The organism is Desulfomonile tiedjei DSM 6799 (assembly GCF_000266945.1).
Lineage (GTDB): Bacteria > Desulfobacterota > Desulfomonilia > Desulfomonilales > Desulfomonilaceae > Desulfomonile > Desulfomonile tiedjei.
Map to the genome: position 1 here is coordinate 4,328,087 of NC_018025.1, position 57,671 is coordinate 4,385,757.

Genomic DNA, 57,671 nt, shown 5'->3' on the forward strand with positions numbered 1-57,671 from the left:
ATCACGTAATCAGGCGCTTTACGTTTGAGGTCGAGCACCTGGGACGTCACGTCCACTGCGCCGACTGCTGCAACCTCTTCCGCGACAAGATCAAGTTTCAGCTTTTTGCACATTTCCCTTGCATACGGAATGGGATCTTTGCCGAACTCGGTATCGCTATAGAAAAAGGCAACTTTGGCCCCGGGCTTTTCCTTTTCGATGAACTTGAGCAGAATCCCAAACATGTCGCTATACGTCGGACCAGGCACAAATACGAACGGGTTTGCTGCGGGATCGGCAAGTTCGCCGGAAAAAGATGTCGATGAGTACAGGACTTTGTACCGCTTGATTTCCGGAGACATGGCTTTCCCGAGTCCCGTGCTCTCGCCGTACATGATGAGCGGATTGTCTCTGGACATAATTCTCTTAAATGCCGCGGTGGCAACATCTAACTGATACTGGCCGTCTTCCATAATGTACTTGATTTTCTTTCCATTGATTCCACCGTCTTCATTGGCCATCATGAGTGCATCTTCCAGGCCCGCATTGATGTTCACTCCTGCAAATGCGAACCGGCCGGTTATGGGCTGAACGGCTCCCACCTTGATCTCCTGGGCAAACACGAGCCCTGCGGCCAAGAGACACGCGAGGAATACGGCGAGCATAATTGAAGGCAGTCTTCTTCTCATCATCGAAACTCCTTTCGCTGGTGGATCTGTAACGAGAACGCCCTCGGCAGGACGCCGAAACAGCAATGCAAAGAAATACCCATCACGGAAGGCTTGGGTCCCCAAAGGATTGAATGGATGAATACGACGAATGACTTCACTCTCGATCCTTCAATAGGAAAATGGCCATAGGCTGAAGAAACTCTTGGTCCGATTCCATATCTCCGCTAACCCGTGCGGCTCAAAAATGAGGAATGAGACAATCAACGTGCCAAAGATCACATCTTTCATGGGAATGAATAACTGGTCCATTCCGGGGAACCAATCCTTGGCCGCACCCGTGAACACATTGAGCAGCTCAGGAACCAGGGTCATAAAAATTGCGCCAAAAATCGACCCAAGTACCGTCCCCAATCCTCCCACGATCACCATGGCCAGATACTGAATTGAGAGACCGAAAGGGAAATGCTCGGGAGTGACCACTTTCATGAAGGCAACCCACAGGCCACCGGTTATTCCTGCATAGAAAGAGCTGAGAGCGAAAGCAGCGAGTTTGTAACGAAACAGGTTGATGCCCATGATTTCTGCGGCTAAATCTCTGTCACGTATGGCAACAAACGCCCTACCCCACCGGGTTCTAACCAGATTGCGTGCAAAAAACACTGCAAAGACGACAAGGGCGAGCGTTATGAAATAGAAGCTCCGCTCTGTGTCAAATACAAACCCTCCCAATTCCGGAGGAGGCACGTTGATCCCGCGAATACCTTTGGTCATGGATTCCCAATGTACAAAGGTGAATTCGAGAATGAACTGAGCGGCAAGTGTCGCGATGACCAGGTAGAGACCTTTGACACGCAATGAAGGAATGCCGATCACCATGCCCACCCCGGCCGATATGAATCCTGCAATTGGTAAAGCCACCCAGAATGGCAGGTTCAGCCGCGTCATGAGTATGGCCGTGGCGTATCCCCCCACTCCGATAAAAGCGGCGTGACCGAGGGAAATCTGTCCCGTAAAACCCGTGAGCAAATTGAGTCCCACGGCTCCAATGATGGCGAAGCCGATGATGTTTGCGAGATAGAGCATGTAAGAATCGGCCAGCAACGGAAAAGCCAACAAAAACAAGAAGAGTGCGGCCAGCCAGAATTTGACAAACCAGGTCTGGAATATTTTTTCATCTTCCAGGTACGATTCCTTGAAATCACCGCACCGCATACGCGCCCTCTTACCCGAATGTGAATATTTATGCTCTGAGAGTTAAATCATCTGTTGTCGAAGGTCAGACTCTCTCTATGATCGGTTTTCCGAAAATACCGTAGGGTCGAATCATAATGATGATTACCAGTACGACGAAGGGGACCACTTCTTTAACACCGCCACCGAAATACGAATCGAGATACACCCCGGCAAAGTTCTCCAGTAGTCCGATGATGAAGCCCCCGACGATTGCACCCACTATGCTGTCCAGCCCTCCCAAGATTATGACCGACAGCACTTTGAGGCCTATATGCCCCAGGTGAATGCTGATTCCGCTGATGTTGCCTATGATGACCCCACCCACTGCTGCTGCAATGGCTGCAAAGCTCCAGGAAATGGCAAATACTCTCTTTACGCTGATCCCCATTGATAGAGCCGCCTGCTGATTTGCCGCAGTAGCTCTCATGGCAAGGCCGGTACGGGTATAACGAAAAATGCACGTGAACAGAATCGTGAAGATGATTGCAGAAATAAACCCCCAGAGGAGCCCTGAAGGGACAATGGCAAACCCGAGGTCCAGCGGTTGAGGGGGGAAAATGCGAGGAAAACTGCGATATTCAGGGGACCAAATCATATGAGTCAATCCCTTGAGAATACTCCCTAATCCGATTGTCACCATGATTACCGATATGATGGGCTCACCGATAAGAGGCCTGAGCATGAGCCGCTCCACGATTATTCCCAGGAAAGCGGCAAACAAAAGTGTGCCAATGAAAGCGACGGAAAATGGAAGGGAAAGATACGTCAGCCCTGTGAAGCATATGAACGCCCCCACGGTCATGAATTCACCCGTCGCCAGATTCAGGATGCTCGTAGCCTTATAAATGAGCACAAACCCCAGAGCGATCAAACCGTAAACGCCCCCCGCGGCCAATCCGCTCACAATAATCTGTGGGATAATGTCCATGTCATCTCCAGAAAAAAGTAAACAGAAAGCCCGATTGTCAGGGAAGGGAATCAGAAGGTAACTATTCGACGTCCGACACAAAATAGTCTGAGTAAATTACCCGGAAATGGGTACAGGGGCAACATTAAACGAAAATCACTGCAGGTTCAAGTACAAACCTTTCCAGTTTGTAAAGCTTTGTCCGAGTGGCATTTTGATCTACTGGTTCTGCAGGTGGGGAGACCTCGGAACATGTCATGGTCAACGCACTTATAATCGCATTTATCATTGAGCGGATTTGCTTCGACGCCGTCCCGAGCGGCCGGATTAACATACGGTTATGCATTTTCACACCTTGCTTTTCGTATTCCACTCCTTATTAATACCTTAGATCTCTGGTGAGATTAAACAGAAAACAGGATCGACAGGTTTTCTCGCCAGAGATGGGAAAAGGAGACATTCACATGAAATCCAAAGAGGTGTTCTTTAATCCATTCCGGCTATTAAGCCCCAAACTGGATGCAGAGGCATCACGTCTAGAGCAGCTATACGAAACACCACCCACTGAAATAACCTGCCTCGAAGAGGGTCTGGTAATAATGCTTAGCAAGCTGGAGACCCTTGCCGAACTGGCCTTCAAGACTTTGCTATCAGGCGATCCGAGCCTACTCGAGCAGGGTAAGGTTATTGCCCATGAGGTCCATGCAGAGGAGAAGAGTCTCACAGGCGCAATTGTATGTTATCCGCAAACCACGGGTCCCGTGCTGAAGACGGTGATCCTGTTTCCGGGAAGGTTGGAGAGGATCGGCGATTTTATGGAAAATATCCTCAACTGCAGCCTCATAAAGTCTCGGGACGGAATTGTTTTCAGCGACAAGGCCATCGAAGAGCTCACAGAAACATTCAAGACGCTTACCGGCATATTCCGGAAACTCAGGGACACGATTCTGAATCCCTCTCCGGATGTCTTGAATGAGCTGTTATCTGAGGAAAAGCGGTTGGCTCAAATGAACCTCGAATTTGCATTCGCGCATGAGGAGCGTTTGGTTGATGGAACTTGTTTGCCCAAGGCGTCTTCGTTGTATCTGGATATTCTGGATTCCGTAAGGAATGCATGCAGGCATCTCATTCTCATGACCGAGAGCCTGCTGACTCTGGTGAGCACCGACGGCAGACCTGCAGGAAATGTGTAGAATATCCTGCAATATCAATCAACTTCAGAGTAATGAGAGGCTGGGAACCTCAAAAAGGTCCCCAACCTCGGGGGCCGGTAAATTCAACTGTTTCAGTCTGGAATTTCTGGAGAATTCCTCTTGCGATATGTTTTCAGCCTCTTTTCATAATGTGACCACAACGCTCGATAAGCACCGGGAATTATGCCCCGATCCTGAAATGATTTCATGATTTTCGTTGATATCACTGATTTTTCCTGGGAAGAGAGTCGATCTTTCATTTTATCGAATTCCCGAACTTCCGAATACATCACCATGGGAATACAGCCGGTAGAAGGCCGGGGGAACGCTTTGCATGCCCGCTTATAGATTTCCGGAAAAGGTTCGTCTTTGATATTGCCGAAGGAAATCTGGGTAGCCTCACACGGTTGAACTTCGCCGGTGGAGGTTATAAACAGGTATTCAAACCTGCATTGGCAGCCCAGTGCAGGGTCTTTTTCCAGCCACGTGGAAAGCCCGTTCAACGGCGGGTATGCTTGATATGCGGGATCTTTGAACAGGTCTTTTTGCAGTTGTTCCAGAATCGGGCTATGGGGAATGACACCACGGCATGCTTCCCGGCCTGAAGGCTTCAGTTCCATTACTCTGATCTCCGCCACCCCGAGATCTCTCGCCAGATTGTAAAATTTCTTGAACTCTTCGGGATCCAGAAAGTCCGGCGGCGGTACCAGAGACAGGCATGTGTACACACCCGCATTCTTGAAGTGTTCGATTGCTTTGCACGCGTTTTGAAAAGCCTCAGGATTTCCCCTCATCTTATTGTGGATCTCGGGGCGATAATGGTCGAGGCTGACCCATACTCCGAATAACCCGTTTTGTTTCAGCTCGGCAGCGTTCTCCGCAGTAACGCCGTACCCCGTGGTAAACATCCACAGGCAAGTATCCTTACTCACATGTTTCACCAGACGAAGAAAACGATCGTAACGATACATGGGCTCCCCGCCGTGAAGAATGAGCGTTGCAACACCGAGATTCTCCACCTGACGAATGGTGTTTTTCAGCAACTCTTCATCAAGGTCCGTATCAAGATTGTGTTTTGCATTCGTGGAGCAGAACGCGCATGAGTACGGGCAGCAATTCGTGGTGGAAATCGAGACTATGCCTGATGGCAGGCCGGTCAAATCCAAGTTATTGATATAATTCGAGATGCGTTTATAGAAAGCCGGGCTGGGAAAGGGCGGAAAAGTACTATCCAGAAGCACTTTGTCTCCAAACCTGACCATATGACGATACCTGAGCACAGTTTTCTGAAGGAAAGACAGTTTTATGAAATTGAAAAACGCATCCCCGAAGCTGACTCCTTTGGCTTTTCTTATAACCCGGTTTCGCGTGTCAAAAAGGGCCTGCAGGGCATTCGCAAATATCTTCAGATTCGTAATATGAACTGGCAAGCCGGTAATATTCGAGAATAATGGTGCCATGAAGTCTCCTTGACCTACAAAGATGAAGAACCGCTTTCCAAACCGCAAACCGCGATATTTCTTGGATACCATGATCGACAGCCGTACTCAATATGAAGCTGTATGTTGTGTGGATACGGCACAGTAGGTCTGGCAAGAAAGCGATTTCCTGACATTTGCTCGATTGCCGGGCTTTTTTGCTGTGATTAAAAGCAGTTGACATAATTTCTGACCTTTGAACAGCCTACCCCATATAAGGAACGGTAGCCCGGCACCCCTGCTTGGCCGAACTGATTGATTTGTTATGAAAAATGTGCCGGCACGGAGGCCGGCACCCACCAATTTTCGAGAAGCGCTTTTCGCAGAATTCTGACATTTGCAGTAAAAGCAAAACCGCACGAGCATGTCCGACAAAGGCTGCTTTCCTGATAACGTGTTTGAGTGGACATTTACATAAAAGGGCATACCCCATCTTGACGAGGGCCATCTGAACCTATATCTCTAGAAGAGAATTCAGTTCGGAGGAAAAATGACGCAGGATACCAGGATACCATCCGACAAGGTTATTGAGGAGCTGGAAGGAAAGATAGCTGCAAATCCGGATTCCGGGGGGGCTCATTATAATTTGGGATTGGCCTTGTTCCAACGAGGCGAGTGGGATCGTGCCATCCAAGAATTTCAGGCCGCACTGAAAAGTCAGCCCGGCTTAATGGAAGCTCGTGTAAATATAGCTGGAGTCCTCCTCCAAAAAGGCGAATACGATCAATGCATAGAGCAGAGTCTCAAAGCGCTCGAGTTCCGACCCGATCTGATAGAGGCTTGCATAAATATCGGTCTTGCATTTATGCACAAAGGCATGGTGCAACAAGCAGTTCACAGTTTCGAGAAGGCTCTGAGTATCAATACCGATTCGATTATCGCGCATGTGAATCTGGGAAACGCTTATCTGACGCTGGGGAATTTTGAAAAAAGTGTGGAGCACTTTCTGCGGGCAGTGGAGATCAACCCGCAGTTCGGTATGTCCCACAATAATCTCGCAGTGGCTTACATGCATAAGGGCGACAAGGAAAAAGCACGAGAGTACGTTGACAAAGCGTTAGCACTGGGGTACCCGGTGCATCCGGAATTCCTCGAGACTATTCGTCAGGATTAGACTGTTGCGCTGTGAGGTATTTTACGACTGCCTTCTTCCTGGCCGCAGTCAGCTTGGAAAAAAAGCTGTCAACTTCTTCCGAATCAAACTGCACTTTCTGATTCGGATCGTTCAACCCGCGTGGAAATCGGCCGTCATTTGCTGCAAGAATGAGCCGACCGATTTCGTCAGTTGGCACAGACTTCATCATCTTTTTGACTTGGGCTTGATCCATAGCCCAAGCCTCCTGAAACAAGGTGCCGAAAAACTCGGTTCCGGAACAAGAATAGAACAGGACACGCTTTGTCTGATCGGAACCTTCTTTGTACTCCTGAAGTATCTGTTCCCGCGTATAATCGCTGGGGCCCCCGGTTTTCATGAGCAGGCCCACACTTTCCGCATTGGGTAATCCTGCCAGAATCTCCAAATCCTCCATAGAGAATTGGGCTTCCTGAAAAGGCTTTGTCAGAGCCGGTATCAGCCGCTGAAGCGCGGGAGGGGTCAGCCCTTCCAGCAAATCGATCAATTCTGCGGAGTTGAAGCCAGCCAAATCGGCCTGAGCAGCTAATTCTTCCTGATACTGCTCCAGATTGTGAAAGAGGCGAATTATCTGATCCGGGCTCATTCGTCTCCAGGGAAGACGCTGGATGATTTCCGAGACTCCCTCTGGCGATCTGTTCAATAACTGAGAAAAGACTAACTCAAAATCAAACTCGTCAAGAGCGGCTCTTTCGGAAAGAATCCGTTCAAGCGGATCCGGGGCCCCTGCGAGGACCACCAACCTGCACCATCTCTTGAAAAAGACATTTTCCGAAGAAGATGAGATGGTATCCCATTCTGAAACTATCGTTTCGATCAATTTTTGTGAGGTATGGATGATCTCTTTTGCGAGAAGTGCTCCTTCTGATTCATCCAGATCTTCCCCGAGTTCCTGTATGACATCCAGGACTGCGTTTTCGACATCTTCAGGAAAGAGAGACATCGCAGCTTCGACGTCAATGGCTTCGAGAAACTCTCGCACGTCTTCCATGCTCACTGTGACGGGATCTGAGGAATTCGTGTACGTTCCGATTACCAGGGTATTGATCAGCGATTCACGAAGCGAATCCACCTCGGACAGATTTTCGGCTTCCAGGTTGGGCGATCTGTTTAGCAAATCGAACGGAAGAATGTCTTTGAGACGCAGGATGAACTGATAACGCTCCAACTCAGCCTCATAGTATTCCACGAGGCTCAATGAGGAAAATAACTCGTCAGAAAGCGTCAGTGACGAAATCGTATGAACTTCCGCATCCGTAAAAATGCTCATGTTTGCCAGCCGCTGACACGTGAGATCAGCGAGGCATTCATATTCATCGGGACGCACCAATATGGGAATTTTATGATCCTGGAGCAGTCGTCTCCAATTATGCCTCAATTTATCTATTCTCGTGTACGCCAGACGGAACAATTCCACAGGAGAAGCTTCCATCAGCAAAGATACGGCTGTTTCAACTTCACCTTTGCTCTTGATTTCGAGGCCCACGCCGATAAGCTTGAGCACTGTTTCCTGGACTTTGGCAAGCTCCTCTGTGGATCTGAAATCCACCTCTTTTTGGATCACATATTTGTTCGCCATGGCTATGGAGACTCTGATTATTTCATCAGCCCTGTCCCGCGTAAAAAGTCCCTGCTCCATGCCGGAATTGACAACTTTTGAAAAAAAGGTCTGTTCATCGTGAACAACCAGACCGAACGATTCCATAGTATCGATCCTCTTGGGGGTCTGATAGGCTTATGCCGTGATCTCGGATAGAAACGAACCGATCTACACCTCATACAGAAATAGAGGTGGGGTTGTGCCTCTCCATCAGAGCTCGTCTTTTACCAAACTTAAGACCGTCGATCACGGCGTACGTTCGCATTCCAACGGAATTTACAGAAATATAAGGTCATAAAACAGGTTATCTTACTCTTTCAATATACTTACCGACCCGAGTATCGATTTTGAGCACATCTCCTTCATTTATGAAAAGAGGTACCTGTACGGTCATGCCGGTTTCCAGGGTTGCCGGTTTTGAACCACCCGACGCAGTATCGCCCCGCACTCCGGGCTCCGTCTGCGTCACCGTGAGTTCCACAAATATAGGAACTTCCACGCCGATGGGTTTGCCATTGTGGAACAGAACGCTTACCGAAACATTCTCCTGAAGGTAGTTGCGGGCGTCACCGAGCTGTTCCTCAGTCAGAAACAACTGCTCGTACGTTTCACTTTCCATGAAGTGAAATTCGCCTTCCGATTCATACAGGAACTGCATCTGTTTCTCTTCAAGATTCGGTTTGTCCACTTTTTCACCGGACCTGAAGGTGCGATCGATTACGTTACCGGAAATGAGACTCTTCAACGTAGTACGAACAAAGGCTCCACCTTTGCCGGGTTTTACATGAAGAAAATCAACGATGGCGAATGGCTCTCCGTTCAGTTCTATCTTGAGCCCTTTTCTGAAGTCAGGGGTCGAGTACATTGCGATTCCTCCCACTCGAATAATCAGAATGAATTTTTTTGGTTATCCTCAGGATACTGAAATCAGGTCTTTGGGCATTTCCGAGAGTATTTCAGGCCCTGACCCGCCGAGGTAGACCAGACTTTCGAGGCGTACGCCCCCGTAGTCTTCAATATAGATGCCCGGTTCTATGGTAAATACCATTCCTTCCTGAAGGACTCCTTTGCCGCGGGGGGACAGGTAGGGGGCTTCATGAGTTTCCATCCCGACTCCATGCCCTAACCCGTGAAGAAAATATTTACCGTATCCGGCATGGTCAATGCTTTGCCTTGCAATTCTATCTAACTCACGGACGCTCACGCCTTCTCTCACTGCTTCCAAAGCTCGCATATGGGCATCGTACACCGTTTTGTGTATCTCCTTTTGACGCTTGGAAGCTTTACCTACTATGCAGGTGACCGTCTCGTCACTGCTGTATCCTTGAAAGCGGCATCCATAGTCCACGACGATCAATTCTCCGGGTTGGATCACTTTGTCGGAAGCGGCACCATGCGGAAGCGCTGCTCGAGGCCCCGAAGCGACAATGGTCTCGAATGCGGTTCCCTCTGCTCCTCCCCGTCGAAACAGGAGCTCCAGGTCAGCAGCCACATCAGCTTCTTTTCGTCCCACTAGTGCGCCTTTCAAGACGTCTCGGCATGCATTCGAAGCTATTTTCGCCGCGGTTTTGATCTTATCTTTTTCAGCAGGTGTCTTGCGGATTCTCAGTGTTTCCACGAAGACTCTGCTCAGAGGCACCAACAGAAGATCGCGAACCCGTCGTGTCAGCTCGCGGCCGAATTCTTGAGTCATTCTACCGGCTTCAATCCCCAGGCGCTTGATACCACGAGCTTTTATCAGCCGAGCAGCAGAATCCAGCCTGCTCCGGACGATGTGAATCTCCAAACCGGTAGTCTCTTCTTTTGCCTGAGTCTTGTACCTTCCGTCTGTGAGGAGGTGACCTTCTGAGGGAGTGATCAGCACCGTAGCATCAGATCCCGTGAACCCGGTCAGGTACCTGAGATTCGTAGAAATCAGCACCTCGGACGAATTGAGCAGGATTGCGTCTACACGTAGTTGATTGAGTTTTGATCCAATCTCCAGCATACGGATCGTTAGGCTCCTGCAGACTGTTTGGTTTTCATCTGCTCGAGATTCGACAACCAGCTCTGCAGAACACCAACGATTCTCTTTTCGTGAAATTTCTTCCGGGCTTCTTCCAGAGCCTGTTTCACGGCAAGATCCTGAGGATTCCTGGCAGCCAGTTCGGCGAATATCTTCTGTGCACGGCCGTAGTGGCCCTGGCGCATGAACTCGTGGCCCATTGCTGCGGTTACAGGGATGAAATCCTCGGCTTTATCTTCCACGGTCCCGTGCTCGGCGGGCAGAGCCGAACTCGAATCGGGCTGATCTATAACTATCCCTTGACGTCGTTGACGTTTGACTTCGTCCATTGCAATCTGAAAGGTCCCTTTGAGAACCTCATGCAATACTTTGTAGCGTATGCCCATTTGAACGTCACCGCGACGCAGAAACAATTCCCCCATTAGGCTAAACAGTCTTGCGCTGCGCACATATTCGAACTCCATGGTTGAGAGGAGAGCGAGTGCGCTGTCGATGTTTCCTTGCTCGATGAGGTGTCCGGCTTTCGAAAGCGTTTGTTCGAAAGAGCCCGAACTTTCCTGCGTCCGTCCTTCTAAGAGCTCGATTTCGTTCATGGTGGTTCTCTCGTAGTTAAAAATCAAGCATACGGATTTATTACAGTAATAAAAACCGAGTAAACAGTCAACCGGTTTTCATGAAATGCAGGTGCTAATAGTATTTTGTATCAAAGAAGTGACATTTATGGCAGCTACATAATTTCTGACATTTTGAACACTCTGGCCTTTATATGCACCGGTAAAGGGATCGGCGTCCCGAAAGTGTCTCAAAACTGTATGACGCTCGTGCCACGATTCTCCATCCGAGTAGGGGCAGGTCTCGTGCCTGCCTCTATTTGGGCGGACACTAGGCCCGCCCCTACAATCAGGCCGGGAAGATCATGAGAACTTCGTGCCACGATCTGGGATAAATTTCGAGTTTTGAGACAGTTTCCTCTGGTCCGCCCCTACAGCCAGCGTAGGATGTGGTGAGCGAAGCGAACCGCATCGGTCGAGAAAGACCTCGACTGATGCGATTCCCGGTGGTCATCGCATCCTACATTGGCTACGTGTCTGCCCTACAAGGATGGGGTATCGTGGCACGAACTTATTGTGCATTCGAGACTTCTGAGACAGTCTCTCTCTGCCGGTCCATTCTACTGATATGATCTGTTATTCTGAAGATGTGCCGGCACGGAGGCCGGCACCCACCAATATTTCTCTTTTCATATGGCATTATTTTTGGCAGCACTCATCCATGCGGCACAATTCTGCTCAAAAAGGAATCGGTAAAGAGATGCACTCGAAAAAAGAAAAGCCCCGATCTTCCGCGTAACGGCAGATCGGGGCTTTGTTCTTCATCAGTTGTTATCGGTTACGCCGTGAGGCTACTCTTCACGCGTGCAACTTTCAGTTTATCGGAGATTCTTTTGAATCCTTCGGGATCCGCTGCTTGATCCAATTCCGCCAGTTGGCGTTCAAGATTCTGGATATCGGCCTGGACATCACTTGTGTTGATGTCTTCGGCTCGATAAGCTTCGTCCACCAGGACCGACACCGAATCTTTGAGCACTTCACAAAAACCGGCACCAACTGCGAATTTTACGAATCGATCGTTCTCAAGGTAAGAGAAAATTCCCGGTTTGATGAATGTGAGCATGGGTGTATGACCGATCAAAACACCGAACTCTCCCATTATTCCCGGAGCCACTATCTCTTCGACCTCTTTATCAAGCACTACCCCGGTCGGAGTGACCACTTGGACTTTGAATAGTTTATCCGACATGGACTTCTCCCGATCAGGCTGCTGCGGCTGCCAGTTTCTCCGCTTTTGCCTTCACTTCGTTAATGTCTCCCACCATGTAGAATGCTTGTTCGGGGAGATGATCCAGTTTGCCGTCCACGATCTCCTTGAATCCTGCGACAGTATCCTCGATCTTGACGTATTTGCCCGGTGTGCCTGTGAATTCCTGCGCCACGAAGAAGGGCTGCGACAGGAATCTCTGGATCTTGCGGGCGCGTCCGACGACCAGTTTGTCGTCTTCCGACAATTCGTCCATACCGAGAATCGCGATGATATCCTGGAGGTCTTTGTATCTCTGCAGAACCAACTGGATCTTACGAGCCACCTGGTAATGCTCTTCACCCAGGACGCGAGGATCGAGAATCCTTGATGTGGAGTCCAGCGGATCGACTGCCGGATAAATACCGAGCTCTGCCACCTGACGGGAGAGAACGACTGTTCCGTCCAAGTGAGCGAAGGTTGTGGCAGGAGCGGGGTCCGTAAGGTCGTCCGCAGGAACGTAGATACATTCGACTGCCGTGATCGAACCGTTCTTTGTCGAGCAGATTCGTTCCTGAAGCTCGCCCATGTCCGTTCCCAGAGTAGGCTGATAACCGACTGCGGAAGGCATGCGCCCGAGAAGGGCGGAAACTTCCGAACCTGCCTGGGTGAAACGGAAAATGTTGTCGACGAACAACATAACGTCCATTCCCATTTCATCACGGAAATACTCTGCGACTGTCAGGGCGGTCAAAGCCACACGAGCGCGTGCTCCGGGGGGCTCGTTCATCTGACCGTAAATCAGAGCCGCACGATCGAGAACTTTTTCGCCCTCACGCTTCGGCTGTCCGGGAAGGGTGCCGCCCATTTCCAGGTACAGGTCGTTTCCTTCACGGGAACGCTCACCGACACCTGCGAACACGGAAGTTCCACCGAACTGCTTCGCGATGTTATTGATGATTTCCATCATGAAGACCGTCTTCCCCACGCCTGCTCCGCCGAAGAAGCCGATCTTGCCTCCTCGCATGAACGGGGCGATGAGATCGACGACTTTGATCCCAGTTTCCTGGATGGAAATCTGAGTGACCTGCTCGTCAAAGGAGGGAGCCGGTCTGTGAATCGGCCTGGACTCTTCCGTGACGATGGCGCCTGCTTCATCCACCGGACGACCCACAACGTTCATGATCCGGCCAAGAACACCCTTTCCCACTGGAACCGTAATAGGGGCGCCCGTGTCTTTGGCGATCATGCCGCGGACCAGACCATCGGTGGTTTCCATCGCGATGGTACGCACGATGTTGTCCCCGAGGTGCTGGGCAACTTCAACCACCAGGTTGTCAGGCTGATCGTTGATGCTTGGGTTGGTGATGAAAAGGCCGTTGAAGATCGCCGGAAGCTGATTCTCCGGAAATTCCACGTCGACGACCGGGCCGATTACCTGAACGATTTTTCCCTCATTCATCTTGGGATATCCTCCTGAAACCGTCTTGGGTTCATAATTCCTGAGTTAGAAGAGATTCTTGTCAGCCTTTCAGCGCCTCGGCCCCGCCGACAATCTCCATGAGTTCCGTTGTAATAGATTCCTGACGGAGGCGGTTGAGCTTCAAAGTCAGCTTGTATATCATCTCATCCGCATTAGTTGTTGCAGCTTCCATAGCAGTCATTCTCGCGCCGTGCTCACTGGCCACAGAATCGAGAAGTCCGGTGAAGACCTGAACTTGTACGTAACGGGGAAGAATCGCAGAAAGCAATTCGTCCTCCGAGGGTTCGTACAGGTATTCTCTCCGACGTTTCCCACCTTCCTCTTCAGGAGTTACCGGGAGGAGTTTCCTGAGGGTCAGGATCTGGGTGACGGCTGTGCGAAAACTATTGTACAGGATATATACTTCGTCGTATTCGCCCGAAGCAAACTTCTCTGTGGCTATGGATACGACATCGCCCGCCAGCTCATAATTCACGCTGTTCATGACATTGACGAATTTTTCCGCTATCTCGATGTTGCGTCGGCGGAAATAATCGTTGCCTTTACGACCGACAGTTATCAGTGCAACTTGCACGCCCTTGGAAGCCATTTCTTTACTGAACGCTTCCGCCCGACGGCTCAAGTTTGCGTTGAACGCTCCGCAGAGGCCCCTGTCGGCAGTTACCAGGATGAGCAAGACCTTCTTGGGCTCCCTCATCTGCAGCAATGGATGGACTGCGGGATTCACACGGGCTGCCAGGGAAAGAAGAACCTCTCGCATCCGTTCCGAATACGGTCGGGCTGCCTTGATGGATTCCTCAGCACGCCTGAGCTTGGCCGCAGACACCATCTTCATGGCATTGGTTATTTTCTGCGTGTTCTTGACACTGGCTATGCGTTTACGAATATCTCGGAGGTTTGCCATTTCGACCTCATATATACAGGCTGATTCAATTCAGCCGCTATTTCATGTTATCAGACCAACGAAACTTCAGGCGGAGTGAAGATGCCTTGGAAATCATCCAGGATCTTCTTCATCTTACTCTCGAGGTCAGCCGAAATCACCATCTTCTCTCGCAATTCCGTAAGTACGTCCGGAAAGCTGGTTTCGAGGTAGCTTATGTACTGTTTCTCGTATTCGGCAAGTACTCTGAGATCGTACTGGTCCGTATAACCATTTGTGGCTGCGAAAATGATGGCAATCTGCTTCTCGACCCGCATCGGCTCGTACTGGGGCTGCTTGAGGATTTCGACAAGCCGTGTTCCTCGCGCGAGCTGCGCCTGGGTGACTTTGTCCAGGTCCGATCCGAACTGTGCAAAAGCTTCCAGTTCGCGGAACTGAGCCAGATCCAGACGAAGCGAACCAGCAACCTGCTTCATAGCCTTTATTTGTGCGTTGCCACCGCCCCGGGAAACGCTTAAGCCGACGTTAACAGCAGGACGGACACCTGAATAGAAGAGGTCCGTAGAAAGGAAGATCTGACCGTCAGTAATAGAAATAACGTTTGTCGGAATATACGCTGACACGTCACCAGCCTGAGTCTCAATGATGGGGAGTGCCGTTAGGCTGCCACCGCCAGCCGAGTCGCCAAGCTTTGCGGCCCGTTCCAAGAGCCTGGAATGCAGGTAGAAAACGTCACCAGGAAAAGCCTCACGTCCCGGCGGTCTACGCAGAAGCAACGAGAGCTGACGGTAAGCCTGCGCTTGCTTGGTCAAATCATCATAAATAATAAGTGCATGCTGACCGTTGTCACGGTAATATTCACCCATGGTGCAACCGGAATACGGTGCGATGTACTGCATCGGAGCAGGGTCGCTGGCAGTTGCGGAAACAACGATGGTGTAGTCCATGGCTCCAAAACGTTCCAGTGTCGACACCACCTGAGCAACCGTGGATCTCTTCTGACCGACGGCTACGTAAATGCACTTCACGTCTCCATCTTTCTGATTGATGAACGTATCCAGAGCGATTGCGGTTTTTCCCGTCTGCCGGTCGCCGATGATAAGCTCACGCTGTCCTCGACCGATGGGAATCATGGAATCGATGGCTTTGATTCCGGTCTGCAGAGGTTCCTTCACAGGCTGGCGTTTGATGATGCCCGGTGCGACGATTTCCACAACGCGGAATTCTTTCGTATCAATCGGTCCCTTGCCGTCGACCGGCTGACCGATGGCATCAACAACTCGTCCCAACATGGCGGGTCCGACAGGCACTTGCACGATACGTCCGGTTCTCTTGACTGTATCGCCTTCTTTGATGTGAACGTCTTCACCCAGAATTGCCGCGCCGACGTTGTCCGCTTCAAGGTTGAGCACCATTCCCATGATGTTGTGCGGGAACTCCAGCAACTCGCCGGCCATTGCATTCTCCAATCCGTGGAGCCTTGCGATGCCGTCCCCGACACTGATGACAGTCCCTGTCTCGCTGACTTCGACTTTTTTGTCGTAGTCCTGAATCTGCTGCTTGATAATTTCGCTGATTTCTTCGGCTCTGATCTGCATTGTCCCTATCCCTTCAGGCTTTCCTTGAGCTGGTTGAGCTGGGTACGTATGGTCCCGTCAAAGGCCATGTCTCCGACTCTGGCAACGAGCCCCCCGATAAGATAGGGGTCTGTTTTCGTGGTTACCAGAACCTGCTTTCCCGTTATCTTCGAAAGGGCCTCGGTGACTCGGTCCAGTTCTTCCTGCGATATCGGTTCCGCGCTTGTAACTTCTCCTCGGGTAATCCCCCGAATGTCATCAACTTGTTCTCTGAATGCTTTTTCTATTGCGGTAAGCTGGTCGATACGTTTTCGATCGATCAGGACGTTTATGAAATTGCGAACCATGCGATCGGTTCCCATTCTATCCAGAATGTCATCCGCAATTTTCTTCTTGTCATCTTTGGTAAAGACCGGATTGATCAGGATTTCACGGAAGTCCTTGGAAGCATTCACCAACTCGACGATGCTTGCAAGGTTGTCGCCGTACGATTCAAGTGCATTCTGTTCGGTACCGATTTCTACCAATGCTCTGGCATATCGTTTCGCTAAAGTGGTGTTGATCACTTGATACCCCCAACTTTAACTAGGTATTCTTCTACAAGCCTCTGACGGTCATCCTCATCGATCTGCTCACGTATGAGCGTTTCAGCTAACTCCACAGCCAAAGTCGCCGCCTCGTTCTTCAATTCGGCCTTTGCTTTGCGCACTTCCTGCTCGGCCGCCAATCTCGCAGATTCCACCATGGTAGCGGCCATTCTCTCTGCATTGGCTATTACCTTGGCGCTTTCGACTTCTGCGGATTTCTTCAGCTCGACACGCATACTTTCGAGCTCTTGTTCCATCCCAGCCAATTTCTGTTTGTATTCTGCTATCATACTCTCGGCGAGATCACGATCTTTTCGGGCATCTTCCAGATCCTTTTGAATCTGGGCCTTTCTTTCCGAAAAGAAGCTCGTGAGCGGCTTTCTTAACACATAAATCAGTATACCGATAAGAGCAGCGGTGTTAATTACTCGCCAAAGAAGCATGCTCGTAGTCCACGGAGAAGCTTCAGCAGCAGCCGCGAAAGCATCCGTTGAAAAAAGGACTACGGGTACGATTAAAAATAACAAAGCCGATCGATAACATTTCATGAGATTGCCCTCCCCAGAATTTTCCGCGTGATGGATTCCGCAAGAGGGGTCATCTGTGTTTTGAGCGTTTTTCTGGCTTCCCCTACTTCCGCCTGAATTGAAGCTTTCATATCATCCACGATACGGGAAGCTTCACCCCGTGCTTTTTCCAGGAATGCCGCTTCTTTTGCTTTCGCTTCAGCCAACAAAGCCGCTTTTTCCTGAGCAGCGGTCTGTCTGCTTTTTGCGAGTGCATCCTGGTGTTGTTTCTCTTGTTCCCGAACTTCCTGTTCAAGCTCAAGAGCTTTTTCTTTGTCTTTCCGGATCTGGGCTTCCCGTTCCCGCATCTTGGCCATGATAGGCTTATACAAGATAGCGTTCAAAATGAATAACAGAGCCAGAAAGTTGATCAACTGAATGAAAAGCGTGAAGTTAAGTTGAATCACTGGCGTAACTCCCGGGCGAGATATTCCGACTGATTGGCCTTCCTCCAGAATCGGACCGCACTGCCGTATTTTGTGCAACTATTTGATTTAAAACAAAAAGGTAGTTAACTGGACCCAAACCAAGAATGAATCGGCATAGTACCACCCGGTCCCGGAGCTTGTCAAGAATTTTTCTTGAGAGCAATGTGCATAAATGGCGGGATATTACTGATCATGCTTGATTAGGGTACTCTTGTCAGTAGGCTCCACACGAAGTGCACTATCGTCGTCCTGATCGGGAGGCCAAGCCTGTGCCGAAATGGCTTCTAACGGGTCGTCATCAAGCGACGTATCCGCCTCTAACTGATCGATGACCACCGCTTGACCGGATGAGGACATACTGCATGTACCCTCGAAGATGACGCCTTCTTCCACCACGAGGCTGGGGGTGCGAATATTCCCATATACTTTGGCAGGAGGGTAGAGTTCTATTTTCTCGGTGGCCGTGAGGTCGCCCCGGACTTCTCCTGCTATTTTCAGTATGTTTGAATGAATTTGAGCGTTTACCACGGAATCTCTGCCCACAACCAGCGTACCGCGACTGACGATCTCCCCTGAGAAATTTCCGTCCAGGTGAACAACCCCTGAAAAAGCAAGTTTACCGGTGAATTCGGTTTGGGAACCGAGAAAGCCGCTTACTGCGTCACTTTTGGCTTTTCTGAATCGCAGCATCATTCCTCCAGGCCGTCCTGAGGCAGGTCCGTACTATCCGACCGAAGTCGGCGGCCTACTCCTTAACATAGACAATCACTGTGTTCAAGCAATAATTAGGTAAAATGCAGAATTATAACGGCAGAACACAGAGGATTCTGCATGGCCCAATGTGAGGAAGAACTTCAATACAAGCCATATTTACCCAAAAAAAATAACACCTGGCGCCTGCGAGGGACTGATCGGACAAATTCCGTTTTTTTTCACATGGACCTACATGTTGGGGCCCTAGAGTCGCCACAGAAGACGAAAAAGGATGAGATCTCAGTATGAGTAGCGCCTCATACTGACATTCACGAGTATAGCCACAGCCAGAAAAGACACCAGCAACGAAGAACCTCCGTAGCTCAAAAAGACAAGGGGCACCCCCACTACGGGCAGTAAGCCCATTACCATGCCCACGTTCACCACTACGTGCCAGAAGAGCAGCACAGTGCATCCAAAGGCAAGTATAGCGCCGAAGTTGTCTTTGGATTTGCCTGCTATACCGAATCCTCGAAAGAATAGTATGGTAAATAACAGAAGGACAACCACACAGCCGATGAACCCCCATTCTTCCGCCAAAATGGAGAAAATGAAATCCGTGTGCTTTACCGGCAGAAACATGAGTTGATTCTGAGTGCCTTTCAAGAATCCTTTGCCGAGAATTCCTCCGGAACCGATTGCTATCTGTGACTGGATAATGTGGTACCCGGCGCCGAGCGGATCGTAGTCAGGATTGAGAAACGTAAGCAATCGCCTCTTTTGATAATCCAGGAGGAACCTGTCACCGACGAGCAACACTATGGGCAGCAATCCCAGGAACACCCCCCCTGCCCAGAGAAGAATTTTCTTGTTGGCAACGACGAAGACGATCACAGACAGCGAGATCAGCACGATTACTCCTGCGGTACCGAGATCCGGCTGAATCAGCACGAGACAGAACGGAACGGCAGTAAGCATGAGAGCTTGAACTATTTCTCCTAATTGGCTCCCTTCCCGTCCGGCTCTGTTCTGAAAATACTTTGCCAACACAATGACCATTGCCAATTTGGCAAATTCGGACGGTTGAAAACGCATGAGCCCAAGTTCGATCCATCGTCTCGAGCCTGCGGTCACTTTCCCCACCCCCCAAACGGCAATGAGAGCCACGACCACAATGATGTAAATCCAGACTGCCCAGCGTTCCAGGACATGATAATCGAAGAGCAGAAAGATCGACATGAGTACCAGCCCGAAACTGCACCAGGTGATCTGCTTTATCACATAGGTTCTGCCGGCTTCCCCCATAGGACAGGTAGCACTGTAAATAAGCATAAGGCCGATCCCGGCGAGAATAGCTGCAAGACAAAGAAGAGGCAGTTCCTTCATGACGAGAGAAGGCTGATTCAGCTTGTATCCCATCTGTTGCATGATTCGAGAGGACTCCGATGTATCGATGAATTACAGGGCCTTCAGCCGGCTCCTGTACTATTACTAGGAATTCTCTTATACCTATTTGCTTTCAAAGTTGAACGAAAATCCCCTCTACCCCCCCTTTAGTAAAGGGGGAAGGGGGGATTTTGAATGCAAATTGGCATTAGTCTTCCGGATCGCCCGGATCGGGCACTCCATAGTACCGGGCCAGAATCTTGCGGGCAAGTGGTGCGGCGCTGGCTCCTCCGCCTCCTCCATGTTCGACAATTATGATCAGGGCAATTTTCTGCGGTCTGTCATTCACGTAAGCAATGAACATCGCGTGAGTTCGTTCATGATAAGGAATCTGATCTTCCTCTTTCGTTCGCTGCTTAACCCTGATTACCTGAGAAGTTCCTGTTTTAGCATGGACCTTGATTCCAGGAATTCTGCACCGTTTACCGGTGCCCTTCTTGTCGGTGACAACATCCACAAGAGCCGAATCCAGAAGAGAAAGATGATAAGGATCTATGGGAATTTCCCAGCGAACCACGGGAGAATGGTTGAAGACGGTAGTTCCGTCTGCCGCCACGATCTGACTGACGATCGACGGCTTGAACACTTTTCCACCATTGGATAGAGCCGCTGTCATCACTGCAAGCTGGATGGGCGTGCAAACCAGATATCCCTGGCCGATCGCGACGGTAAGAGTCTCGCCGTCTTTCCAGGAATCGCCGTATGCCCGCATCTTCCATGCGGAAGTGGGCACGAGGCCGGGCAGTTCCTGGGGAAGTCCCACCCCTGTAGGAGCGCCCATTCCAAAAAGAGATGCGTACTTGGCTATTCGATCGGGACCGAGTTTCAATCCTAATTCGTAGAAATACGTATCGCAGGATTCGACGATTCCTCTGTGTAAATCGACTCTTCCGTGACCGTACGGGTTCCAGCACCGGAACACCTGTCCGCCAAGCTCGAGTTGCCCTTTGCACACGAATTTCTTGTCTGGTGTAACAACTTTTTCGGACAGTGCTGCGAGCGCCGTAATCGCTTTGAACGTGCTGGCCGGTGAATACAAACCTCTTGTGGCACGGTTTTCAAGCGGATGGAGCGGGTCGCTGTTCAAGGTTTTCCACTGACGTTCAGAAATTGAAGGTGAAAAGAGATTCAGGTCGAATCCCGGCTTGCTGACCATAGCCAACACCCGCCCAGTATCCGGATCGAGCGCCACAACCGAGCCGGCCCGATGTATGAACACTTCCTCGACAAATCGTTGAAAAGCCGAATCAACGGTAAGTATGACGTCAGCCCCGTTTTTCGGAGGCTTTCGCGCCATGGTGGCGAGCGTGCGGCCTTTGGCGTCTATTTCGACTTGTTCCCACCCTTCTTCACCTCTCAGGTATGCTTCGTATTCTTTTTCTATTCCGGTCTTCCCGAGGGAATCTCCAGTTTGATACCCTACGCGTGAAGCTTTTGCGAGTTCGTCCTGGGATATCTCTCCTGTAGTTCCAATTACATGACAAAGATTGTCCTGGCCCGGATACAACCTGAGCGGTTTCACTTCCAGAAGAACCCCCCGAGACTCGGACATGCGTGATCTGACTAAGGAAACTTCCTCCAAGCTCATGTTTTTCTTTACGGGGTAGTGCATGTATTTGGGGAGGTTGCGACTTCGTTCGATGCTATTCCGCATACGTTCCGGGGTGATCCCTAGTATGGGGGCATACGACTGGATCAACTCGACGGGTTTTTCCAGTTCACCGGGTACGATCGAGAGCACAAAACTAGGCGTGTTCTCGGCAAGCACCCTGCCTTTGACGTCGAGAATCCTGCCTCTTGTGGGAGTCAGTCGTGCCAGTCGCACACGATTACTGTCGGATTTCTCGTTGTAAGCATCTCCCTGGATCAACTGGAGATGCCACAGCTTGGCCGCAAGCACTCCCATGAGTAAAGTCATGAGAATTATTGCGATTCTGACCCGCAAATCTATTCTGTCGCGAAAATGTTCTTGAGTAGGAAGCTCAGCCATGCCGTCAAACCATGCTCATGAGCAGTTTCCGAACCCATAGAGAACGGAACTCAGCTTGCACCGACGAGACGGGAATACCCCGACCATGCGGTGTCCAAAAAGCTCAGAACCGGGACGGCAATTCCTGCGGTGATTATGGATCTGATAGTTATCCATTCAAGTGCATGTGCTCCGAATTCCACGGGTGCTGAAGCACGCCGTAAGGCGAAAACCATGAAGCCGGTGACGAGAGTGGCTCCCAAGATCATCACGGCTTTGGCAGGAATACTATCAAGATGAAACCTGGAATCCAAGTACCCGAGGAGAAGGATGAAAAGGCAATACATCGTGGAGAAAAGGCCTGTGGGGGATCCGGAAAAGAGATCTACCAACAACCCTGTTCCAAACGCCGCCGGTGCGCCGGTGATAAAAGAGAGTCGATAGCCGCACCAGACGATCACGATGAGCATGAGATCCGGTCTGTATTCCGGGGGAATAAAGAACATCATAACTGTCGTCTGGACAATGAGTGCAGAGAATATAAGTATGAGACAAAAGACGACTTCTCTCAACGCTTGTCCTCCAACCCGGGACTCACGTCGAATCCGCCTTTTTGTTCGAGAATTACGAGCACCTCTTCAACTTCCCCGAAGTTTGCTGCAGGCTTCACCTGAGCTTCCATGAAAAGACCGTCTGCTCCCTTGTGGACGGATTCCACTGTGCCTACCGTCAGACCTTTGGGGAAGACCCCGTCCAGACCGGAGGTAATTACCTGATCTCCAGGTTTTATGTCCGAATTAAGGCTTATATAACGCAGTAAACAACCCTTTTTCAGAGCTCCGTTCAATATCGCTCGATCCCTCGTTCGCAGAATCCGACAGTCCAGTGATAGGTTGGGGTCTGTCAAGAGAGTCACCCTGGAAACCTCCGAAGCAGTCTTGGCCACCTTGCCCAGGACACCTTCGGGTACCACAACGGGCATGTCAGGAGCCAATCCGTCTTCCGAGCCTTTGTTTATGATTATGGTCTTGTACCAACCGACAGCGTCATCGGCAATGATCTGCGCAACGAGCGTAGGGAACTCACTGCGAGTCTTCAAGAGCAACAGTTTCCGCAATCGCCTGTTTTCCAGCTCTTTTTCCACCAATGCAATCGTATCCTGCCGTAACTTGGTGACTTCCCCCTTAAGTTTTTCGTTTTCGGATTTCACGTTTACTAGATCGATGTACGTGCTCCACAGGTACACGGTCTTTCCGCGTACTGACGAAATAGCTTGTTGAAACGGTCTCACGACAGCATAGACAACGCGACCGGCGGGTCCGCTTTCATTCTCCTTTGGGGAAGAAAAGAGAATTATCAAACCTCCGCCGATGAGAATGAGTAATATGGCAATATCGCGTATCGATCGAGGCATGGGCGTCAGAAAACATCGGCGACTGGTGAATGTGGACGAATTCTGTTTAAGCTAGCAGGCTTCATCGTATCAAAACGTCTTTCAGGACATCGAAATGTTCAAAAACAATTCCGGAACCGACTACCACGGTACATAACGGATCGTCTGCGACAATCACAGGAAGACTGGTTTCTCTCCGGATGACTTCATCGAGATTCTTGAGTAAAGAGCCCCCACCGGTGAGCACTATGCCGTTGTCCACGATATCTGCTGCCAACTCTGGTGGAGTCTGTTCCAGAGCGGTCTTGATCGTTTCTAAAATAGCTCTGACCGGTTCGGCGATTGCCTCGGTGACTTCCCCCGACCTCAGGGCAACCACTTTGGGCACGCCGCCGATAAGGTCCCTTCCCTTCACCTCTATAATGCTTTCTTCAGGTTCGGCACATGCGCTTCCGATCATCATCTTAATGTTTTCGGCGGTTCGTTCACCTATGAGGAGGCTGTATCTCTGCTTCACGTATCGGATAATGGCATTGTCAATTTTGTCACCGGCGACTCGCAAGGACTTTGAGTACACGATGTCAGACATGGATATGACCGCCACCTCCGTAGTGCCCCCGCCAATGTCAACGATCATGCTGCTGGTTGGTTCCGTAATGGGCAGATTCGCGCCGATAGCTGCAGCCAGGGGCTCCTCAATGAGATATACCTCACGTGCTCCTGCGCTTTTGGCTGCTTCCCTGACGGCACGCATTTCCACCTGCGTACTTCCTGAAGGCATGCATATGATAATTCTGGGTTTTACGAGAAACCTGCGATGATGAATCTTGAATATGAAATGCTTCAGCATCGCTTCGGTGACTTCGAAATCGGCTATGACGCCGTCTTTCATGGGGCGTATCGCCTGCATATTGTCCGGAGTCCTGCCGAGCATCTTCTTGGCATCCGTCCCAACGGCAACAATCCGCGGTCCTCGCTTGAGATCGGTTTTTACTGCAACGACGGAAGGTTCCGAGAGTATGACGCCTTTGCCACGGACGTACACCAGGGTATTGGCCGTACCGAGGTCAATGGCCATATCGTTTGAGAAAAAACCGGATAGTGAATCAAAAACCATTCGCTTGGTCATCCTGAAAGGCGGCTTACTCACGAGGTGTGCCAGGAACTTAACAGATGCGCAATTTTGGATCAAGCCTTGATTGCAATGGACGGTTTGGTTGACAAGAGTGGCGGAAATACCTATTATCCGCTTTGATTTTGCGCTGAATCGGGGAAAGGAGAAGGATCGTGCTCGATCTTATGAGAAGACACGCCAGCTCTTGGATTATCAAGGTGGCACTTGGTGGAATTATCGTCGTTTTTGTCTTTTTTTTCGGCTGGTCCGGTCCTGGCGACAAATCTCGCAATTACGCGGCCAAAGTAAACGATACCGTGATCTCGTACGATCACTTTGCCAGAATATACGATGCCACATTGAAAAAAATGGAACTCAGGTTCGGAGGTTCCGTACCTTCTGAATTCATGGACCGGGTGAACCTCAAGAAAGTTGTCATCCAGGGAATGGTGAATCAGACTTTACTATTGCAGGAAGCCAAGAAACTCGGTCTATTCGTGGACGACAGCGAGTTGGTGCGCGATATCCGGACAGACCCCTCGTTTCAGAGAGACGGTCGTTTCGACGAGATGTTATATCGGGCTTATGTGTCCAATATAAAAATGAGTCCTACAACGTTCGAAGAAGCCCGGAAACAGGAACTTCTCGAACGGCAAATGGTGCGTCTGCTTACCGATTCCGTCAAGACCGACCCGCAGGAAGTCAAACAGCTATGGCATTTCCAAAATGACAAAGTGGCTCTGTCCGTTCTTCTGATCCACCCGGAACCGATAACCGAGCCCATCGATTCGAAAGAATTGGAGACATTCTACAAAGAGAACGAGGCAAAGTACGAATTTCCTCCTTCTCTGAATATGGAATACGCTGTATTTTCCTGGCACGATCTTATAAAGAATATGTCGGTCTCGGAGGAGGAGGCCAAATCCTATTACAATAACCATCCGAAAGAATTTACCGAGCCGGAACGAGTGCACGCCAGACAAATTCTCTTCAAATTGCCCGAAGATGCGACTCCGGAAGTCATAGAACAGGTGCGCAAAAGAGCCGAATTCACAAAGAATGCGATCGAGGGCGGTCAAAACTTCGCCGACGTGGCCAAATCGGAATCACAGGATGATGCAACTGCCGACAAGGGAGGGGATCTCGGCTTCTTTTCCCGCGGAACCGTAAATCGTGATCTTGAAAAAGTGGCATTCGCCCTGGAGCCCGGCAAAGTATCCGACCCAATCAAGACCGAGCAAGGTTTTCACTTGCTCATGGTTGACGAGAAGAAACCTGAAACGGTCATCGATTTTGCCCTGGCAAAAGAAAAGATCGAACACAAGCTCATCGAAGATAAGGCGCGCAAGAAAATATCTTCGGATGCAGACAATTTTTATGAACAGGTATACAGGAGTGAAGATCTGGAAGGAACCGCCAAGCAATTCGGATTCGATGTACGGAAAGCCGAATTCGTTTCGAGAGCTGGGGGAATTCCGGATTTGACGAGCGATCCGAAAGTTATGGAAGAAGCGTTTTCGTTGAGATCGGGCGAGATTTCCAGACTGCTTCGAGTCGGTGACAAGTATCTCGTCATCAAGCTCCTGGCCAAGAACAAAGAACGCATTCCCCCACTGGATGAAATTCGGAAGACAGTGGAACAGGATTACCTGAAACGACAAGCTGCAAATGCAGCCAGAAAGAAAGCTGAAGAGATTCTGAAAGCGCTCAAGGCGAAACCTGAAGATGCTGATGCCATTGCCGCATCTTACGGCCTGAAATGGGACCAGTTGGATTCAATTTCGCGGACCGCAGGATTCGTGGCGAAACTCGGCGGAGGACAGGAAGTGAATGAAATGCTCACATCTTTGTCCAAAGAAAATCCCCTGTATCCGACGCCTCTCACGACAGCGGAAGGAATCGCAATAGTGCGTTTGACCGACGTGGTTCAGGGTAGTGACGAGCAGTATGCAAAGGAAGCCGAAGCGTTCGAGAAATGGATCCTGGAAGTTCGGAAAACCGAATTTCTTAAAGGATGGCTGAAGCTCATGGAAGATAAAGCAAAAATCGACATCAGCGAAAAGCTCTAATTCCTTTCCACCAGCCCTGTCGCTTGATCGAATGGCAGGAGGACCCCCCGGACATCCGGCAGTTCTCCTGTCATTCTTGCTTTGATTTCATTCGCCATTCACGTGTTTGTAGCAAATGTCAGAATTCTTGTCCGATTGCGAAAAGCGATTCTCGAGAATCGGTAGGTGCCGTGCCTCCGTGCCGGCACATTTTTCATGATAAATCGACCAGTTCGGACTGGTAGAGACGCTGGACCAAGCCTTCCTTATTGAAGGAAGGGTGTTCAAGAGGTCAGAAGTTACGTCAACTGCTATACGTGTTTTTCTTTCTTCCTGTAAACCGCTCGCGTGATCCACTCAACGAAATTTGATACGGTATATCGATGAACTTCTTGGAGGCTGACATGGAGCCTTTGTTGATATTGGCGGGTATTATACTCACTTTGATTCTTCTCAATGGATTGTTCGCGTGCATGGAGATTGCCGTTGTCTCGGTTCCGAGAACCCGGTTGAAAAGATATCAAAAGGAAAAGCGTCCCGGAGCGGCTACAGCGATAACGCTGCAAAAGGAAATAGACCGTTTTTTTGCCACTGTACAGATCGGCGTCACTTTCGTGGCCACTCTGAGTTCCGCCCTTGCTGGTGCATCGGCTCAGGAGATATTTACTCCCGTTCTGGAAAAATTGGGGGTTCCTGCCGATTCTGCGACGGGTCATGTGTTATCCATTCTCGCGATAAGTGTCACTCTTTCCTATATAAGCCTGGTAATCGGCGAATTGGTTCCCAAATCGTTGGCTCGTCGATACCCGGGCCGTATCAGTTTGATGTTTGCCCGCCCTTTCAAGATATTTGCCGATTCAATGCTGCCGGTCGTGTGGGTTCTAACGAAGTCGACAGCCGGAGTGCTAAAACTGCTCCGAATAAGAGAAACACCTGCTCCTTCTCTCACACCGGAAGAGCTGCGGATGATGGCATCGGAACTCCTGGAGAGCCGTCAAATCCCGCAGCGGATCTATGAAATGCTGGTGCGAGTGACCCGATTTTCACAGATCCGAGTCGAAGACGTGATGATTCCCCGTGCAAGGATGATCGTCGTTCATGCAGATTCAAGAAACGATCCGACTTTAAGAGACAAGATCCTGCGTATTTTCAGAAAACATCCGTTTACTTACTTTCCCGTGATGGACAGGCGCGACGAGAACGTGCTGGGCCTCGTGAACGTAAAGGACTTGCTGCTACGAGACAAACAACATGCACCATCCGAATTGCTGAGACCCGCTTTTTTCGCGGTCCGCGGTCAAACACTGGACCGCATACTCTCAGTAATGCAGATTCACGACGAACCAATGTGGGTAGTAGTGGACGAACATGGCAATATTGACGGAATCATTACCCTGGAAGATGTGCTCGAGGAATTGATCGGTGAAATGGAATCGATTACTCCGGTGGAAATGACTTCGCAAACACCCCAGTCTGCTCCTAAAGAAGACTTCGAGTTTACGACCGACGGGTTGATCACTCTTCATGAATTACAGGAACAGTATTCAATCTCGTTGCCTCAATCCTTGTATTATTCAACTCTTGCCGGTTTTATGCTCGACAAATTAGGTAAAATTCCTTCTCCCGGTGACTATGTGGAATTCGAAAATCTTCGGTTCGAAGTACTAGCAATGGAAGAAAACCGAATTAAGGAGGTGCGAGTGATGCCCCTTAAGACCTCGACTAAAGAATAGAAATCGCCTCAAAATCTCTTGACATCAATTTCACCCGTTGCTACATTTGTCGTGTGCGGGCATAACTCAGTTGGTAGAGTGCAAGCTTCCCAAGCTTGATGTCGCGGGTTCGAACCCCGTTGCCCGCTCCAGAGTGTGGTTGAACACCACCCGGGTCTTGTTCCCGGGTTTTTTATTATCGGGAGCAGAGTGGAGTCAGTGGGGTTACGCAGCAAACTCGATAGTATTAAAAGGTGCTTGCGTGTAGATGAAAGTAGATCGGGAACTTATTACCGCATTGTGGGCAATGATAGAACCCTTGCTGGATCCGGAAGGAATAGAGCTGGTAGAAGTCGAATTCAAGCTCGAAGCCGGACGTTGGGTCCTAAGACTGTATATCGATGCTCCAGGTGGAGTGACATTGGATGATTGTCAGGCCGTCAGCAGGCAGGTGAGCGCTTTGTTGGATGTGAAGGATCCGATAGAACAGGCATACGTATTAGAAGTTTCTTCTCCGGGAATTAATAGGGTTTTGAGGAAGTTGCAGGATTTCAGCCGGTTCGCCGGTTCGCCGGTTCGACTGAAGACTCGTGCCAAAGTCCAGGGCAGACGAAACTTTAAAGGAATGCTTCAGGGCGTGGAGAATTCTAAGATAGTGCTTACATTGGAAGGCAACAGAATTGAAATCGATCCGGAGGAACTGGAAACAGCCCGCCTGGATCTTCCGGAAAAAGAACTTTTTCGTAATGACTTAAGGAGACGATCGGCATCGGGGGATTGACCATGAATTTGAACCGCATGATAGACCAGGTTGCAAAAGAAAAAGGAATACCGAGAGATACTCTGGTTGAGGCGCTCGAAGCCGCACTGGTCTCAGCAGCACGCAAGAAATACGGAAACAGAGTTGAGCTGGAAGCTCAGTTCAGTGACGAGACCGGCGAAGTAGAGGTCTTCCTCTTCAAAGATGTCGTGGAGCAGGTTGAAGACACCACAACGGAGATCGATCTGGATACTGCCCGGCGTGAATTGGATCCCGAAGCGGAAATCGGCGACCAGCTCGGCGTGAAAATGGAAACGGAAAGCTTCGGACGAATTGCAGCACAGACGGCCAAGCAGGTCATTATCCAAAAAGTGAAAGATGCCGAACGAGAAAACATCTACACGGAATACAAAGACCGGAAGAATGATATCGTTACCGGGATAGTGCAACGGTTCGAGAAGCGGAACATTGTCGTCAATCTGGGACGAGCCGAGGCTGTGTTGCCGTTTAACGAGCAGATCCCTACCGAATCCTATCGACAGGGTGACAGGATTCGGGCACTCATATTGGATGTGCGGAGAACTCAAAAAGACCCCCAAATCGTGCTCTCAAGATCGAATCCTGCATTCCTCGTCAAGCTATTTGAACAGGAAGTACCGGAAATAGCCGAAGGTATTGTCCGCATTATGTGTGCGGCGAGGGAACCCAGTCAAAGAGCCAAAATTGGTGTCAGATCCTCCGATGCCGATGTCGATCCGGTAGGTGCCTGCGTAGGTATGAAAGGTTCGCGAGTTCAGGCGGTTGTCCAGGAACTCAGGGGCGAAAAGATAGATATTATTCCATGGCACGACGATCCTGCTCACTTCGTCTGCAATGCATTGCAGCCCGCCGAGATCTCGAAGGTCATAATCGATCAAGCCACCGGCACCATGGAAGTAATCGTTGCCGACGATCAACTTTCGCTGGCCATCGGAAAGAAAGGCCAGAACGTCAGGTTGGCTGCAAAACTGACCGGCTGGAAAATAGACGTCAGGAGTGAATCCAAAGAAGAGAAAATTACCGGAGAATCGTTTGAACGATTGTTGGCAATTGACGGAATGGACGAGGAAACTGCGACCATACTGTTTGACAATGGATATCGCAATCCTGAGGACATAGCACGGGCCACACTCGCAGAGCTGACGAGCTTCATGGGAATCACTCAGGAAAGAGGAGTAGCCCTTCTTCAGGGTGCTCTGAGATATCTCGCCAACCCACCTGAGGAACTGGAAGCCGATCAATCAGAGATTGAAACTGAATCTTCGGATGAGGAAGTTGAAGTTTCCGGCCAGACTGAGACGGAATCCGTGGTGGAACTGAGAGCCGGTCATCAGGAAGCCTGAGCCGGACTGCGGGACACTGAATGGAAAGAGGACATATTCCCGTTAGACGCTGCATTGGGTGTGGACGACGACGACCGGCCCGGGAGATGATTCGTTTGACGGCAATAGATGACAGCGTAGTAAGTAGAACGACAAAGGGAAAAACTCCGGGAAGAGGCTGTTACGCCTGTCCCGAAGAAAAATGTTTGGAAAAGGCCCTACAAAAGGCCCGTCTCGAAAAGGCGCTACGTCGTAAAATAACGACTGTCCCGTCGAAGGAAGGACTGCTTACAGGGCTCAAAGAGGGGATGACTTAATGACAGTTTTTACCGTTGATGACCTGGCCCGAGATCTGAAGGTCAGAAACGAAGACCTGCTCAGGGAACTCGTTACCATGGGCTATGAGGTTGAAGGACCTGAAAGCTCGTTGGAAACCGACGATCCTGCTGCATTGCGCGCGCAACTGGTGACAATTTTACCTCAACGGGAGGTTGTGGAAAAACGTATTAAACCTACCGTAATTAGGCGCCGCGCAAAACCTACCCCGTTTTCAGAGAGAGAAACGCAGTCGCACCAGGAGTATGTAGCTCACGTCGATTCGGAAACGGTTCAAGAACCGGAGTCCGAAGGGTTCCCTGAAACACCGGAACCACCATCTTCCCCGCGCGAACCACTTAGAAAGCCACTGAAAAAAATGAGAAAACCTGAACCGGCTAGAATTATCGAGATGGCGCCAAGGCCTGAACCACCCAAACCGGTGGAACCCGAGATTCCTCAGCAGATACCTCCGAAACTCGAAGTCGTCCCCTCCCCTGAGCTCGAGAGGCCCGTCATCGCTCAACCTGAACCCGAGCCTCAACAGGAAGTCGCCGAAGAGCCGGCTCCATCGGTTGCTCAGGTAGAGCCGATTTCGACGCCGGAACCTGCGCCTGAACCTGCTGCAGCCCAAGGGCCGGCACCCGTCACGGCAGAGGCACCCGGTACAGCAGTACCTGAACAACCTGCAGGCGAGGAAAGACGCGGCTTCGATGATAGACATCCGCGAAAAAAGAAGAAAAAAGAAAAGCGGATGCAGCCGGCACAGATTATCGGCAAAGTGGAACTCAAGAAAGAACCGCCCAAAGAACCGGAAAGGGTCGAGCGTGTAGTAGAGCAGCCCCCCGCTCCCAAACCTGCGTACGTTCCTCCGCCCGTCGCCCCGAGAAGAGTAGAGCAGCCGCAGATTACTCAGTTCGTGCCGGATGCTGTTTCGGAAGAAGTGAAACGCAAGAAAAAGAAGAAGGACCGAGAGACCCGAGAGGTTCCGGACGAACGATTCGATGAATCAAAAATCCGGCGTCGCAAAGAAGTGGTCCTCAAGAACGACCTCTACGATGAAAAAGTGCGGGCCGGCCGCATTCGGGGCAAAGGGAGGAAAGCCAAGCCTCGCAAGACAGAGATTACGGTTCCCAAGGCAATCAAGCGCCGGATAAAAATCCCTGCGTTGGTCACCGTTTCCAATTTGGCCCACAAAATGAGTGTCAAGGCTGCAGACGTGATTCGACATCTGCTGACACTCGGTGTACATGCATCGATAAATGAAAACGTCGACTATGATACTGCAACGCTCGTCGCCTCCGAATTCGGATTCGAGGTGGAATCCGCCGAACAGAGCGAGCAGGATCTGCTTCCCACCGTCCGACTGGATCGGGCAGAGGAAATGGTCTCGAGACCTCCGGTAATAACAGTCATGGGACACGTCGACCACGGAAAAACATCCCTCTTGGATGCAATCCGGGAAACCCATGTTATCGATCAGGAAGCTGGCGGAATAACTCAGCATATTGGTGCATATAAGGTCAAGGTGCCTAAGGGCGAGTTGGTATTCCTGGACACTCCCGGACACGAAGCGTTTACTGCGATGCGTGCAAGGGGTGCTCAGGTAACGGACTTCGTCGTCCTGGTGGTGGCTGCCGACGATGGTGTCAAGGACCAAACGATAGAGGCCATCAACCACTCCCGTGCCGCCAATGTTCCCATTATTGTGGCAGTCAACAAAATAGACAAACCCGAAGCCGACCCGGAGAAAGTAATTCGGGAACTCAGCCAGCATGAACTGATCCCCGAATCCTGGGGAGGAGACACCCTTTTTGCATACGTAAGTGCCAAATTCCATCAGGGTATTGACGAATTTCTGGATCTCATTCTGCTTCAGGCAGAGATGATGGAACTGAAAGCAAGGCCTGACAAGAGAGGAATCGGTGCCGTCATCGAGGCCCGCCTCGATAAAGGAAAGGGTCCGGTAGCCACGGTCCTGGTGAGGGAAGGGACCTTGAAACTCGGGGATGCGTTTGTCGCTGGTATCCACTATGGCAAAGTGCGAGCTATGCTCGACCACGAAGGCAAACCGGTGGAAGAAGCCGGTCCTGCCACTCCTGTGGAAGTGCAAGGATTCGCCGGAGTTCCCGAAGCAGGCGATGTGTTCCTGGTGGTGGATGAAGAGCGAATTGCTCGACAGATCGGGGAACATCGTCAGCAGAAAATACGTGAACACGAGGCGGCAATAGTCAGTCCCGCATCGGTTGACGAACTCCTGGCGAGAATGCAGGAGCAGCCGGTAAAGGAAGTCAACATCATCGTGAAAGGTGATGTGCAAGGTTCCGTGGAAGCCCTCAAAGAGGCACTCTCCGGAATTCCTTCCCAGGAAGTCAAAGTGAAGATCATACACAGCGGAGTCGGCGCGGTTACAGAATCCGATGTCATGCTCGCAAGCGCTTCCAAGGCTCTGATTATCGGATTTAACGTGAGGCCCACTCCCAAGGCCGCTCAAGTTGCTGAGCAGGAAAAAGTCGATATTCGAGTCTATTCCATCATCTACGAAGCCATCGAGAATGTCCGGAAGGCTATGGAGGGCATGCTCGCACCGATTGAAAGAGAAAACATTATGGGACGTGCGGAGGTTCGACAGACCTTCAGTGTTCCCAAGGTCGGTATGGTTGCGGGATGCCATGTTGTTTCCGGGAAGATCGAAAGATCGAATCAGGTTCGCTTGCTCAGAGACAACGTGATGGTATATCAGGGCAAGATCGTGTCCATGAAGCGCTTTAAGGATGACATCAAGGAAGCCCAGGAAGGATACGAATGCGGTATCGTCCTGGAGAATTATCGGGACGTCAAGGTCGGCGACGTCATAGAGGCGTTCACAATCGAACAGGAATCCGCAAAACTGACTCCGTAACACGTGTTGCGGTGGTCGATCAACAAAAAGCACCTCTCTTTCTGGTGAGAGGACACGGCATTCGCATGGTTGTTGGTATAGGCGTCATCGAGTTGATGGTTCACAATTCGTCCTCGCTGAAAGCTAAAAGACAGGTGGTTAAGAGCATACTCGGAAAGGTTCGTAGTAAATTCGACGTATCCATTGCTGAAGTTGCGGATCAAGACAAGTGGCAACGGTGTACCATCGGATTCTCGGTTGTCACCAATGACAGTGGGTACGCTCACACTATGCTCGAGACCATTATCAACTATGTGGAAAGCCTTTACTTGGCCGAAATAGTAGACTCCCGCATAGAGATCGTCCATTACTAGTTCCAAGCCAATTCAGGAACAACATCCAAGAACTCCGAGACATGGCAAATTTCCGAAAAAATCGAGTAGCTGAACTCCTGCGCCAAGCCATCTCCGATATTGTGATTCTCAGGATAAAGGATCCTCGAGTCCAGGGAATTACCATAACGGAAGTGCAAATGAGCGCAGATCTTAAGTCTGCAAGAGTTTACTTCAGCAGTCTAACGGATGGTAAAACCGAGACTCACCTTCAGGGGCTGAATGCGGCTGAAGGATTCATACGGCGTCAGCTCCGTCAGGAACTGGACCTCAAGTATATTCCCGAGCTGGCGTTTTTCTATGATACTTCTTTCGATAATTTTCATCGGATTAATAGGATATTGAAGGAAATCGGTCCCAAAGATGATGATGAATCCTGATATTCCCGTGCTGCTCAAGAATGAAGACCGTTTTGTGGTGGTCTCTCATACAAATCCGGACGGAGACGCAATAGGCTCCCTCCTGGGGATGTACCTGGCCCTCAAGGAAATGGGCAAAATCGTCTGGGCGCTGACTGACAAGGAATTTCCGCACTTGTACGGCTTTCTCCCTGGAATCGCGGATGTTCTTACCGAGCCATCGAGTATACAGTCGCCGAATTGGATCGTGGTTCTGGATGTCGCAGACAAGCCTCGTATTGCAGGGGACATTTCTGGATTTCAGAAAAACGCGAAACTGATCAATATCGACCATCATCCGACCAATCCGGCCTTTGGAGATGTTAACTTCATCGATACTTCAGCAACATCGACTGCGGAGCTGGTATTCAGAGTACTCAAAGGTGCCGGGTACGCGTTGAGTACGAATGTAGGAAAATGTCTCTATACGGGCCTCGTAACGGATACCGGCTGTTTCCGATTTTCCGGCGTGAACAGTGATACTATGCGAATAGCAGCGGAGATGCTCGACACGGGATTTGAATCCTACGAGATTACCCGCCGAATGTTTGAGGAGTTCCCCCTCGCGAGACTTCATCTGGAGCGCCTCGTGTTGGACAGAGCAGAGGTTCTGATTGGTGGACGGCTTGTCCTCAGCGTTTTGAAAACAGACGATTTCACGAGGCTTGGAGCTGACATGTCCGATGCCGAGAATCTGGTGAACCGCCTGAGAGAGTACCAAGGGGTACAGGCTGCGATTCTCATCACGGATATGGAAAACGGACTGGTACGAGTGAGTCTGCGATCGAAGGATTCGGTGGATGTTTCAGCAATCGCGCAAACCCTCGGCGGTGGCGGCCATAAATATGCTGCTGGCATTAAATCAAAGCTTCCTGTGAACGAGCTCAAGGAAAGACTGGTCCATGCAGTGAGTGATGCATTCGAGCACGCGAACTCTCAGTAAGTGCATGTGATGCTGAGATAACGACGCCTCCTCTCCATCTCACGGAGAATTTCTTTCGAATTGGCGTGATCGCTCCACTCTTCGACTATACGATTTGCCAAAACTAATGTCCGACTGAGGACAGGGCTACTGGTAGGTGCCGTGCCTCCGTGCCGGCACATATTCAATATTAGTAAGTGATATCGGTATGATGGACCGACAGGGACCCCGGTCCCTACCAATATTCTGTAATTCACACGCGGGATAAGCGACTGAATTTTTGGTACTGACTATAAGATACTCAAATATATTGTCTTTCGAAAGATCGAGCCTTGAGCTTGCTAAAGCATATTATTGACTTATTGAATAGTTTCCTGGTATAATTGAATAAAATTTGACTCACTATTCCAGGAGGCTTTCTCATGTCCCGCTGTTTTCTCATAACTGCATGTATTCTCATCCTGATTGTGTCCGCAGCACCCATCAGTTTGGCGGGACAGATGTTTCCCCAGGCTCCTGCATCGGTTTCCTGGCTGCCTCATGGATACGGTCAGACGATGTACGTCGATAACACGGTATTCACGCGACAAAAGGCTATTCATGGTTTCCGGAGTTCCCCTTATCACACAGGGAGTTGGGCTCAGCCGTTATGGGGATGGGACATAAACGGTTACTACCGCGGACCTCAGGCTGTCCAGGTGGACCCTGTGGAATGTCAGTTGCCCATAGGACTGATTTATCCGGAGAACACTCCTCCCCCACCCCCGATCGGCCGATGAAGCTTTCGTGTGGTTCTGAAAAACGAAGACGATTTATAGTAAGTGCAAAGACTAATGTCTGATTCGGAAAAAGAGTATTGGTGGGTGCCGTGCCTCCGTGCCGGCACGTTTTTCAAATACAAATCAACTAGTTCGGGCCGGCAGGGACGCCGGCCCCTACCAATATCCTGTAATCACACGCCGGGATAAACAACAGAATTTTTTGGCACTGACTAATAACAATATAAGAAGCTTAGAATAAGCTTCGGGGAATCACCTTTGATGGGGTTCCCCGATTGTTTTTCGCCGGGCTATGACCGGTGCACCAGGTCCAGGCTTCTGGAGAGAGGCATGTTGGGGTTATCGGGGGTAATTCTTACCACATATCCGTACCGGCCTGTATCGCTGAGTTCTATCTGTCCCGTAAAGAGAACGTCCCCGTTACTCTGCATAGACGGGTCCGGCTGAAATCGTACAACGTGCCGCACTTTGAAATTATCCCAGAGGTCAACCGGACCGTGGAGCAGTTCCACTTTGAATTCATGGGGCTTGTGACCGGCTGTGTCTACCCGGACCACCATTTCAACCATCTTTCCTTTGAGCGCATCAAATGCGTTCTTAATGCTCACGTCTTTCACACGAATCTTGCCCCAATCTGACTTCAGACCTTTTTCCCAGGCCACCATTTCCTTGAGTACCGCGAAGTTATCCATTCGGAGTTCCCGATAAGCTCTTGCCGCAGGAACATAGCATTTCTCGATATAGTCGCTGACCATACGATGTGAATTGAACACAGGGCAGATGGTTCCGATTGATCGCTTCATCATACGTATCCATCCACGTGGAAGATCGTCATCGCCGCGATCGTAGAAAAGAGGTCTGACGCTTTCTTCAAGAATATCGTAAAGAGCGCGGCTCTCGATATCATCCTGATACACGGAATTGTCGTATTCCTCTCCGGACCCGATTGCCCAGCCGTTGTCCCCGAGAAATCCCTCGTCCCACCAGCCGTCAAGGATGCTTACGTTAAGTGCCCCATTGGCAGCGGCTTTCATCCCTGAAGTGCCGCAGGCCTCCAATGGCCTTCGCGGAGTATTCAACCAGATATCGGCTCCCTGAACGAGATATCGAGCGACGTTGATATCATAATCCTCAATGAATACGATGCGATTCAGGAAAGGCTCCTCCTTCATATGCTGTACGATCCTGCGGATAAGCTCTTTTCCGTAATCGTCTGCTGGATGGGCTTTCCCTGAAAAGATCAGTTGCACGGGCTTGTCGGGGTTTCCGAGAATGGCAGCCAAGCGCTCCGGTTCACGAAACAGAAGCGTAGCTCTCTTGTATGTGGCAAATCTTCTTGCAAAGCAGATGGTGAGCGCTTCGGGATTCAGCATGTTTTCGACTGATTGAATTTCCCGTGCCGATGCGCCCTGATGGACATACTGCTTGATCAAACGTTTTCTGGCAAAATTAACCAGCCTCGCCCTGCATCGTTCATGAACGCGCCATAGTTCTGTATCTGGAATTTGATCGGTTCGCAGCCATATTTTTTCGTTGTCCGGGTCTTCAGTCCAGCCCGGGCCGAGATACCTGTCACAGAGCTTGTGGAGATCGCCGGAAATGTATGATGGAATATGAATTCCATTCGTGATGGGGAAAATCGGGACCTCGTCCATATTTGCATTGGGCCAGATTTCATGCCACATATCCCGCGTGACCCTGCCATGAAGGCGGCTCACCCCATTTGCCCGGGTAGTCATACGCAGTCCAAGCACAGGCATGCAAAAGCCTTCTGAATAATCCTGGGGCCTTCTTCTTCCCAGTCCGAGAAAAGAATCGAAATTCATCCCGAGATCTTCCACCGGTTTCTTGAAGTACTTTTCCATAAGTCCGCGATCGAAGACGTCATTGCCGGCAGGAACAGGCGTATGAATGGTAAGAATGCTCTGGCTCGTGACCATCTCCTTTGCTTCTTCCAGAGAAAGACCCTCTTCCTGGATGAAGTAGCGCATTCTTTCAAAAAGGGTAAACGCTGCATGTCCTTCATTCAGATGATATGTGGCCGGTTCTATTCCCATCGCCTTGAGAGCCTTTGTCCCGCCGATTCCGAGGAGTATTTCCTGGCGGATTCTCATTTCCATGTCTCCACCATACAAGCGAGCTGTGACGCTCCTCATGTGCGGCGAATTCTCAGAAATATCGGCATCGAGCAAATAAAGGGGCACTCTGCCCACCATTACTCGCAGAACCCGGAACCATAGTGGTTCTCCAGCCAGTTCCACGCTGATGATCAGCGTGTTACCCGCAGCGTCAGTTTGTTTTTCTATGGGTAGGGTGTCGAACGCCGTACGGGGATAGTATTCTTGCTGCCATCCTTCGGGTGACAGGGATTGGCGGAAATAACCTTCCTGGTACATCAGCCCTATCCCGACGAGCGGCAGGTTGAGATCGCTTGCCGATTTAAGATGATCCCCGGCAAGAAGTCCGAGGCCTCCGGAGTAGACAGGCAAGCTCTCCGTCACTCCGAACTCGAGAGAAAAATACGCGGTTGTGAAATCTATCGGTTCTTCGAGGCGATACTCATAGGAACGAGTGCTTCGCACGTAAGATCGAAATCGCTGCAAAACCCTTTCCGCATAGGCTTTATATCCCACATCCTGTTGAATCTCGCCGAGCCGGTGGCTGGATAATTTTACAAGGGTCTGCAGAGGATTGTGATTTGTTCCTTCCCAGAGTCTCTCATCGAGGTGATCGAAGAGATCCACGGCCTCGATATTCCAGGAAAACCACATATTTCCCGCAATTTCTCTTAAAATTTCAAGCGCCCCTTCCATTGGAGGCACGACGACGTATTTCTTCAGACCCATGAAAACCTCACTCCGGGGTTTATCGGGATGACCGACAGCACATCGGCTCCGGAAAGTATATCATAAAATAAGGCAGGGCTTCTCTGCCGGGGAAGAATTAAATAAATGCTCATAAAACGCCCCTCCAATGAGAATCCTGGAAATGCGCGTATGAGCATATAGAAGTCTGAAAAAGGGACGGGAAACAGTTGACTTCACGCGCCGGTATAGGTAAGCATGATAATGTTAAAGGTTGTGTGCTGGTTCGTCCAGCGGGACCGCCTTCAATGCGGCACGGGCTTATGTGGCAGAATGCCGCTGAATCTCGCCCCTTATGAACATCATCAATAGTTCGGGGACTGTGCAATAAGGTCCCACAAAGAGGATTGTCGATGCCCAAGTCTGAAATCTTACAAGACAAGCTGATCCTTGCGGTGGATGATGAGGAAGATGTCCTGGACATCATTGAAGAGGAACTTTCGGAATCCGCCAACTGCACGCTGCACACGGCTACAACGTTTGAGAAAGCCCAGCAGTATCTGGTTTCGTACACCTACGATCTTGTCATCCTCGACATTATGGGTGTGCGGGGGTTCGAGCTTCTCCAGATAGCTCACAATGCAGGATTCCCGACCGTAATGCTCACCGCGCACGCCTTCACTCCGGATGCCTTGAAAAAGTCGATAGAATTGGGCGCTCGGGCATATTTGCCCAAAGAGAAACTCGGATCTCTTTGTCCCTTCCTTGAGGATGTCCTCAAGCTGAATTACCAGTCTGCCTGGAAGAAAGCGTTGGACCAGGTAGGTAGTCTGTTCAACAAGAAATTTGGGTCAGACTGGAGAAAATCTGAGAATGAATTCTGGCAGGATTTCGAGAAGAAACTGACAGTGGACGAGGCCGCAATTATCAAGTAATGGTGCCGGATTTTCCAGGACATTCGGCCGTTTCCTCATGAAATCGAAACGGCCGAATGTCCTTCCATAACCCACATAAAAGGAGTTCCATATGACAGACGTGGTAATCGTGTCCGCTTGCCGCACGGCGATAGGTGCGTTTGGCGGCACTTTGCGCGATATGCACGGTGCGAAAATTGCCAGCGTGCCGATGAAGGCTGCTGTGGATCGCGCAGGGATATCTCCGGAAATCATTGACGATGTTCGATTCGGATGCTGCTTGAATCCTACCGATGCAATGAATGTTACGCGTATCGGCGCTCTCATGGCCGGGATTCCGGAATCCGTTCCGGCTGCGACGATTAATAGAGTGTGCATTTCCGGGATGGAAGCGACTCTGTCAGGTGCGGCGATGATCAAAGCCGGTGCAGCCGATGTCATCCTCTCCGGTGGTGTGGAACACATGTCCGGCGTTCCTTATACCCTGGAAAATGCCCGATGGGGAATGCGCATGGGGAATGGCGTTGCCGTGGACGCTATGCAAACCGGCCTTCATTGCGGTTCTCATTTGTTGCCGTATCCGCAGGACGGGCCCGTGGAATTCTTCAGGGGTAAGCCCTACATCATGGGACATACGGCAGAGTTTGTGGCTCTCAAACTGGGGATCTCGCGACAGGAACAGGACGAGATCGCTCTCAGGAGTCACAATAATGTGGAACGCGCCACACAGGACGGCTCCTTTGCGGAAGAAATCGTTCCTATCAGCGTCCCTCAGAGAAGGGGAGATCCCAAGATTTTCGATAAAGACGAACACTTCCGACCCGGCCTGACCATGGAAGCTCTCGCCAGGTTACAGCCGGTTTTCATTCCCAAGACAGGAACTGTTACTGCCGGAAACGCAAGCGGCATCAATGACGGCGCAGCGGCCATGGTGCTTATGTCCGAAGAACGCGCCAAGAGCGAGGGCCTGACTCCTCTTGCAAAGATAAAAGCCGTCGGCATGGGCGCATGCGATCCCACAATTATGGGACTGAGCCCTGTGCCGGCTGTTCAGAATCTGCTCAAACGTTCGGGAATAGCCCTGAAAGATTTCGAGTTGATAGAGCTCAACGAAGCGTTCGCCGCTCAATACCTCGGATGCGAACGGGAACTCGGACTCAATCGAGACATAACGAATCTGAACGGTTCCGGAATCGGTCTCGGGCACCCTGTGGGTTGCACGGGAGCACGTCTGATAGTCAGTCTCATTCATGCACTGAAGAAGAAAAACAAGAGCCTGGGACTTGCCACACTTTGTGGAGGAGGCGGAGTCTCCATGGCATGCGCCATTGAAATGATCTGATCTCTCGCACATTCACCGGCCCGCTTTAATTCGGGCCGGAATCTCTATACAGAGCAGGTGAAAACCACCCAGAGGCAAGCATAGTGTCCGCCCCAAAGAAAATCAGTGCTAAAGCGATCATGACGGATTTAAAGGCCGGGTTGACGGACACGCAGCTCATGGATAAGTATGACATTTCATTCCAAGGCTTGCAGGAACTGTTCGAAAAACTGATTCAGGCGGGTCTTGCCACTCCGACCTATTTCGAGAAGAGGTCCGTGAAACAGATCGATACTCCCAAGGAGTCGGTGAAGACGTGCCCATATTGCGGGTACTCTTCCATGGATCAGTTTCGCGAATGTCCCCGGTGTCAGCAGGAGACCTCGGATTGGTTGAATACCGTGGAGTTGACAAAGATTCTCACCGGGTCTTTTGACTGAGTATATTCGCGTAAATGCAGTGAAGCATTCTCCAGATCAAATTCAGCTTAGAGCATTCAAGAGACCACTATCTCTTGTATGGACGTGGGATAAGCGTCAGAATTCTTGACAATTCTAATACGGACCGGCTATCCACCCAGAATGAGGTAAGTGAGCAAGCGTATACAAAAGAGCACAATCGCTAGTATCGCAATTATTCCCACTATGCGGTGCACTCTCGAAGCCAGGATCGAGAGTCTCTTTGCCGGCCCCCCGTGGACCTCACCGCGGTTGGCGAGAACAAAATCGATTGCAAGCCCACACACTATCAATACGAGAAGTATGATTGCATATTTCATGAATGAACGCGAAGAACCCTATGCCCGAGCGGGCGTGATTCTAACGGCCGATCGGTGAGTTTTACCGGAGAAGTTATGGAAGTATCTTTCCTCAAAATGCACGGCACTATGAACGATTTCGTCATTTTTCACGACCTGAACGATACTGTGAGTCTCGCTGGTGACCAGGTCGCCAAATTATGCGATCGGCGGGCCGGAGTCGGAGCAGACGGAGTTATCGTAGTCAGACAATCAAGTATAGCCGATTTCTTCATGGATTACATCAACGCGGACGGCTCCCTTGCGGAAATGTGCGGGAACGGAATACGCTGTCTGGCAAAATATGTTTATGAGAAGGGACTCACTGCAAAAATGCGGTTACCCGTCGAAACGAGATCCGGAGTAAAAATACTCGATCTCATCCCCGGACCGGATGGGACAATCGGAAAGATCAAGGTTGATATGGGTGCACCGGTGTTCGACCCTGAACGTATTCCCGCAGCAGTGAAGCATGAACCGCCTGTCATCGACTTGCCTATTGAAGCTGAAGGGAGGCTGTTCCACGCCACCCTGGTGTCTATGGGTAACCCCCATTGTGTAATCTTCGTGGACGAGGACCCTGCTCCGCTTCCTCAACGATACGGACCGTCACTGGAAAAACACGCTCTGTTCCCGGCCAAGACAAATGTGGAGTTCATACGGGTCATAGATCGGACTCGTTTGGAAATGCGGGTATGGGAGCGGGGGAGCGGTGAGACATATTCCTGCGGCACAGGAGCCTGTGCTGCGGCAGTTGCTGCGAACTTGAAAGGATTGACGGAATCCTCCGCAACAGTCGAGCTGTTGGGCGGTGAACTCGAAATTGAATGGAAAGGCAGTTCTAATCCCGTCATCATGACCGGATCGGCAGTCGTTGTGTTTGATGGTAAAATCACTATTTGATTTGTATGCGCGTGGAAAAGCTTTCTACAGTCCCATGGGGGCGTGCCGCTGCTGTCCACGGGTTGGCACCTCGTGGCTACCATTGGGCCGCCCTTTCAGGGCACAGAATTCCTTATACCCACTCATGACTGAATGGCTGCAATTTGATTATGTTTTTCGAAAGGTTGCTTGACTTTCCCCATGTTCTGAAATAGTACCCTACCGAACAATCCTGGAACGCTGTTGATTCCGGGACAAAAGCGGAACGGCATCGTCTGCCGCTGCAGCAGAAGTCGGGAGATGGGCTCTATGAAATCGAGGAATTCTCAAGCCGGGTTTACATTGCTTGAAATGGCATTTGCCGTTGTAATACTGGCATTACTTTCCGCGATTTATCTGTTACTGGTTGATTCGTATAAAGAAAGACGCATGAGCGAACAAGCCGCAAAAGTCCTCATGCTTGCAGCCAAAGCCCAGGAAGACTATTTCGCAAAAGAAAAGCAGTATTTCGATGCGGAGATTGCGGGTCGGGGCATAGACCTATATCTTACTGCTCCGGACGGCACCAAAACGGATGTGCTGGTTCCGGGAAAAGTAGTACTCAGCATGAAAACCACGGGCAAAGAAAGAAGAGCTTTTACTGCATATGCATTCTTTACCGGAAGCAAGGTGCTCCATCGCTATGATTCTCAAACAGGCAAAATGACTTCAACCTCGCGAGCCCAGGACGATGCCGGATGAGAAAACGTTGGATTGAAACTCTCAGGCGTCACGAGCTTTATCTTGTCACGTCAGTGATAGGCATTGTCTTCGTTTCGGCAATGGCGCTTGTTGCGTGGATGCTTCAGTCTTCAATTGTCACCCCCCCTTATGAAGCACTCAATGAAAGCGACCTGAGAAAAGTTTTTGCAACTGCGTACCTGAGGTTTCGTGAAGACGATCGCAGCCCGTATTTGAAAGTCGAACTGCATAACGGCACGTTATGGTGGATAAAAAGAGTAGAGTTCGATTTCGAGGGACTGAAGTATTCCCTCCGGGAAAATGACGCTTTTAGGCCGCTCCATTTTGGTGCGGTTCGATGCCCTCTGAGAAAAGTGCCTCAAGTAACGGACCGAATCGAATTCGATCTCAAAATCACGAAAGCTTCAGGATACCCCCCGGCTCAGGTCCAATGGGAAAGAGAATCCAGAAAATTTGCCGGCCCCACCGGACTCGGGCCGGAAAAGTCTTATTGATCCTGCGCACACATCTTTCACTAATCTGCAAAGCATATTGTGTAGTCAAGGCCTAATCTCTATAATAAGAAGGTTAGATCTGAGCAAAATACTTCGGCATCCAGCCGTTTTACGGAAAAAATGGAGGGGGCACATGCAACTTGTGCAAGGAATCTCTGCGGAAGATTTTAAGAAAGCTCTTTCAATAGGTCGTCCACCGAACATTGCGAAACTTTTTCCCAACAGCAACGCCCTGATCGTCAGCGGTAAAGTCATCGATCAGGCCATGATAAAAAAAGGCAATGCCATTGCTATTGCAGCCAGCGTGAGAAACGGGTTTGTGATCAAAGGCGCAATGAAGGCTGCGCAACGAGCCAATGCTGCAATTCTCATCGAGATTGCGAAATCCGAAGGCGGTAGAGACGCCTACTGCGCGGTGAATTTCTGGAATATGGCATTGCTCGTGGACCAGATCTGCAATGAAGAAGGAATTACCGTCCCGGTAGCGATTCACGCAGATCACTACGGGATCAAGAAAGATAAGGATATCGACCAGGCAAAGACCGAGATCGTCAGTATGTTCGATGCAGGCGTGACTTCGATAGCAATAGATGCATCTCATCTCCCTGATGCCGAGAATCTGTTAGCCAGTATCGCATTGAATCAATACGTTCCTGACTGGGCAGGTTATGAAACGGAAGTCGGTGAAATCAAGGGGAAACAGGGCCTCTCCACAGTGGACGAAGCACTGTTCCTGATACGCGGCTTGAACGCGCACGGCATTTTTCCCAACTGGATCGCGCTCAACAACGGAACCACTCACGGAATCGAAGCCTCCAGTGCGGGAATCCAGGTCGGACTCACTGGCCGAATACATGAGGCTCTGGAACCGTACAAGGTTTCAGGCGCACAGCACGGAACTTCTGGCAACAGCTTTGACAAGCTCCGGGAAATCGCGCAAAAAACGCGTACCACGAAGGCCAATGTGGCAACGGCGTTACAGATGGTGTCCTGGGGCTTGACAGTAAACGAGTATGGAAATGCACAACTGGATGAGAACGGGAATTTCATCAAATTGCAGGACCATGGCATCGAAGACGACGTATGGAGCGAGATGGTTTCTTTCGCCCAGGAAAAAGGCTGGAGGGGCGGTGACTTCAAGAAGTTGAATCGACCTTTCGAAAATAGGCTGCTCAGCCAGCCTAAAGCAATCCGAGAGAGAATGATCAAAGACGTGGAAGACTTCGTCTACGGCCTTATCACTGACGTGTTTAACGGCGGAGATACCGCTGGGTTGGCAATCGAGACGATTCTCAAAGCGGGTTCCTACGATCCGGGCCCCAAAGCCGAAAGAATTGAAGATCCCGCTGAATGGACAACCGAAAAAATTCGAGAAAAAGGCGCACTGATCAACTCCGACAAAGGACCTGAAGGTGACTTCGAGGATTAATGCCTTTTTCCCAATAACGGATAGAGCAAACGGCCCGGCAATTCAGCGCTGGGCCTTTTGATTTTGTTCGTTCAGGCGCATCCGTCACGTCATAGGAATTGCCAAAATCAATGTCCGGTTGAAGATTGGAGTATTGGTGGGTGCCGTGCTTTCGTGCCGACACATCTTCAATCTGATCGATGAGCGTAATGATGCCGTTTGTTTCCGTAATCATCCCGACGTACAACCGTGCCCACCTGGTGCAGCGGGCAATCCGTTCGGTGTTGTGTCAAAGTTACACCGATTACGAGATCGTCGTGGTTGACGACGGATCGACCGATTCCACACATGAGATCGTGCGGGAAGCTTTTCCTGAAATTGCGGTTATTACGCAACTCCATGCCGGTGTTTCTGCTGCACGAAACAAGGGAATTCAGCACAGTACCGGCAGGCTCCTGGCGTTCCTGGATTCGGATGACGAATGGTTGCCGGAAAAGCTCTCGAGACAGGTGAATCTCTACGGCTCGAATGGAACAGAGTTTATTTGTCATACCGACGAAATCTGGATGAGAAACGGAGAACCCGTCTCCCAGAAAGGTATTCATCGTAAGCAAGGCGGAAAGTTCTTCGAGCGGGCTCTGGAACGCTGTCTCATCAGCCCGTCATCTGTCATGATTTCCCGTGGCCTGTTGGACCAAGTGGGATGGTTCGACCCGGAGCTCCCAGCAGCGGAAGATTATGACCTGTGGCTGCGCATAACCGCTTTTCATTCTGTGGATTTCGTTCCGGAGAAGCTTGTCGTCAAACATGGCGGCAGTGGAGATCAACTCTCCATGACTACGCAGGCGATCGACATTTTTCGGATTCGCGCAATTACGAAAATTCTCGCGAACGCTGATCTGCAACCGGAATATCGCCGGGCTGCGGTAAAAGAATTAGTCCGCAAGTGCCGCATTGTCGCTCTGGGGTGCTCAAAACGAGGAAAAGAACACGAGGCTGATACGTACCTTGAACTGGCTCGATCATACACAAACAGCGATGGTGAACCCGAATGCAGTGGATCTTGACGATGTAACGTACCTGATCCCGCATTTTTCGGATATCGATCCTCTCAGAAAGTCCATCGAGCGGGTTGGACTCATCAATGCGCCCGTCGTGCAGATGTCCCCGAGTGGCGTGATAATTCCCGTGATGGGACGTCGCCGCATGCAGTGTTTGCGCGAATTGGGGAAATCCGAAATTCCTGCAAAGGTGTTGCCAAAACATATGCCCGTAGCCGACGGATTCGCTCTGGCTTTCTGGGACAACGCAGCGCATCGGAATTTCGATCCCGCAACCCGAGCATACATTGTGAAACGCCTGCTGGAGCTGAATTCAAGAGAGACCATTGCGAGCGATTTCCTGCCCGTTTTAGGGGTTGCTCCCAAGGGTCCGAGACTCGAGCTTCTCAAACGCATCGGGAGCATGGAGCACTCTGTTCTGAAAGCACTCGCCGATGCGAGGATCAATGAAAAAACGGCAGCGCTCCTCTGCGATCTGGATTCCCACGATCGTATTCGGCTCCTGGAATTGATGGAATCACTTCATCTCAATACCAACAAAATATTCGAGGTCATAAGCTGGCTCGTGGACCTTTCCGTTGTCAACGAGAAGACCATAGACGAATTGCTTGCCCGGCAAGAAGTAGGATGCATTCTAGCGGATGATTCACCACTGGTCGAACGGGCAGAACGGTTCCGCAACCTTGTCAGATCATGGAAATTTCCTGAATTGGTTTTGCGAGAACAGGAATTCCATGCCTGGGCGAAGAACATTGCTCAACCCGGAATATCCGTGCGCCCTACTCCCATGTTCGAGAATCCCCAATGCGTGGTAGAGGTACATGTACATTCATTGGATGAAGCGGAATCAGTGGTTGATGCACTGAAGCGGAAAGAGGAATCGAGGCCGTGAATTTCCCGATTCAAGAAATCTGGATAGATACGGAGGCTGCAGATGCTTCCCTGACAAAGAATATCGTCAGGAAATTCCCGCAAGCCAAAGTCATTGAAACAGATCAGAAAAATGCCTCACGGCTCATGCGGGAACTGGAATTGGCTGCGGATCCGTTTTCCAGGGGCAAGAAGATTTTACGGCTTATCAGGCATAGAGGGGTTTTCGTCAAACCGTGTCCCGGCACCCCGGAATACGTCTGCTGCGGTCTGAAAATACTGCATGTGGGCCAGGGATGCCCGATGGATTGCCGGTATTGCGCTCTCCAGGCTTATTTCAATCGGCCGGTTTTGGAATTGTTCGTGAATGTGGAAGATCTCTTCTCTGACCTCACACAGTATCTAAAGCAGAACGGGGACACTTTCCAGAGACTGTGCACCGGCGAATTCACCGACTCGCTGGCACTGGATAATCTTACCGGATTGGCACCGCGTTTGGTGGAATTCTTTGCATCCGTGCCAAACGCTTCGTTGGAGATCAAGACGAAGACCGATGCGATAGATCCGCTCCTCGATGTCGATCCGAAGGGGCGTGTGATTATGGCCTTCTCAGTGAATGCACGAGGGATCACCCGGCGCGATGAATTGCGGGCTGCTCCGCTGCAGAAAAGGCTTGAGGCAGCGCTTCGGACGCAGAAAAAAGGATATCTCTTGGCATTCCACTTCGATCCGATCGTTCCCCTCCAGGGATGGTACGAAGAGTATAGCTCAACGGTTGATTCGATTTTTCGTACGGTCGATTCCAGTCGCATTGCATGGATTTCTCTGGGTGTTCTCAGGTTCGTTGCCGGTCTCAAAGAAGTGGCGGAAGCCAGATTCGGAAAAATACCGTACTTTCATGATGGTTTCCTCAGAGGCCTGGACGGCAAATGTCGCCTGCATGCGGATCGTCGCATCGAGGTTTACAGCCGCGTGGCGGACCGCATCAGAAGACATGCTCCGGATGCACGTATTTACCTGTGCATGGAATCGCCCCACGTTTGGAAAAAAAGCCTCGGCATAGACATGCAGCACGATCGGGATTTGGAAGCTTATCTCAATTCAGCCCTGCAGAAGGAAGTAAGACCGAATCAGGGAGGAACTTCTTGTAAGAAGTTCCTCCCCGAACCCCACCTCAAGAACTTTTAACACTCGCAGGAACGCGAATTTCCTTGTCGGAAATTGGCGTTCCTGCGAATGCTATAAGTTCCTTGAAGGTTTGGATGGCGGACATTCGTTTCAATGAGATCCACCCAATGTTCGCTCTTCCAAGCGCTGTAGAGTATTACTCCGCGAATTGCCTGAGTATCCGAAATGGAAAAAGTATCAGAAAAGTCTCTTGAACAACCCCGCTCGTGGAACACCCATGCGCTGCTCACCCGCATGGCATTGGATGAAGATCATGAATCCATGCTGAGGAGCCAGGTTCAGGTCACTGCAATTGAAGAATTCTTTACGCGGGCACAGGACGACATTGCCCGGTCGGCAAAGTTGTTCAGAGATCTGGTGAGCGAGAAAACCGGCTGTAAGTCGATCGAGACGAAACTATCTTCACATCCGTCAGCGACTCAAATTCTCGAAACGCTCAGACTCAACCCCACGTACATGTTTTCGTACGTCCGAATCCTCAGACCTGAAGAGGTTTCCCCCCTCACTCTCCACGACCCCGGACGAAATGGACCTCCGGGAGGTATGTACGTACCGACTGCTCAGGGGACTGACATTTCGGTAATTGATATTTTGTCGACGTATGCTGACGAGCCGGATTGGGGAATGGACCAGAATCTGTTTCCTATTGACGAATATGGATTTGGCAAGGCACCCTTTGGAATGGAAAGGGGCAAGAGCTCTCAAGCTCCGTTTCATATGGCATTCTTGCACGAGCACGTCATGGTCGGGAGAATTGTGCCCGATCTGAAGAAGAGTTTCATGTCCGAGCGTATTACGTTCTATTTTGCCCTTGCACGGATAGCGTTTTCTCATGGGATACACTATTGGGGATGGCGTTTCACAGCCTGGGCCATGCATTATCTCCAGGATCTTACGCAACCGTATCATGCAAAAGCATGGCCCGTAGTAATCCGGCCACTCATAGCTCCCGGGTTTTTGCTTTCCAAGGTTGCGAATCGCACGCTGAATCTCGGACTTTACCTCAAGAATCATCATCTGCTCTTCGAGGCAGTCATTCATTTCATGTTGAATAAAATTGTGAAAGAAGATCCACCCCATCCGTTCAGGAGCGCTCTCCTGGACGAAAACCATCTTGCTTTCGGCAATCTTGCATTACTCATGGCAGGATGCTCTGACTTTGCTGCAAACCATGCCGGCATGATCGATTCACTTCTGGTCCGGCTGATATTGGGCTCCAGTTGGAAAGACCCTGAATATTTTTTCGTGCAGGATCGCGATTTTCACGTCGAGACTCTTCTTCCTGAAGTCTCGATTGCGCGGCCGCATTTATTGGATCAATTTGTCGAACTCGTGAGCAAATGTCTGGCCGTTACCGGACAGGTCACCAGAGACGCCGTGCGCTCCGCTTCTCATTGAGCGATTCCAGACACAATTCTGGACTGATTTCATACCAGTGCGCGTTCAAGAGTAATCCCGCCATCGGCGGGAGCAAATCCGGGACCGGCATGCCTCCGAAGCGAAGTCAGCCACGCCAAGGCGTGGCGTTCGTAGCGAAGGAGATTTGCCGGGACCGGCAAATAACAGGTTTCTCAATATTCCCTCTATGAAAGCACATTGGTATCATGCAGCGTCCGAACGGTCGGAAGATGAGCCGGATGCTCGTGTATCGTCCTGCTTCCAGATGGGCGCCATCAGTCGCGTCATGGCGTCGATGTGCTCCCTGAGCCATTTGTCTGAAGGAAATCTGCCTCTGGAAACACTGTTGCGCATCTCCTCCACGAGCGGATGTTTCGGAAAGCGCTTTTGAAATTCCTCGTAAGCTGCGGTAAACTCACGGAACAGAGAGGCCATCACTATCTCCTGATTATAAACGCTTTGTTTCTCAACCTACTTATCTATAGACTCTAAAATTAACATTAGGTTTCATGATTTTTATATTGTGATTATTTTTGTTTTTATCAAAATTACGGCAGATGTCAGACTTTTTGTCCGATTGCGAAATGCGCTTCTCGGAAATCGGTAGGTGCCGTGCCTCCGTGCCGGCACATTTCTCATAACAAATCGACCAGTTCGGCCCGGCAGAGACGCCGGTGCCCTACCGTTTCTTATAAAGGATAGGGTGCCTAAAAGTTCAGAAATTATCTCAACTGCTGTATCTATAGTTTCGCGATTCTTGCATGGTCGAGTCCGCGCGTGGAGCGCGGGCCGTTGAGTTTTTCGAACTTATTGATTCGGCTGGCTTTCGAATAAATTCTCAGCGAGAAATGACTCCTTCGAGCTGCTGCCAGCATGTCTGAAAAGGTGAACGACTTTTTCCGGCAGTACCAGGGAGCCGGGTCGGCAACGAGGTTCTTTGCAGTGACGAATTGCCCAACGAACCAAAGCACTACAAAGCAGTAGGCCCAGTAAGCAAACATAGGGGCACGGGTTACCGAGGTCTCTTTCCGACACTGAGGTTCAGCCGCACCCAGGAGGTTCTTGGTCTCTCGATTGGTCATCTCAATGCTAAAGCGTGCAGCGTAGCGCTCGATAATCTGCTGTGGTGCAGCCTGAGGGTCCGTATCGAAAAACACCATATTGGCATGGTGGCCGGCCGGGTCATGGCACAACACGATCGAAAGAGGCTGTTGCCCTGCGCTATGATACCATAGCGCCGTGAACTGATGTATCAGGAGCTTAGTTTGTTTTCCATAGCAGAAGACCCTAATCTCATTCCACCCCAGATTGGGGTCCTGGAACATCGTTTCCAGGGAGGGCAGTCGAGCGCCTCTCTTGCGAGGTCTGCCCATCACTGTAAATGGAGCAGGTTCCAGCACAGCGAACAAAGCTGCATCCTTTCTCAGCCTCCCTGTAATGTGCACATTCTTGGGTCGTGCTTTGAGGATGGTATCGCAGCAGTATCCCAGGTCGAACACAATTCTCAGTCTTTCTCCCTCTTGGAGCCATGAATGAGTCAGATTTATAAGATCCAATCCAAGTTCGGGTTTTGTCTTGTAGGGCAGGCTCTTGGGATTAAACTTGGCCTTTGGCGGCCACCAAAGGCGGGCAGCGTATGGCAGACAAAACATGCGATCGCTGATGCCGGGAAGGCGAATCGCCAGTCCTATGATGACAAAGCACACTCCATACCCCTTTTGCTTAGTATGCTTTGGGAGTGAACCATCATGCTGCCAGCCCGCGCCACAGATCTTCTTGCCAGTGTGCTTGTTCAAGGTGTCGTCAATCACCACAAGGATCTCGATCCCTTCTGCAATCAGCGTTTCTACCAACATTCTGAAGACGAAATAGGAGACAAAGTCAGTCTCCCATCGTCCCTTGCCGAGGAATCGGTAGATGCTGGCGAAGTGCTTGGATTCATGGAGTCTCATGGTCAGAATCACCTGGCTGATAGTGTGCTTGCCCATAGTGAGCACCCAACCGACCACCAGCGCAACGAAGATACGGAAACTCGGTGCGCTGAAACACGCTCTGAAATGAATCTCGTCAATCCCGAACGGATCTGGTATAGATCTCTTCAACTGGCGTTCCTCCTTCCCAGAATCTTTCACAAAACCGGGTATGTGCGGAACGCCTTATTTTTTCAAGGATTATCTCACCATCTAACCGTCCAGAATACAAAAAGGGCGAAACTATAGGCTGTATAGCTGTTATCGAAAGTCTTGACGGAATCCAATGCCTGCAATGGGAAGAATCAGTAGCGCCGGCGTCCCTGCCGGCGATAACTTATTGCTTTGTTTGGTGAATTGTTCGCCGGCACGGAGGCCGGCGCTACCAATTGCTGGGAACTGCTCTTCACAATCCGTGATTACTTTCGAGAATCGGTATAGATGAACGAGAGGGCTGTGACCTGCAAAGCATGATGAGCCGGAACAGAAGATGCTCGAGGAGTCGGACGCAAGAACAAAAAAAGGCGACCCGAAGGCCGCCTTTGTGCGAGGGGAACGAACTGACTAAGAAACTCGGAACTTGTATACTTCGTTCGTCTTGGGATCTATCACGTGGACAGCGCACGCGATGCAGGGGTCGAAGGAGTGCACTGTACGCAGGACTTCCAACGGCTTCTTGGGATCGGCAACCGGTGTACCGATAAGAGCGTTCTCAACGGGTCCCTTCTGGTTCTTGCCGTCACTCGGACCAAGGTTCCAAGTAGAAGGCACCACTTGCTGGTAATTCTTGATCTTGCCCTTTTCAATGTTAACCCAGTGTCCGAGGGAACCGCGTGCCACGTCATTCATGCCTGCACCCTGGCCATTGGTGCTCTCATCCATTTTGTACGGCGTGAAGGTTTTGGTGTCACCCTTCTTGATGTTCTCGACGAGTTCCATAGTCCACTTTTCGGCAGCCTTGGCGTTGACGAGGCACTTGATGCCACGAGCGGCAACTCGACCGAGAGTGGAGAACAGTGCATCAGGACCGACTTCCAGCTTCTTCAGGACGCCATCCACGGTGTCTTTGATCTCTTTGTTTCCGCCAGTGTAGGATACGAGACACTGAGCCAGAGGACCGACTTCCATGACCTGTCCGTCGTATCTGGGTGCCTTGATCCAGCTATACTTGCCGTCTTTGGACTTGGTGTCGGGAACAGCGCCTTTGAGCTTATCGCCCGTGAGAGGCTTGGTTTCTCCGACTGAGGGATGCAGAGGTTTGTCTCCCTCATACCAGGACCGGGTCACTTCTTCGGTGATTTTCGTGGGATCGACCTTCACGAGTTTCAATTCGCCATTGACGATGGCGCCGCGCGGGAAATAGAAGCTGTCGGGCTCGACATCGGACTGCGGGAAGTCGCCATAGGCGAGAAAATTCTTGTTACCGCCGATCTTTGCCCAGTCCTTGTAGAAAGAAGCCACTGCCAGAAGGTCCGGAATGTAGACTTCTTCGATGAATGCAATTTGCTCTCTCAGCAGGAAGAGATACTGAGAAATGCGGTCAGCATTGAGCTGCTCGGCAACGGTGACTCCGCCGGGAAGATGTCCTTGAAGATGCGGGTTCTTGGCACCCCAGATAGCAGTCATCTGAGCGGCAAAAACCTGCTGGCGCAAGTTATCCAGGTAATGGCCGACTGCCATCAGGTTGGCTTCCGGGGGAAGCTTGTATGCAGGATGTCCCCAGTATGCGTTTGCAAAGGGTCCGAGTTGTCCGGAATCGACGAAAGCCTTCAGTTTGCCCTTGAGACCTTCATAATATTTTGTGGTCTGGGGTCTTCCACTCACTGCACCGGACAGATCCGAAGTCTTCTTGGGGTCTGCGCTGAGCGCTGAAACCACGTCGACCCAGTCGAGAGCGCACAGTTGATAGAAGTGCACCGGATGATCGTGCATGTTCTGAGCAGCATGGGTAAGATTTCTTACCAGCCGTGCATTGGTCGGGACCTTTATCTTCAGGGCATCTTCAACCGCCCTGACAGAAGCGAGTGAATGCACCAGGGTACAAACACCGCAGGATCTCTGGGTAATGAGGTGAGCGTCTCTCGGATCTCTGCCCTGGAGGATAATTTCCAGTCCGCGGAATAGTGTTCCGGTGCTCCAGGCGTCTTTCACCTTTCCATTTTCGACTTCGACTTCTATGCGCAGGTGACCCTCAATTCGTGGGATCGGGTCAACGACGACTCTTGCCATTTTTTTGCTCCTTTTGAAAGGTTTACCTCACTGGAGGGCTTCGAAAAGTTCGTATTTATTTCGCGACGTAGAATGGCGCCATTTCATCCCAGAATTTGGGTTCGCTGCATCCGATGCAGGGATGCCCCGCTTCGATGGGCCAGTTTGTGCCTTGATTCCATTTGATTTTCGGACAGTTGTGATAGGTCTTGGGACCTGCGCAACCGACCTTGAGCAGACACCAGCCCTTGGCAGCTCCTTCGTCTCCGAATTCTTGCACGAACTCTTCGTTCTCGTAATGACCTCTTCTGGGGCAATTGTCGTGAATCAGGTATCCGTAAGCAAACAGAGGGCGACCTAGATCGTCGACAGCCGGCATCTTCCCGAAGAGCAGGAAGTGCACCACAGTGGCGACCATGTTGTCGGCATTGGGCGGACACCCTTCGAGGTTGACCGTTTTGATCCCGATTGCTTCAGCGACGCTCTTGCATTCGGTGGGGTTGGGTTTCGCAGCGGCAACACCACCTGAGCAGGCGCAGTTTCCGACTGCAATTGTAGCCAATGCGTTCTTACAGACGTGATTGCCGATTTCCAGGAATGTCTTTCCATGAATCTTGCCGTACACGCCCTTGTCTTTTGTGGGGATCGCACCTTCAGCGATACAGATGAACTTACCCTTATTGTCCTTGACGGTTTTCTCGAGGATCTCTTCGGCCTGATCGCCCGCTGCGGCCATAATCGTTTCGTGGTAGGCCAAGTCTATGGTATCGAGTATGATATCAGCGGCCCAGGGGTGAGTAGATCGGATGAAAGACTCGGTGCATCCGGTGCATTCGGCGAAGTGCAACCATACAACCGGGGGTCTCTTCGCTACAGCATGGGCAATTTTGGGAACAAATGACATGGGAAGTCCCAGGACTGTCGCCATCAGTCCGCAGAACTTCATAAAGTCCCTCCGGGAAACGCCTTTCAATGCCAACCGTTCGGGAACATCAATAAAGCTGTCCATTAGTAACCTCCTTGCATGGACTGGTTGAAAAACTATCCCTCACCTGGAGAATCCGTTTTACTCCATGAGAACCAATGCGAGTTCCAAACCTGTTTTAGACTACTGTAAGAAAGTCGGTAATATCGGGCAAAAAAGTACCATACTGCACCCGCCGATTCTTTAGAATACTTGGCCTGAGCCCGAAAATCAAGAAAAATACGCTGTAATTTCAGCGTGCTACATCTTGACAGGACGTGCCACCAGCCGTAGTTCCTAAATACTTCCCCTTACCGCATCCAAGGTAGCGTCTATGTCCGCATCACTGTGAGTAACATTCACAAACCAGGCTTCAAAAGCTGACGGGGCAAGATACACACCGTTGTCCAACATTGAGGCAAAAAAACGGCTAAATTCAGTGCGATCCGCTCCAAGAGCTTCTTCGTAACACGTTATGGGACCAGGGTGAAAAAACAGCGAAAACATCGATCCCACCCGATTAATCGTATGTACCACTTTCTTCTCATCTAATATTTGCTTCAATCCATCAGTAAGGCGAGAGGCCTTAGCTTCCAGCTCAGGATAAGGATTGTCCCGTTTCAGAATCTTCAACATAGCCAATCCCGCAGCCACCGCAAGTGGGTTACCGGAAAGAGTACCTGCCTGATACACACCTCCTACCGGAGCCAGATGATCCATAATGTCGCTGGAGCCTCCGAAAGCTCCCACCGGAAGCCCTCCCCCGATAATTTTCCCCAGGCACGTAATGTCCGGCGTCACACCGTAGTATTCCTGAGCACCCCCAGGAGCCAATCGAAATCCCGTAATCACTTCATCGAAGATCAACAGCGCCCCATCCCGGGTACAGAGCTTTCGAAGACCCTCCAGAAATCCTGGATTCGGGGGAACCACTCCCATGTTTCCGGCGACCGGCTCGACGATAATTGCTGCCAGACGATTCGGGTTATCTTCGATCTCGGATCGCACCGCCTGCAGGTCGTTAAAAGGTACTACGACCGTCTGCTGTACTACGTTTCTCGGAACCCCCTGAGAATCGGGAACCGAAAGAGTTGCCGCACCGGAACCTGCGCGAGCGAGCAGGCCATCGCTATGACCGTGATAACAACCGGAAAACTTCAGGATCTTTTCTCGTCCCGTGACTCCTCTGGCCAGGCGGATGGCACTCATGGCCGCTTCAGTGCCCGAATTCACGAGCCTTACTTTCTCTATGGAAGGTACCATGTCCGCGATTGTCTGCGCCATTTCCAGTTCCTGGCGAGTAGGCGCACCGAATGAAGTGCCCTTACGCATGGCATCCGAAAGTGCATCGACGATTTCGGGATGCGCATGTCCTAAAATGAGAGGGCCCCACGATCCCACGAAATCTATGAATTCGTTTCCATCCACGTCCCTGATTTTCGAACCGCTTCCCGATTGTATGAATCGCGGAGGCAGGCCGACGGATTTGAAAGCTCGCACAGGCGAATTTACACCTCCGGGTATGACCGCTTGAGCTTTCTCAAAGAGCGCTTCTGAAGTGCTGTTGTTCTTCATGCAAAATCACCTTATATCAGATCTTCTTCATCGAAATAGGTCATGCTGACCTTCTTCAATTCCCGTTCGCTGAACAGGATTTCATAGTCCGTTATCCCCGTTTGCTCGGACATGCTCTTTATGGTTTCGAGACAACCTTCTTCGGATGCAGCGTGCACCATGGTAAAGAGTGTAAAACCTTTGTCCCCGAACGGAGGTCGTTCGTAGCAATGGGTAACTTCTGGAAATGAGGCAAGGAGGTTTCCCACCTCTTCCACACGTTCAGGTTCAACCTTCCAGACCACCATCCCATTAAAACCGATTCCAGCCTCGATATGGCGGATCATGGCGCCAAGACGCCTTATTATTCCCTGGTCGAGCATACTTTTTATCCGACGAATCACTTCATCTTCGCTCACATCCAATTCACGGGCCATGCAGGCGTACGGTTCAGGTGAGTCCCCCAGGTCTCCCTGTAAAGCAATCAGAATCTTTCGATCGACGGAGTCCAATTCCATGCGGCAATACTCTATGATATTCTATGCATAATCCGATTACTATACACCGTTATGCCCGTGAAAAACAGTGAAAATACAGATTACGTCTGCATAGTGTTTCCCATGGGAATGGAACAGTTTCCGTTTCTGCAGAGGCTCGAGGTCCGCAAACGTTGGAGATCGGGACATGCCGTTTATCGCGAAGCCTACTTCGAAGGCCGTACGATTCTCGTAGTGCGATGCGGAATTGGGCCGGAAAAAGCTGCAGCCGCCATCAGAAAGCTCGCAACGAAACCGAAGGCCGTGTTGAGCGCAGGGACTGCGGGGGGACTCGTTCCCACCCTGGAACGGACTCATCTGGTAGTCTCGTCGGAAACCGTATATGGACACGATCCGGCATCCATCTTACACTGCGATGAAGACCTGGTGAGAGATGTCTCCCGTGCGTGTACGCTTGAATCATGTTCCATGAGTGTTGCGCGCCTCGCAACCGTGCGAGAAGCCGTGTTCCCCCAAGAGGACCGAAAAAGATTACACGTGGAAACCGGAGCTCTAGCGGTAGATATGGAGAGCCATGCTATCGGAATCGAAGCATGCAGATTGGATGTTCCTTTTGTATCTCTTCGGGTTATTTCCGATGATTTTCATTCTCACCCTCTGCCCGGCATCCGGGAGACTCGCATACAGTGGAACGCCCCCTGCAGTTTACCCGGCGTTCTCAGGGCCAAATGGCATCGTCATCTTTTTCTCAGGAGATTTGCTTCTTCCATAGAAATACTTCACCCTGTGCTTGTGAGAATAGTTCGACAAATCTGTCCCCCGCCTCGATTAAGTGGATAGGGTGTCCAAAAGGTTAAAAATTATGTCAACTGCTATATAGCCGTTGATATACTTTATTC

The 57,671-nt window shown here is 50.6% G+C and carries 53 protein-coding genes and 1 tRNA gene (1 of these 54 cut by a window edge); 25 read left to right on the forward strand and 29 right to left on the reverse strand.

Annotated elements, in window-relative coordinates:
- From DESTI_RS18370 to DESTI_RS18380, 3 genes are all read right to left on the reverse strand, one after another.
- Positions 1–671: the 5' portion of an ABC transporter substrate-binding protein gene (locus tag DESTI_RS18370; protein ID WP_014811467.1), read on the reverse strand. It extends 499 nt beyond the left edge of the window; only the first 671 of its 1,170 coding nucleotides appear in the window; the start codon lies at positions 669–671; its stop codon lies off the left edge, out of view.
- 147 nt (positions 672–818) lie between these two features.
- Positions 819–1,862, reverse strand: coding sequence for a branched-chain amino acid ABC transporter permease (locus DESTI_RS18375; RefSeq protein WP_014811468.1), 1,044 nt, complete (start codon positions 1,860–1,862; stop codon positions 819–821).
- 64 nt (positions 1,863–1,926) lie between these two features.
- Positions 1,927–2,811 carry a branched-chain amino acid ABC transporter permease gene (locus tag DESTI_RS18380; RefSeq protein ID WP_014811469.1) on the reverse strand — a complete coding sequence of 295 codons (885 nt, stop codon included), beginning with the start codon at positions 2,809–2,811 and terminating at the stop codon, positions 1,927–1,929.
- 443 nt (positions 2,812–3,254) lie between these two features.
- Here DESTI_RS18380 and DESTI_RS18390 point away from each other — a divergent pair, with 443 nt between their 5' ends.
- Positions 3,255–3,983, forward strand: a complete 729-nt coding sequence (locus DESTI_RS18390; RefSeq protein ID WP_014811470.1) for a Na/Pi cotransporter family protein — start codon at positions 3,255–3,257, stop codon at positions 3,981–3,983.
- 92 nt (positions 3,984–4,075) lie between these two features.
- On the opposite strand, the gene DESTI_RS18395 is transcribed toward DESTI_RS18390, so the two are convergent.
- Entirely contained in the window at positions 4,076–5,443 is a 1,368-nt protein-coding gene (locus DESTI_RS18395; RefSeq protein ID WP_014811471.1) for a radical SAM/SPASM domain-containing protein, read from the reverse strand.
- A 508-nt stretch (positions 5,444–5,951) separates the two neighbouring features.
- On the opposite strand from DESTI_RS18395, the gene DESTI_RS18400 reads away from it, so the two are divergent.
- Positions 5,952–6,575, forward strand: a complete 624-nt coding sequence (locus DESTI_RS18400) for a tetratricopeptide repeat protein (protein ID WP_014811472.1) — start codon at positions 5,952–5,954, stop codon at positions 6,573–6,575.
- On the opposite strand, the gene DESTI_RS18405 is transcribed toward DESTI_RS18400, so the two are convergent.
- From DESTI_RS18405 to DESTI_RS18485, 17 genes are all read right to left on the reverse strand, one after another.
- Entirely contained in the window at positions 6,559–8,298 is a 1,740-nt protein-coding gene (locus DESTI_RS18405) for a DUF6178 family protein (protein ID WP_014811473.1), read from the reverse strand. The genes DESTI_RS18400 and DESTI_RS18405 overlap by 17 nt on opposite strands.
- Positions 8,299–8,497: 199 nt before the next feature.
- Complete coding sequence (gene efp / locus DESTI_RS18410) at positions 8,498–9,058, reverse strand: elongation factor P (protein WP_014811474.1); 561 nt, start codon at positions 9,056–9,058, stop codon at positions 8,498–8,500.
- 48 nt (positions 9,059–9,106) lie between these two features.
- A complete protein-coding gene (locus tag DESTI_RS18415) occupies positions 9,107–10,180 on the reverse strand; it encodes a M24 family metallopeptidase (protein ID WP_014811475.1) in 1,074 nt (357 codons plus the stop codon).
- An 8-nt stretch (positions 10,181–10,188) separates the two neighbouring features.
- A complete protein-coding gene (locus DESTI_RS18420) occupies positions 10,189–10,791 on the reverse strand; it encodes a hypothetical protein (RefSeq protein WP_014811476.1) in 603 nt (200 codons plus the stop codon).
- Positions 10,792–11,587: 796 nt separating this feature from the next.
- Positions 11,588–11,998 (reverse strand): ATP synthase F1 subunit epsilon, encoded by a 411-nt coding sequence (atpC, locus tag DESTI_RS18425; RefSeq protein WP_014811477.1) that lies wholly within the window; start codon positions 11,996–11,998, stop codon positions 11,588–11,590.
- A 13-nt stretch (positions 11,999–12,011) separates the two neighbouring features.
- A complete protein-coding gene (gene atpD, locus DESTI_RS18430) occupies positions 12,012–13,457 on the reverse strand; it encodes a F0F1 ATP synthase subunit beta (RefSeq protein ID WP_014811478.1) in 1,446 nt (481 codons plus the stop codon).
- A gap of 61 nt (positions 13,458–13,518) precedes the next feature.
- The gene (gene atpG, locus DESTI_RS18435; protein WP_014811479.1) at positions 13,519–14,382 is read right to left on the reverse strand and encodes an ATP synthase F1 subunit gamma; all 864 of its coding nucleotides are present in this window, start codon (positions 14,380–14,382) and stop codon (positions 13,519–13,521) included.
- Between the two features lie 50 nt (positions 14,383–14,432).
- Positions 14,433–15,959 (reverse strand): F0F1 ATP synthase subunit alpha, encoded by a 1,527-nt coding sequence (atpA, locus tag DESTI_RS18440; RefSeq protein WP_014811480.1) that lies wholly within the window; start codon positions 15,957–15,959, stop codon positions 14,433–14,435.
- A 5-nt stretch (positions 15,960–15,964) separates the two neighbouring features.
- The gene (gene atpH, locus DESTI_RS18445; RefSeq protein WP_014811481.1) at positions 15,965–16,504 is read right to left on the reverse strand and encodes an ATP synthase F1 subunit delta; all 540 of its coding nucleotides are present in this window, start codon (positions 16,502–16,504) and stop codon (positions 15,965–15,967) included.
- The gene (locus tag DESTI_RS18450; protein ID WP_014811482.1) at positions 16,501–17,073 is read right to left on the reverse strand and encodes a F0F1 ATP synthase subunit B; all 573 of its coding nucleotides are present in this window, start codon (positions 17,071–17,073) and stop codon (positions 16,501–16,503) included. Before DESTI_RS18450 ends, atpH begins: the two co-directional genes overlap by 4 nt.
- Positions 17,070–17,498 carry a F0F1 ATP synthase subunit B gene (locus DESTI_RS18455; protein ID WP_014811483.1) on the reverse strand — a complete coding sequence of 143 codons (429 nt, stop codon included), beginning with the start codon at positions 17,496–17,498 and terminating at the stop codon, positions 17,070–17,072. The genes DESTI_RS18450 and DESTI_RS18455 overlap by 4 nt, the downstream gene beginning before the upstream one ends.
- Before the next feature lie 204 nt (positions 17,499–17,702).
- Positions 17,703–18,209 (reverse strand): bactofilin family protein, encoded by a 507-nt coding sequence (locus tag DESTI_RS18460; protein WP_014811484.1) that lies wholly within the window; start codon positions 18,207–18,209, stop codon positions 17,703–17,705.
- A 303-nt stretch (positions 18,210–18,512) separates the two neighbouring features.
- Positions 18,513–19,640 carry a rod shape-determining protein RodA gene (gene rodA / locus DESTI_RS18465; RefSeq protein ID WP_014811486.1) on the reverse strand — a complete coding sequence of 376 codons (1,128 nt, stop codon included), beginning with the start codon at positions 19,638–19,640 and terminating at the stop codon, positions 18,513–18,515.
- Between the two features lie 166 nt (positions 19,641–19,806).
- Positions 19,807–21,648, reverse strand: a complete 1,842-nt coding sequence (mrdA, locus tag DESTI_RS18470) for a penicillin-binding protein 2 (RefSeq protein WP_014811487.1) — start codon at positions 21,646–21,648, stop codon at positions 19,807–19,809.
- A gap of 50 nt (positions 21,649–21,698) precedes the next feature.
- Entirely contained in the window at positions 21,699–22,199 is a 501-nt protein-coding gene (gene mreD, locus DESTI_RS18475; protein ID WP_014811488.1) for a rod shape-determining protein MreD, read from the reverse strand.
- Positions 22,196–23,041 carry a rod shape-determining protein MreC gene (gene mreC, locus DESTI_RS18480; RefSeq protein ID WP_014811489.1) on the reverse strand — a complete coding sequence of 282 codons (846 nt, stop codon included), beginning with the start codon at positions 23,039–23,041 and terminating at the stop codon, positions 22,196–22,198. The genes mreD and mreC overlap by 4 nt, the downstream gene beginning before the upstream one ends.
- Positions 23,042–23,102: 61 nt before the next feature.
- Positions 23,103–24,137: a rod shape-determining protein gene (locus DESTI_RS18485; RefSeq protein WP_014811490.1), complete on the reverse strand. Its 1,035-nt coding sequence runs from the start codon at positions 24,135–24,137 to the stop codon at positions 23,103–23,105.
- A 170-nt stretch (positions 24,138–24,307) separates the two neighbouring features.
- On the opposite strand from DESTI_RS18485, the gene DESTI_RS18490 reads away from it, so the two are divergent.
- The 11 genes from DESTI_RS18490 (at position 24,308) to DESTI_RS18540 (ending at position 35,702) form a co-directional block, all read left to right on the forward strand.
- The gene (locus DESTI_RS18490; RefSeq protein WP_014811491.1) at positions 24,308–26,203 is read left to right on the forward strand and encodes a SurA N-terminal domain-containing protein; all 1,896 of its coding nucleotides are present in this window, start codon (positions 24,308–24,310) and stop codon (positions 26,201–26,203) included.
- A 383-nt stretch (positions 26,204–26,586) separates the two neighbouring features.
- Positions 26,587–27,915: a hemolysin family protein gene (locus tag DESTI_RS18495; protein WP_014811492.1), complete on the forward strand. Its 1,329-nt coding sequence runs from the start codon at positions 26,587–26,589 to the stop codon at positions 27,913–27,915.
- Positions 27,916–27,970: 55 nt separating this feature from the next.
- Positions 27,971–28,046 (forward strand) — tRNA-Gly (locus tag DESTI_RS18500).
- Positions 28,047–28,162: 116 nt separating this feature from the next.
- On the forward strand, positions 28,163–28,675 hold the full coding sequence (gene rimP, locus DESTI_RS18505) for a ribosome maturation factor RimP (RefSeq protein ID WP_014811493.1): 513 nt from the start codon (positions 28,163–28,165) through the stop codon (positions 28,673–28,675).
- A 2-nt stretch (positions 28,676–28,677) separates the two neighbouring features.
- Positions 28,678–30,036, forward strand: a complete 1,359-nt coding sequence (gene nusA, locus DESTI_RS18510) for a transcription termination factor NusA (protein WP_014811494.1) — start codon at positions 28,678–28,680, stop codon at positions 30,034–30,036.
- Positions 30,037–30,056: 20 nt separating this feature from the next.
- Positions 30,057–30,332 (forward strand): YlxR family protein, encoded by a 276-nt coding sequence (locus DESTI_RS31805; RefSeq protein WP_014811495.1) that lies wholly within the window; start codon positions 30,057–30,059, stop codon positions 30,330–30,332.
- Complete coding sequence (infB, locus tag DESTI_RS18520) at positions 30,332–33,232, forward strand: translation initiation factor IF-2 (RefSeq protein WP_014811496.1); 2,901 nt, start codon at positions 30,332–30,334, stop codon at positions 33,230–33,232. Before DESTI_RS31805 ends, infB begins: the two co-directional genes overlap by 1 nt.
- An 11-nt stretch (positions 33,233–33,243) precedes the next feature.
- The gene (locus DESTI_RS18525; RefSeq protein ID WP_157212203.1) at positions 33,244–33,585 is read left to right on the forward strand and encodes a DUF503 domain-containing protein; all 342 of its coding nucleotides are present in this window, start codon (positions 33,244–33,246) and stop codon (positions 33,583–33,585) included.
- Positions 33,586–33,626: 41 nt separating this feature from the next.
- On the forward strand, positions 33,627–33,983 hold the full coding sequence (rbfA, locus tag DESTI_RS18530) for a 30S ribosome-binding factor RbfA (RefSeq protein ID WP_014811498.1): 357 nt from the start codon (positions 33,627–33,629) through the stop codon (positions 33,981–33,983).
- Entirely contained in the window at positions 33,967–34,944 is a 978-nt protein-coding gene (locus DESTI_RS18535) for a DHH family phosphoesterase (RefSeq protein ID WP_014811499.1), read from the forward strand. The genes rbfA and DESTI_RS18535 overlap by 17 nt, the downstream gene beginning before the upstream one ends.
- A gap of 401 nt (positions 34,945–35,345) precedes the next feature.
- The gene (locus DESTI_RS18540) at positions 35,346–35,702 is read left to right on the forward strand and encodes a hypothetical protein (protein WP_014811500.1); all 357 of its coding nucleotides are present in this window, start codon (positions 35,346–35,348) and stop codon (positions 35,700–35,702) included.
- Between the two features lie 290 nt (positions 35,703–35,992).
- Here DESTI_RS18540 and glgP read toward each other — a convergent pair whose 3' ends face one another.
- Positions 35,993–38,548, reverse strand: coding sequence for an alpha-glucan family phosphorylase (gene glgP, locus DESTI_RS18545; RefSeq protein ID WP_014811501.1), 2,556 nt, complete (start codon positions 38,546–38,548; stop codon positions 35,993–35,995).
- Positions 38,549–38,919: 371 nt separating this feature from the next.
- Between glgP and DESTI_RS18550 the strand changes: the two genes are divergently transcribed.
- The 3 genes from DESTI_RS18550 (at position 38,920) to DESTI_RS18560 (ending at position 41,181) form a co-directional block, all read left to right on the forward strand.
- Positions 38,920–39,441, forward strand: a complete 522-nt coding sequence (locus DESTI_RS18550) for a response regulator (RefSeq protein WP_014811503.1) — start codon at positions 38,920–38,922, stop codon at positions 39,439–39,441.
- Between the two features lie 91 nt (positions 39,442–39,532).
- Positions 39,533–40,762, forward strand: a complete 1,230-nt coding sequence (locus DESTI_RS18555; RefSeq protein WP_014811504.1) for a thiolase family protein — start codon at positions 39,533–39,535, stop codon at positions 40,760–40,762.
- Between the two features lie 83 nt (positions 40,763–40,845).
- Complete coding sequence (locus DESTI_RS18560; RefSeq protein WP_014811505.1) at positions 40,846–41,181, forward strand: hypothetical protein; 336 nt, start codon at positions 40,846–40,848, stop codon at positions 41,179–41,181.
- A gap of 128 nt (positions 41,182–41,309) precedes the next feature.
- On the opposite strand, the gene DESTI_RS30870 is transcribed toward DESTI_RS18560, so the two are convergent.
- The gene (locus DESTI_RS30870) at positions 41,310–41,519 is read right to left on the reverse strand and encodes a hypothetical protein (RefSeq protein ID WP_014811506.1); all 210 of its coding nucleotides are present in this window, start codon (positions 41,517–41,519) and stop codon (positions 41,310–41,312) included.
- 75 nt (positions 41,520–41,594) lie between these two features.
- Here DESTI_RS30870 and dapF point away from each other — a divergent pair, with 75 nt between their 5' ends.
- The 8 genes from dapF (at position 41,595) to DESTI_RS18600 (ending at position 49,579) form a co-directional block, all read left to right on the forward strand.
- Positions 41,595–42,440: a diaminopimelate epimerase gene (dapF, locus tag DESTI_RS18565; protein WP_014811507.1), complete on the forward strand. Its 846-nt coding sequence runs from the start codon at positions 41,595–41,597 to the stop codon at positions 42,438–42,440.
- 288 nt (positions 42,441–42,728) lie between these two features.
- Positions 42,729–43,160 (forward strand): type II secretion system protein, encoded by a 432-nt coding sequence (locus DESTI_RS18570; RefSeq protein WP_014811508.1) that lies wholly within the window; start codon positions 42,729–42,731, stop codon positions 43,158–43,160.
- Positions 43,157–43,654: a hypothetical protein gene (locus DESTI_RS18575; RefSeq protein ID WP_014811509.1), complete on the forward strand. Its 498-nt coding sequence runs from the start codon at positions 43,157–43,159 to the stop codon at positions 43,652–43,654. Before DESTI_RS18570 ends, DESTI_RS18575 begins: the two co-directional genes overlap by 4 nt.
- 133 nt (positions 43,655–43,787) lie before the next feature.
- Positions 43,788–45,083 carry a class II fructose-bisphosphate aldolase gene (locus DESTI_RS18580; protein ID WP_014811510.1) on the forward strand — a complete coding sequence of 432 codons (1,296 nt, stop codon included), beginning with the start codon at positions 43,788–43,790 and terminating at the stop codon, positions 45,081–45,083.
- 188 nt (positions 45,084–45,271) lie between these two features.
- Positions 45,272–46,129 carry a glycosyltransferase family 2 protein gene (locus tag DESTI_RS18585; protein WP_211213693.1) on the forward strand — a complete coding sequence of 286 codons (858 nt, stop codon included), beginning with the start codon at positions 45,272–45,274 and terminating at the stop codon, positions 46,127–46,129.
- Positions 46,071–47,015, forward strand: a complete 945-nt coding sequence (locus DESTI_RS18590; RefSeq protein WP_014811512.1) for a ParB/RepB/Spo0J family partition protein — start codon at positions 46,071–46,073, stop codon at positions 47,013–47,015. Before DESTI_RS18585 ends, DESTI_RS18590 begins: the two co-directional genes overlap by 59 nt.
- Positions 47,012–48,181, forward strand: coding sequence for an SPL family radical SAM protein (locus DESTI_RS18595; RefSeq protein ID WP_014811513.1), 1,170 nt, complete (start codon positions 47,012–47,014; stop codon positions 48,179–48,181). The genes DESTI_RS18590 and DESTI_RS18595 overlap by 4 nt, the downstream gene beginning before the upstream one ends.
- A gap of 165 nt (positions 48,182–48,346) precedes the next feature.
- On the forward strand, positions 48,347–49,579 hold the full coding sequence (locus DESTI_RS18600; RefSeq protein WP_014811514.1) for a phospholipase C/P1 nuclease family protein: 1,233 nt from the start codon (positions 48,347–48,349) through the stop codon (positions 49,577–49,579).
- A gap of 204 nt (positions 49,580–49,783) precedes the next feature.
- On the opposite strand, the gene DESTI_RS18605 is transcribed toward DESTI_RS18600, so the two are convergent.
- The 6 genes from DESTI_RS18605 to ahbB form a co-directional block, all read right to left on the reverse strand.
- The gene (locus tag DESTI_RS18605; RefSeq protein WP_014811515.1) at positions 49,784–50,014 is read right to left on the reverse strand and encodes a hypothetical protein; all 231 of its coding nucleotides are present in this window, start codon (positions 50,012–50,014) and stop codon (positions 49,784–49,786) included.
- Positions 50,015–50,319: 305 nt separating this feature from the next.
- On the reverse strand, positions 50,320–51,681 hold the full coding sequence (locus DESTI_RS18610; RefSeq protein WP_014808181.1) for an IS701 family transposase: 1,362 nt from the start codon (positions 51,679–51,681) through the stop codon (positions 50,320–50,322).
- 432 nt (positions 51,682–52,113) lie between these two features.
- A complete protein-coding gene (locus DESTI_RS18615; RefSeq protein WP_014811516.1) occupies positions 52,114–53,778 on the reverse strand; it encodes a nickel-dependent hydrogenase large subunit in 1,665 nt (554 codons plus the stop codon).
- 55 nt (positions 53,779–53,833) lie between these two features.
- The gene (locus DESTI_RS18620) at positions 53,834–54,766 is read right to left on the reverse strand and encodes a hydrogenase small subunit (protein WP_014811517.1); all 933 of its coding nucleotides are present in this window, start codon (positions 54,764–54,766) and stop codon (positions 53,834–53,836) included.
- A gap of 252 nt (positions 54,767–55,018) precedes the next feature.
- Positions 55,019–56,296 (reverse strand): glutamate-1-semialdehyde 2,1-aminomutase, encoded by a 1,278-nt coding sequence (gene hemL / locus DESTI_RS18625; protein WP_014811518.1) that lies wholly within the window; start codon positions 56,294–56,296, stop codon positions 55,019–55,021.
- 11 nt (positions 56,297–56,307) lie between these two features.
- A complete protein-coding gene (gene ahbB / locus DESTI_RS18630) occupies positions 56,308–56,793 on the reverse strand; it encodes a siroheme decarboxylase subunit beta (protein ID WP_014811519.1) in 486 nt (161 codons plus the stop codon).
- A 57-nt stretch (positions 56,794–56,850) separates the two neighbouring features.
- Between ahbB and DESTI_RS18635 the strand changes: the two genes are divergently transcribed.
- The gene (locus tag DESTI_RS18635) at positions 56,851–57,612 is read left to right on the forward strand and encodes a 5'-methylthioadenosine/S-adenosylhomocysteine nucleosidase family protein (protein WP_157212204.1); all 762 of its coding nucleotides are present in this window, start codon (positions 56,851–56,853) and stop codon (positions 57,610–57,612) included.
- Positions 57,613–57,671 lie beyond the last annotated feature (59 nt).

Excerpts from the sequence above, each read along its gene's own strand:
- atpC (WP_014811477.1), bottom strand. The coding sequence starts at position 11,998 with ATGTCGGATAAACTATTCAAAGTCCAAGTGGTCACTCCGACCGGGGTA.
- DESTI_RS30870 (WP_014811506.1), bottom strand. The coding sequence starts at position 41,519 with ATGAAATATGCAATCATACTTCTCGTATTGATAGTGTGTGGGCTTGCA.
- DESTI_RS18460 (WP_014811484.1), bottom strand. The coding sequence starts at position 18,209 with ATGCTGCGATTCAGAAAAGCCAAAAGTGACGCAGTAAGCGGCTTTCTC.
- DESTI_RS18450 (WP_014811482.1), bottom strand. The coding sequence starts at position 17,073 with ATGAAATGTTATCGATCGGCTTTGTTATTTTTAATCGTACCCGTAGTC.
- DESTI_RS18380 (WP_014811469.1), bottom strand. The coding sequence starts at position 2,811 with ATGGACATTATCCCACAGATTATTGTGAGCGGATTGGCCGCGGGGGGC.
- DESTI_RS18375 (WP_014811468.1), bottom strand. The coding sequence starts at position 1,862 with ATGCGGTGCGGTGATTTCAAGGAATCGTACCTGGAAGATGAAAAAATA.
- DESTI_RS18620 (WP_014811517.1), bottom strand. The coding sequence starts at position 54,766 with ATGGACAGCTTTATTGATGTTCCCGAACGGTTGGCATTGAAAGGCGTT.
- ahbB (WP_014811519.1), bottom strand. The coding sequence starts at position 56,793 with ATGGAATTGGACTCCGTCGATCGAAAGATTCTGATTGCTTTACAGGGA.
- nusA (WP_014811494.1), top strand. The coding sequence starts at position 28,678 with ATGAATTTGAACCGCATGATAGACCAGGTTGCAAAAGAAAAAGGAATA.
- DESTI_RS18600 (WP_014811514.1), top strand. The coding sequence starts at position 48,347 with ATGGAAAAAGTATCAGAAAAGTCTCTTGAACAACCCCGCTCGTGGAAC.
- infB (WP_014811496.1), top strand. The coding sequence starts at position 30,332 with ATGACAGTTTTTACCGTTGATGACCTGGCCCGAGATCTGAAGGTCAGA.
- DESTI_RS18585 (WP_211213693.1), top strand. The coding sequence starts at position 45,272 with ATGATGCCGTTTGTTTCCGTAATCATCCCGACGTACAACCGTGCCCAC.
- DESTI_RS18550 (WP_014811503.1), top strand. The coding sequence starts at position 38,920 with ATGCCCAAGTCTGAAATCTTACAAGACAAGCTGATCCTTGCGGTGGAT.
- DESTI_RS18415 (WP_014811475.1), bottom strand. The coding sequence starts at position 10,180 with ATGCTGGAGATTGGATCAAAACTCAATCAACTACGTGTAGACGCAATC.
- mrdA (WP_014811487.1), bottom strand. The coding sequence starts at position 21,648 with ATGGCTGAGCTTCCTACTCAAGAACATTTTCGCGACAGAATAGATTTG.
- DESTI_RS18615 (WP_014811516.1), bottom strand. The coding sequence starts at position 53,778 with ATGGCAAGAGTCGTCGTTGACCCGATCCCACGAATTGAGGGTCACCTG.
- DESTI_RS18395 (WP_014811471.1), bottom strand. The coding sequence starts at position 5,443 with ATGGCACCATTATTCTCGAATATTACCGGCTTGCCAGTTCATATTACG.
- DESTI_RS18540 (WP_014811500.1), top strand. The coding sequence starts at position 35,346 with ATGTCCCGCTGTTTTCTCATAACTGCATGTATTCTCATCCTGATTGTG.
- DESTI_RS18535 (WP_014811499.1), top strand. The coding sequence starts at position 33,967 with ATGATGATGAATCCTGATATTCCCGTGCTGCTCAAGAATGAAGACCGT.
- mreC (WP_014811489.1), bottom strand. The coding sequence starts at position 23,041 with ATGCCTCGATCGATACGCGATATTGCCATATTACTCATTCTCATCGGC.
- DESTI_RS18555 (WP_014811504.1), top strand. The coding sequence starts at position 39,533 with ATGACAGACGTGGTAATCGTGTCCGCTTGCCGCACGGCGATAGGTGCG.
- rodA (WP_014811486.1), bottom strand. The coding sequence starts at position 19,640 with ATGCAACAGATGGGATACAAGCTGAATCAGCCTTCTCTCGTCATGAAG.
- hemL (WP_014811518.1), bottom strand. The coding sequence starts at position 56,296 with ATGAAGAACAACAGCACTTCAGAAGCGCTCTTTGAGAAAGCTCAAGCG.
- DESTI_RS18405 (WP_014811473.1), bottom strand. The coding sequence starts at position 8,298 with ATGGAATCGTTCGGTCTGGTTGTTCACGATGAACAGACCTTTTTTTCA.
- DESTI_RS18580 (WP_014811510.1), top strand. The coding sequence starts at position 43,788 with ATGCAACTTGTGCAAGGAATCTCTGCGGAAGATTTTAAGAAAGCTCTT.
- rbfA (WP_014811498.1), top strand. The coding sequence starts at position 33,627 with ATGGCAAATTTCCGAAAAAATCGAGTAGCTGAACTCCTGCGCCAAGCC.
- atpD (WP_014811478.1), bottom strand. The coding sequence starts at position 13,457 with ATGAATGAGGGAAAAATCGTTCAGGTAATCGGCCCGGTCGTCGACGTG.
- DESTI_RS18420 (WP_014811476.1), bottom strand. The coding sequence starts at position 10,791 with ATGAACGAAATCGAGCTCTTAGAAGGACGGACGCAGGAAAGTTCGGGC.
- dapF (WP_014811507.1), top strand. The coding sequence starts at position 41,595 with ATGGAAGTATCTTTCCTCAAAATGCACGGCACTATGAACGATTTCGTC.
- DESTI_RS18605 (WP_014811515.1), bottom strand. The coding sequence starts at position 50,014 with ATGGCCTCTCTGTTCCGTGAGTTTACCGCAGCTTACGAGGAATTTCAA.
- rimP (WP_014811493.1), top strand. The coding sequence starts at position 28,163 with ATGAAAGTAGATCGGGAACTTATTACCGCATTGTGGGCAATGATAGAA.
- DESTI_RS18400 (WP_014811472.1), top strand. The coding sequence starts at position 5,952 with ATGACGCAGGATACCAGGATACCATCCGACAAGGTTATTGAGGAGCTG.
- DESTI_RS18575 (WP_014811509.1), top strand. The coding sequence starts at position 43,157 with ATGAGAAAACGTTGGATTGAAACTCTCAGGCGTCACGAGCTTTATCTT.
- atpG (WP_014811479.1), bottom strand. The coding sequence starts at position 14,382 with ATGGCAAACCTCCGAGATATTCGTAAACGCATAGCCAGTGTCAAGAAC.
- DESTI_RS31805 (WP_014811495.1), top strand. The coding sequence starts at position 30,057 with ATGGAAAGAGGACATATTCCCGTTAGACGCTGCATTGGGTGTGGACGA.
- DESTI_RS18570 (WP_014811508.1), top strand. The coding sequence starts at position 42,729 with ATGAAATCGAGGAATTCTCAAGCCGGGTTTACATTGCTTGAAATGGCA.
- DESTI_RS18495 (WP_014811492.1), top strand. The coding sequence starts at position 26,587 with ATGGAGCCTTTGTTGATATTGGCGGGTATTATACTCACTTTGATTCTT.
- DESTI_RS18390 (WP_014811470.1), top strand. The coding sequence starts at position 3,255 with ATGAAATCCAAAGAGGTGTTCTTTAATCCATTCCGGCTATTAAGCCCC.
- atpA (WP_014811480.1), bottom strand. The coding sequence starts at position 15,959 with ATGCAGATCAGAGCCGAAGAAATCAGCGAAATTATCAAGCAGCAGATT.
- DESTI_RS18485 (WP_014811490.1), bottom strand. The coding sequence starts at position 24,137 with ATGGTTTTTGATTCACTATCCGGTTTTTTCTCAAACGATATGGCCATT.
- efp (WP_014811474.1), bottom strand. The coding sequence starts at position 9,058 with ATGTACTCGACCCCTGACTTCAGAAAAGGGCTCAAGATAGAACTGAAC.
- glgP (WP_014811501.1), bottom strand. The coding sequence starts at position 38,548 with ATGGGTCTGAAGAAATACGTCGTCGTGCCTCCAATGGAAGGGGCGCTT.